The organism is Nocardia sp. NPDC050408, assembly GCF_044458905.1.
In the GTDB taxonomy this organism is placed as follows: domain Bacteria; phylum Actinomycetota; class Actinomycetes; order Mycobacteriales; family Mycobacteriaceae; genus Nocardia.
This window is the reverse complement of the sequence record NZ_JBITIL010000008.1, coordinates 115,344-173,014: the sequence shown is the minus strand read 5'-3', so window position 1 is coordinate 173,014 and position 57,671 is coordinate 115,344. Positions and strand designations below refer to the sequence as shown.

The following is a 57,671-nucleotide window of genomic DNA, read 5'->3' as shown; positions in this document are numbered from 1 at the left end:
TCACATCATGGGTGCCGGCGCCCCGCTGTACGACGAGGCGCTGATCGAGCTGGGCAAGTCTGTGGACGACCACCAGGTCTCGCAGATCACGGCCATCCATCTGGCTGAAACACATGATCAGGCATGGGACGAAGCGCAGGATGGAATTCACTGGTTCGTGAACTTCCATCGCCTACGCCACAAGCATTACAGCTTCGGTTGCACGCCCGAGGGACCGTTGGAGACATGGCCTCCGGCGCAGGAGCTCCGGAACATCAAGGGCCTCGGCTTCATGCCGGGATTCCCGATGTACGTCGGAACGCCCGAGTTCGTACGCGAACAGCTGATAGCCGACCTGGGTGGCCGGAATGGACGGATAACGCAGCTCCTGTTCGACTTCCGCGCCGGTGGAGGTGCGGAGACGCCCGCAGTCCGGCGGTCGATGGAGCTGTTCCGCACGGAAGTCATGCCCTATCTCCCGTTGGATTGATGCGGTGGCCGATCACCGATCGAGCAGGGTGTGAGAGGAGAGCTCGGCACGGTGCTCGCGGTCACGCGACGCGAGTACCGGCCGAGGTCTCATTCCGAGACGGCCACATTCAAGGAAATCACGCTGACGTATGTCATGGAATCCGCTGCAGACGAGTGGGTTCGAGTATTGCAACGTGCAGGAATCTTAACAACTCTCCCTGGAGAACACGGTGTCATCAATTGATCTTGCGACCGCTCAGGCGGGTCGGAGCGCGAGTGCTCTTCGACGCGTCCTGAGACGCGCTCGCGACGGGGTCGCTCTGAACGTCGAGGAAGCATCCATCGCGATGACGGCGCGTGGCGCCGAGCTCGAGGATCTGATGGCCAGCGCGGCCAGGGTCCGCGACGCCGGACTGACGTCGGCGGGCCGGCGGGGCCCGCGCGGGGAGCTCCCGATCGCCTACTCGCGCAAGGTCTTCATCCCGGTGACACATCTGTGCCGTGACACCTGCCATTACTGCACCTTCGTTACGGTCCCCGGCAAGTTGCGTGCCCAGGGTACGGGGATGTTCATGGAGCCCGACGAGATCCTGAGCGTTGCTCGCCGAGGCGCCGAGATGGGTTGCAAAGAGGCACTGTTCACCCTCGGTGACCGACCCGAGGCGCGCTGGGAGGAGGCCGCGCAGTGGCTCGACGAGCGCGGCTATGGTTCGACGCTGGACTACCTGCGCGCAATGGCGATCCGGGTCCTCGAGGAGACGGGACTGCTACCCCATCTGAACCCCGGGGTGATGAGCTGGTCGGAGCTGTCCGCCCTGAAGCCCGTCGCTCCGTCGATGGGAATGATGCTGGAAACGACATCACGGCGGTTGTTCGAGACGAAAGGCCTGGCGCACTACGGTAGCCCCGACAAGGACCCCACCGTTCGATTGCGGACGTTGGACGACGCCGGCCGACTGTCGATACCGTTCACCACCGGTCTGCTGGTGGGTATCGGCGAGAACTTGACCGAGCGCGCAGAAACCATGCATGCGATTCGCTCCTCCCACAAAGAGTTCGGCCACGTGCAGGAAGTCATCGTGCAGAACTTCCGGGCCAAGAGCCACACAGCGATGGCAGGCACGCCGGATACAGGGATCGCCGATTTCCTGGCGACGGTCGCTGTCACCCGGTTGGTCCTCGGCCCGAAGATGCGCGTTCAGGCTCCCCCGAACTTGGTCTCACGCGAGGAATGTCTCGCCCTGATCGGTGCCGGTGTCGACGACTGGGGCGGTGTATCGCCGCTGACACTGGATCACGTCAATCCCGAACGCCCCTGGCCCGCAACGGAAGAACTCGCAGCGGTCACCGCCGAAGCGGGTTACCACCTCGTGCAGCGACTCACCGCTCAGCCACAGTACGTGCAGGCTGGTGCGGCCTGGATCGATCCGCGTGTACAGGGGCACGTCACCGCGCTCGCGGATCCGCAGACGGGTTTCGCGCTGGACGTCCACCCCGTCGGGCGACCGTGGCAGGAACCCGACGAGGCGACCGAGTCGCTGGGGCGCACGGACTTGAACACCGCGATCGACTCCGAGGGTCGGCTGACGGAGACGCGAAGCGACCTCGGTAGCGCGTTCGGTGATTGGGAGTCGATCCGCGCCAAGGTGAACGAGTTGGCCGCGCGAGCCCCGGAACGCATCGACACCGACGTCCTCGCGGCCCTGCGCTCAGCGGAGCGCAACCCCGCCGGCTGCAGCGACGACGAGTACCACGCCCTGGCCACCGCCGACGGTGCGGCCATGGATGCTGTTGCCGCTCTCGCTGATTCGCTGCGACGAGACGCGGTTGGTGACGATGTGACGTTTATCGTCAACCGAAACATCAACTTCACCAACATCTGCTACACCGGCTGCCGTTTCTGCGCCTTCGCCCAGCGCAAGGGCGACGCCGACGCCTTCTCACTGTCCACCGACGATGTCGCCGACCGGGCCTGGGAGGCGCACGTCGCCGGCGCCACCGAGGTGTGCATGCAGGGCGGCATCGACCCCGAACTGCCTGTCACCGGGTACGCCGACCTGGTCCGCGCGGTCAAGGCGCGAGTCCCGTCAATGCATGTGCACGCGTTCTCGCCGATGGAGATCTCCAACGGAGTCACCAAGAGTGGGACATCGGTCCGCGAGTGGCTCACCGACCTGCGCGAGGCCGGTCTGGGCTCGATCCCCGGTACGGCCGCGGAAATCTTGGACGACGAGGTTCGCTGGGTGCTGACGAAGGGCAAGCTGCCCACCTCGGCGTGGATCGACGTTATCACCACCGCGCACGAGGTCGGACTGCGATCGAGTTCGACGATGATGTACGGCCACGTCGACACCCCGCGTCACTGGGTCGGGCACCTCAACGTGCTGCGCGGCATCCAAGACCGCACCGGTGGCTTCACCGAGTTCGTCCCGCTGCCGTTCGTGCATCAGTCCTCACCGCTGTACCTCGCCGGCGGTGCCCGACCGGGCCCGACGCACCGCGACAACCGCGCTGTGCACGCGTTGGCGCGGATCATGTTGCACGGCAGGATCTCCAACATCCAGACCAGCTGGGTGAAGCTCGGTGTCGAGCGCAGCCAGGTGATGCTCGTCGGTGGCGCCAACGACCTCGGCGGCACCCTGATGGAGGAGACCATCTCCCGGATGGCGGGTTCGGAGAACGGTTCCGCGAAGTCCGTCGAGGAACTGGTTGCGATCGCCGAGGGCATAGGACGCCCGGCACGTCAGCGCACCACCACGTACGACCACAACATGACGATGAAGAGGAACCCGTGGCTGAACTGAAGTTGGGATACAAGGCGTCGGCGGAGCAGTTCGCCCCCCGTGAGCTGGTCGAGTTGGCCGTGGAGGCCGAGGCGCACGGTATGGACAGCGCCACGGTCAGCGACCACTTCCAGCCGTGGCGACACGATGGTGGACACGCGCCGTTCTCCCTGGCGTGGATGACCGCGGTCGGGGAGCGCACCGAGCGACTGGTGCTGGGCACCTCGGTGCTGACCCCGACGTTTCGGTACAACCCTGCGGTGATCGCGCAGGCGTTCGCGACTATGGGGTGTCTGTATCCCGACCGGATCTTCCTTGGGGTGGGCACCGGCGAGTCGCTCAACGAGATCGCCACCGGTTACGACGGTGAGTGGCCAGAGTTCAAGGAGCGCTACGCGCGGCTGCGCGAGTCGGTTCGGTTGATGCGCGAGCTGTGGCTGGGTGATCGCGTCGACTTCGACGGCGACTACTACAAGACCAAGGGCGCCTCGATCTACGATGTGCCCGAGGGCGGTATCCCGATCTACATCGCTGCCGGTGGGCCCCAGGTGGCCAAGTACGCCGGACGCGCAGGCGACGGCTTCATCTGTACCTCCGGCAAGGGCGAGGAACTGTACCGAGACAAGCTCATCCCTGCCATGACCGAAGGCGCAGAGTCCGAGGGTAAGGATCCAGAGGATGTCGACCGGATGATCGAGATCAAGATCTCCTACGACACCGATCCCGAGCTCGCGCTGGAGAACACCCGGTTCTGGGCGCCGCTGTCGCTGACCGCGGAACAGAAGACGAACATCCACGATCCGCTGGAGATGGAGAAGGCCGCCGACGAGCTTCCCATCGAGCAGGTGGCGAAACGCTGGATCGTTGCCTCGGATCCCGACGAGGCCGTCGACAAGGTCAAGGACTACGTCGGATGGGGCTTGAACCACCTGGTCTTCCATGCGCCGGGACACGATCAGCGTCGGTTCCTCGAGCTGTTCCAACGTGACCTCGAGCCGCGGCTGCGCAAGCTCGGCTGATGTCATGGCCAACGAGCTGCACAGAACGCCAGATGATCTCGTCGGCAGACCATCAGAGGTGAATGCTGCTCCGGTGTCGCACGAACCGCTCCATCGACGAAACCGTCTCGCCGGGTCCCGCGCGCGCAGTGCGGGGCTCGGTGAGGTCGCCATCGTGATCGCGATGAAGCGGCTGGAGGAGGCGAAGACCCGATTGTCACCCACGTACTCCGCAGCGCACCGGTCGACGCTCGTGATCGGCATGTTGACCGACACCATCGAAGCCGTGTTGGCGGCGCGCGCTGTCGAGAGCGTACTTGTCGTCACCGCCGACGAGACGGCGGCCGGCGCAGCACGCGACGCCGGCGCGCGGATCCTCCGGGACCCGACTCCGCGCGGACATGCCGATCCGCTGAATGCTGCAATTCGCACGGCCGAGAAAGCTGTTCGCGATCGAGCCCCCAACGTCGCTGTGTTGCATGGCGACTTGCCTGCCCTGCGTGGCGGTGAGCTCGAGGATGCGATCGCCGCGGCGAGCGCGTATGGGCGGAGCTTCGTGAGGGATCGCCACGGAACGGGAACCTCGACGTTGTTCGCCTTCGGTACCGAATTGAACCCGGCCTTCGGGCTCGGCTCGCCACTTCGACACATCGCTACGGGAGCAGCCGATCTGGGCGGCGACTGGCCAGGGCTACGCTGTGACGTCGACACCCCGGCAGACCTGCAGCACGCGTTGGGTCTCGGTGTCGGCCGAGCCACACGGCGCGCGGCGCACAGGATCGGTGCCGGTGGTGGATCCGTTGAACACAGCGCACTCTGTGTCGGAGTGCCGATCACCGTCGTCGGGGATTCCCGTTAACGGCGGGCCCGTTGGAGCAGCACGTCGAGGAACAGCACACGGCGCGACATGCCTCCAGGTGGATCCGCGATGTGCGGTTGTGAAGTACCGCGTTCGAACTCGAGAGACTTCGTTCGTTGCGCGAGACGGCCGCAGTCGTTCAATCACTGAGTCGGCTTCGTGGATGCCGATCCTCTTGTGATGTCGAAACGGAGTCTCGGACCGGCGATTCCGCGGTTCGACTCTATTCGAATCGTCAACCAGTCCCGCAAATTGGAATGGGGTCCATCATCTCTTCACACAGCACCAACAGCTCGGACACGGGTCAACCGAAGATCGAGAGAGCGGGGGAACTCAGTTCTGGTGCAATCAGCTCTGGGCACCTGGTCTTCTTCGTCATCTCCGCCGCGGCCCCACTCACGACAATTGTCGGTTTCATGGCGCTGGCCTTCATTCTCGGAGGTGTGACAACCCCCATTGGGTACCTCATGGCGGGGCTCGCCTACGGACTGTTCGCGGTGGGTTTCACGGCGATGAGTAGGTACGTTCGCAGCGCTGGGGCGTTCTACGCGTACATCACGCTGGGATTCGGTCGCCGTGTGGGTGCAGGTTCGGCACTCGTCGGGTACGTCGCGTACGCGTTGGGCGAGGTCGGTTTCTGCGCGGCTGCAGGCGTGTTCGCGTCCTCAGCCGTCAAGAGCATTTTCGGCGTCAGCGTCTCCTGGACGCTCTGTGCGCTCGTCATCGGAGTCATCGTCGGAATGGTGGCCTACTTTCGGGTCACCATCGGCGCGCGGGTCCTCGCCGTCTTTCTGCTCTGCGAATCCGCTATTCTCTGCGTGCTTCTCGGGGCGATCCTGGTCAACGGCACGCCGGAGGGACTGTCCTACGACAGCTTCCGTCCGACCGAGTGGGATCTGTCGTCGTTGTCGTCGTTGTTCGTCATCGCTTTCATCGTCTACGTCGGTTTCGAACAAACTGCGGTTTATTCGGAAGAGGTGCGAGACCCGGCTCGCACCATCCCGCGAGCGACATATCTTTCGGTGGGCATTCTGGCGACTGTGTACACGATTGCGTCGTGGTTGCTGCTGATGGCAGTGGGCCCCAAAGCGCTATCGGCAACACTGGCCACGGGGGACCCGTCGATGCTGGTCTTCAACATCACTGACCGCTATCTCGGCTCGATCACGACCGATGTCATGCAGGTGTTGATCGTGTCGAGCTTTTTCGCAGGAGTACTTGCACTCCACAATGCTGCAGCGCGGTACATGTTCGCGTTGGGTCGAAGCAATCTGCTTCCGAAGAGTTTGGCCCACACCTCGATAAGGAGTGGGAGTCCAGTTGCTGCTGTTGCCGTGCAGACAGTTGTTCTGCTGGCACTGCTGGTCGCATTCGCGATCGCGGGTGCTGATCCTTACCGTCAGATCATTCTGTGGACCAACACGCCGTCGCTGGTCGGGGTGCTTGCGCTGCAGATCTTGACCTCGCTGGCCGTTGTTCGGTTCTTCTCGCGCAGATCTCTGGCAGTCGGACCATGGCGAAGCGTTGTTGCGCCCGGATTGTCCGCGCTCATTCTGGCGGGCGTGCTCTATCTGGTGTGCAGCAAGATGAATTTGCTGACCGAACTGTCGGCTACCGGTAACCTTCTGATCAACATCCCACTTTTCGTTGCGTTTGCGGTCGGATTCGTTCGGGCACACTGGCTGAGCGGAACGGAGCAGGGGGTGCCCGAAGAGTTCGTCAAGGTCGAGTGAAGGGCCAGAATGCGCCAACTGCTTCTGGCGTCGGAGCTGACCCGCGCACCCTGATCGGCGGTTTCTGGTTCGTCACTTTCGAACCACGATCGCAATACACCTCAGGAACCGCTTTTGTGGTGCATAGAATGCTCACCGAACTGGTCGCGCAGCGCCGACGCCGCCTTTAGCGCAGGCGAATCCGACTCCTGGCGTGAGGCGAAGCGGGCGAACAGCGCCGCGGGGATGACGTTCGCGGGCACCGAGTGGCGGATGGCCTCCTCGATGGTCCAGCGGCCCTCACCGGAGGCAGTGGTGTAGTCGGAGATCTCCTCCAGACCCGGATCCTCCTGCAGGTCCCGCACCAGCAGGTCGAGCAGCCAGGACCGGATGGCCGTGCCGTGTGTCCAGGCCTGCTGCCCCTGGTGACGGTTCTCGATCAGATCTTCGGCGGCGAGGAGTTCATATCCCTCGCCATAGGCGTGCATCAGCCCGTACTCGATGCCGTTGTGGACCATCTTCGCCGTAGTGACCCGCACCCACCGGTCCGGCGTGGACGAGCCCGTCGGCGCGGTCGCCGGGCGGGCGCAGCGCGTCGAACACCGGCATCGCGGACCACGGTCGCGGTCCGACGTGAATCGACCAGTGAGCCAATATCCGCCTGAGCGGTTCGCGTGGTGACACTCGACGCTCACGATTGATGAACGCGACTGGGCGCAGGTTTTGTCCGGGCTCAAGCCTTGACATTGTCTGTCAACTGTATACAGTAATCCCATGCCGCTGATCCAAACCGGGCGCAAGACATTGATGGGGTACCTAGTCGAAGGGAATCTGTCTACATGAGCCGTTATGACCTGCAGGGTAGGCGTGATCTCGAAGATCGCCTCCGCAAGACGGTGGACCCCAAGCGGGGCCAGATCCCAATGTTTACGTATTCCGATCCCGGCGTGTACGAGTTGGAGCTCGAGCGCCTGTTCGGCCAGACCTGGCAATTCGTCGGCCATGTCTCCGAGATCCCGAACCCAGGTTCGTTCATCACCCGTGCGATGGCCGAGGAGTCGGTGATCGTGGGCAGAGGTGACGACTCGGTCGTTCGGGTATTCCTGAACTCGTGCCGCCACCGAGGAATGCGGTTGGCATGTGAAGACTTCGGCGAGGTCAATAACTGGCGTTGTCCTTACCACGGCTTCACTTATGGCTCCAAAGGCGACTTCCTGGGGACGTTCATGGGCGCCCCCTTCGAAAAGTCCGCGTATCCGGAGGGCCTGAACCGCGACGCGCTGCACCTGGTCGAGGCTCGCTGCGAGACCTATCAAGGTCTCATCTTCGCGACGTGGGCGAAGGAAGGACCGTCGCTTGATTCCCATCTCGGTAACGTCAAGTGGTATCTCGACCTCTTAGTCGGACGCGCGGAGATGGAAGTGGTCGGTCACCCGGAGCGTTGGGTCGTGCCGACGAACTGGCGGCTCCCGGCCGAAAACTTTGCGTCGGACGCCTACCACACCGCAACGGCGCACTCTTACCTGGCGCGGATGGGCATCGTCAAGGGCGCGGACTTCGGTCGCGACGGCTACCATGTGGACGTCGGCGGAGGTCACGGGCTCGGTGTGGGCGTGCATTTCGACGAACAAAGTTACTTTCCCGCGGAACTCGCCGGGGAGTACGAACAACGTCTGGATCAAGGGCAGCTGGACACCCTTGCCCGCATCAAGAACATGCATGGCAACGTTTTTCCGAACCTGTCTTTTCTGATCCCGAATTTCGTCGAAGTCGACGGGCAGCGGGTCAGCGGTTCGATGCTGCGCATCTGGCAGCCTGCAGGTCCGAACAAGACTCAGGTTTGGTCATGGCATTTCGTCGAGAAGAGCGCCCCTGAGTGGTGGAAGAAGCTTGGCCGGCGGATGTACACGCAAACATTCAGTGCTTCGGGCATGTTCGATCAGGACGACACGGAGAACTGGGAGTTGCAGACCCGCAATTCGGATGCTGCCCTCTACCGGGGTGAGGAGCTCATGCTGCACTACGGGATGGGGCTGGACCTGCCTACGCTGGATGCGACGGAGTTTCCCGGCCCTGGCGACGTGTATGACGGCAAGTTCAGTGAGGCTGCCGGACGTACCTATTACAAGGTGTGGCTAGACCACATTCTGAACGGGAAGCGGTGACGAACGTGTCCGGTATTGATCTCGCGACACGCGTCGACATTCAGGACTTCTACGCGATCGAAGCGGAGCTGTTGGATGAGCGCCGGTGGGAGGAGTGGGTCGATCTCTTCGGGCCGGAGGTCGAGTACACCGCACCGATCCGGGTCACTCGCAAGTCTGGGTCACCAGACATTGTGGAGGAGATCGGACACTTCGATGACACGAAGTCCTCGCTCGTCTTCCGCGCCAAGCGGCTGCGCACCGATGTGGCCTGGGCCGAGGACCCGCCTTCACACACACGGCGCCTGATCACCAATCTCCGCATCAAGCACGGCGAGCGCGAAGGGGAGCTCGCCGCGCGCACCAACTTTCTGCTGTATCGCAGTCGTGGCGACATGGGGGCCTACGACCTCATCGTCGGTGAGCGACAGGACACGCTGCGCCGGACGGAAGAAGGCTGGTTGATCAGCTCTCGTCGCATCATCATCGACCAGTCGTCGATGAGCACCAAGAATCTGGGAGTGTTCCTGTAATGAAGATTGTCGCTGACCGAGGTTTGTGCCAGGGATACGGAAATTGCGTCACCGCTGCTCCGAACTTCTTCGACCTGGACGACGCGGGCATGGTGCTGCTCCTGCGGCCCACGGCCGAAACCGCGGACGAGCAGGCTGCCGTTCGTCAGGCTATACCGGTCTGCCCGATGAGCGCGATCAGCGCCACGGATTAGGAGCGGCTCACGGTCTGGAGGGCAGACGCCCGTCTGCACACCGAAGGTGTCTACAGTCGCCAGGCAGTGTCATGAACCTCGGAAGGACCTCTCATGAGTTTCGCGATCACCTCGATCGGCCTCAGCCACATCGGTGATGCCGCAGGAACGCCGCTAGCGGGCGACGCCCTGGTGTGCGAGAGCGGCGTGATCACCTGGATCGGGCTATCCGACGATGTCGATGCGGACGCTCACGACCTCGTGATCGACGCACATGGGGCGGGCGTCGTGCCAGGGCTCATCGACTCGCACGTGCACACCACCTTCGGTGACTACACGCCTCGACAGAACACGGTCGGCTTCCTCGACAGCTATGTCCACGGTGGTGTGACACGAGCGATCAGCGCGAGCGAGGTGCACGTACCTGGACGACCGAGCGACCCCGAGGGTGTCAAAGCGCTCGCGATTGCCGCACAGCGCGCCTATCAGAATTTCCGGCCGGGCGGGATGACCGTGCACGGCGGCTCTGTGATCTTGGAACCCGGACTGACTTACGAAGACTTCGTCTATCTGCGGGAGCAGGGCGTATGGCTGGCGAAGGGCGGGTTCGGAGCAGTCACGTCGCCGCTGGACTACGTTCCGCTGGTTGCCGACGCCCGACGGGCCGGCATCGTAGTGAACGTTCACACGGGTGGCGGTTCGATCCCGGGCACTCTCGAGCGGATGGACGCCGAGTCCATGCTGCAGATCAATCCCAACGTGTCTTTCCATGCCAATGGCGGGCCGACGGCGATGGTCGCTGGGGATAACGAGCGGTTGGTTCGTGAGAGCGACATGGCGCTGCAGCTCGTCATGGCGGGGAATCTGCGTTCCTCGCTCGAACTGTGCCAGCTCGCGCGCGAGTACTCGCAGGAGCATCGTCTGCTCATCGCGAGTGACACTCCGACGGGGACTGGCGTGGTGCCACTGGCGCTCTGGCATCTCTGCGCGGAACTCGTGTCGCTCGGCGGCCTGCCGGTGCATCAAGCGGTGGCAAGCATGACCGGTCACGTCGCTGACGTCTACGGACTCGATGCCGGCCGCTTGGAAGTCGGCCGACCGGCAGACTTGCTGATCCTCGATGCGCCACTCGGCTCTGCCGGTGACACCTGGGCGGAGGCACTGCAGGTCGGCGACGTGCCTGGGATCTGTGTGGCCGTCACAGACGGCGTTGTGCGCTACACCAAGAGCCGCAACACTCCCGCCGCCCGTCGCAACGTGAGCGTCAAGGGAGCTCTCGCTGCGCCGTCGTCGAGCGGCCATTGAGTTACCCACACGCGAAAGAACAGGATCGATGAACGACTTCGAAGTCCGCGCTTGGTACACACATGTCGAGCAGATCAATTCTGACAGCGGTCCGGCTGTGGCCGAGCCCCTGGTCAAGGCCGCCGTCACCGCAGTCATCAAGAACCCCTACGCGGGCCGGTACAGCGAGGATCTCGGCGATTTGATCGCGCCGAGCGCCGCGTTGGCGATCGAGCTCGTCGCGCGATGCAAGGCAGCGCTCGGGGGAGCCGAGGCCGAAAGTTGCGGTAAGGGTGCCATCGTCGGCATGGACGGCGAGCAGGAGCACGGAGTGGCGTGCTTGACGACCCCGTTCGGCGATGCGATGCGCAACGGAATCGGCGGCAACGGATGGGTTACCTCGGCCACCAAGATGGGCACCGCCGGAACCGCGATCGACATTCCCCTCGCTTACAAGAATGCACTGTTCGTGCGCGAGTTCTATGACGCCATCACAATCTGCGTTCCCACCGGACCGCGTGCCAATGAGATCGCCGTGGTCGCCGCTCTCGCTACGCGCGGCCGTGTCCATCACCGGATCGGTGGGCTCGCGAAGCACGAGGCGATCGGGGATGGCCTGCGATGAGCAAGGGGCTGCTCTTCTCCCAGATGGCTCCGCCGAAGGACTGGGAGGCCGACTTCGAAGACTGGTACGAGACCGAGCACATCCCCGCGCGGATGGAAATCCCTGGTTTCTCCCACGCGCTGCGCTACCACACCGACACGGACCCCTGGCACCTCGCCGCGTACTTCATCGACGACATGGCCGCGCTCGAGACACCGCAGTACAAGGCGCTGAAATCAGACCCGTCTGAACGCACCGCGCGCATGCTCGCCAATGTCACCGGATTCACCCGTTACATCACAGATCAGATCTCCGACACAGCCGACCACGCCCCGTCGGCCCTCACGGGAACCGACCACAGCCTGTTCGTGGTGGCGTTCGGCGTTCCGGAAACGGACCGAGCGGAATTCGAAGGTTGGTACGAGGAGGAGCACGTCCCACTGCTCATGGAGGTGCCTGGCTGGCTACGGGTGCGCCGCTACCTGGTCCGGCCAGGATTCGACGGCCCAGTCTGGTCCCACCTCGCCCTGCACGAGATCGCATCGCCGGAGGTCCTCGACGCGCCGGAACGCGACGCGGCACGGAACACGCCGCGACGAGACGCGCTTGCTTCGCGGCCTTGGTTCACCAGCGGCCGCTGGACCTACCGGCCGATCTCGATCGCCCACTCCACCACGAAAGGAAACTGACTATGGCACTTCCTTACACCCGCGGCGAGGCCAAGGACCGGGCAAGGAACGAATGGGTCGGGGCATGCAACGTGACGCTCCCTTCCTTCAGCGAGGACTTCTCCGGATTGAACGAGGCTGGTATTCGCCACGACATCGCCCGGGCAGCGGAGCTCGGCTTCTGGGGCACCCTGGTCGCGTCTGAAAGTGGCACCACCTTCGAGGAGTACAAGCGGTTCCTCGAGGTAGCCGCCGAGGCGGCGCCGGAGGGCTTCAAGCTGGTTTCGCACCTCAGCTTCGATACCGTCGCCCAATCGGTCGAGGCGGCCAAGTTGTCGCAGGACCTCGGAGTCGAGGCGGGCCTGCTGTCATATCCGCAGAGCTTCCGGCCGAAGAGTGCTGGTGAGATCGTCGAGCACACCCGGTACGTTGCCGAAAGTTCGGACCTCGCGATGATCCTGTTCGCGGCGACGGCGTGGGGCTTCAAGCCGCTCGCCCCGACCGGGTTCCCGTTCGCCGCGCTCGAGCAGATGAGCAAGATCGATACCGCGGTCGCCCTCAAGTACGAGGGCGGAGGCAGCGCACAGTTCTCCGCGCTCACCGAGGTTGCCGACAAGCTGGGTGACGACCTGATCGTCGAGTACCCGCAGGAGCAGCTCATCCCGGCGCAGGCCCGGCTGCTCGGCACGCGATGGTGGGGCACCAGCGCCTACGAGTCGTTCGGTGACAGGGTGCCACGAGTCATCGAGGCTCTCCTGGTTGGTCGGTCGGATGAGGCGTATGAGACCTTCTGGAGCTACAACCCCGCCCGCGAGGCAAAGGGCGCATTCCACGCATCGTTCGCTGGTGCGAATCTCATCCACCGGCAGGGGTGGAAGTACCTGGGCTGGCTCAACGGTTTCAACGGCGGGCAACTGCGTATGCCGACGATGCGCCTCGCCCCGGGACAGATGAAGTCCTTGCGGGCAGGGCTCGAGGCATCCGGATACGATCTGCCCGCCAATGACGACCTTTTCTACACGGGCAGGGTCTGATGACCCTTCACCTCGATAGTGCCGCAATCAAGCAATTGTGCGACGAGGAGATCGCGTTCGCGGCCGCGCAGCTTGCGCTCGAGGGCCAGCGCGAAGGTCGCTTCCAGTTGCCCAAGCGCATCGACGTCAACGTGGCCAGCGGGTTCTTCAGGGCGATGCCCGCCGCGTTGGGTGACTACATGGGTGCCAAGGTGATGACACTCGCCAAGGGCGTCGGCAATCGCTACCTACTGCTCGTGTACCTGCAGGAAACCGGCGAGCTGTTGGCTACGCTCGACGCGTCCGAGATCACGAGACTGCGCACAGCGGCCACGACCGCGCTCGCCGGCAGTCTCATGGGGAGCGGCGGAACGAGCGTGCTCGGCCTGGTCGGTACCGGCTTCGAGGCTGAAGGGCACCTGCGGGCCTTCGCGCGGATATGGCCGCTGGAGAAGGTGCTGGTGTACAGCCGTTCCGAAAAGAGGCGTCGGAAGTTCGCCCATCGGCTGCAACGAGAGCTCGGCATTATGATCGAGCCGGTCGACAGCGTTGCCAAGGTCACAAGCTCGTGCCCGGTCGTTGTTCTATGCACCAAGAATGCAGAGCCTGTCGTCGATGGGACGACGTTCGCTCGTGACGCGGTGGTCCTGTCGATCGGATCAACCCGATCGGACCTGCGCGAACTCGACGACGCCACGTTCGCTCGAGCGAGGGCGGTGGTCGTCGATGACCCGGCGTCGGTACTCGCCGAGTCGGGCGACGTGGCGTCAGCGGTTGCTTCAGGTGCGATCGCACCGGAATCGCTGATCTCGATGGCGGACTGGAATCACGACCGCGCGGCCGGGGCCTCCGCGCGCGACCTTCTGATCTTCAAGTCTGTGGGCACCGCTCTGCAGGACTTGGCCCTCGCGGCGGTGCTCATCCAAGGAGCGGTGGAGCGCGGCATCGGCCGAGAGATCGGCGTCATTACCGAACTGAAGGCAGGAAAGTGAGCATCCGAGAAGACATGACCATTCGGCCAGATGCCGCGGCGGCGGCGGCAGACATCGCAAGCGGTCTGCTCATCGATGGCGAGTGGACGCGCGCCGAGTCCACCTTCGATGTCCTGGACCCCGCGACCGGCACCGTAATCGCCGCGGTTGCGGACGCCGGTGTCGAGCAGGGACTCGCTGCACTCGACTCGATCAGCCGTGCCGCCCCTGCCTGGGCACACACCGCATCTCGCGAACGTGCGGAGATCCTGCGTCGCGCGTTCGACGCTGTCATCAGCCAGCGGGAGGACTTCGCGCGTCTCATCTCCGCGGAGATGGGCAAGCCTTTGTCTGAGTCGCGTGCCGAAGTCGACTACGGCGCGGAGTTCTTGCGGTGGTACTCCGAGGAGGCGGTCCGTCCCGAGGGTGAGTACCGCCGTTCACCCGACGGCGGGTCGCGCCTACTCGTTGCGCGTCGACCGGTCGGACCGTGCCTGCTGATCACACCGTGGAATTTCCCGCTCGCGATGGCGACCAGGAAGATCGGTGCTGCACTCGCTGCCGGGTGCACCGCCATCATCAAGCCGGCTGCGCAAACACCGCTCTCGACCATCAGACTCGCACAGGTGCTGGTCGAGGTCGGGCTTCCGGACGGCGCGCTGAACGTCATCACCACCACGACGGCGGGCAAGGTGTCGACTGCGCTGCTTGCGGATGGTCGCATCCGCAAGATCTCGTTCACGGGGTCGACCGGCGTAGGCCGTGTCCTCATCTCGCAGTGCGGGCAGCACGTCGTGCGGCCGTCGATGGAGCTCGGCGGGAATGCCCCGTTCATCGTGGACGCTGACGCTGATGTCTGGCGCGCGGTCGACGGCGCCATGCTCGCGAAGATGAGGAACATGGGTGAGGCATGCACGGCCGCGAACCGCTTCCTGGTGCATCGCTCGGTGGCGCCGGTGTTCTCTTCGCTGCTTTCTGAGCGGATGGCTGCGCTGAAGGTCGGCCATGGCCTGGATCCCGAGACCCAGGTCGGCCCGGTCATCGACGAGGCGGCTCGCACTGGTCTGGCGGAGCTGATCGAGGATGCCGTCTCGCGGGGCGCCAAGGTGACCACCGGTGGGCGCGCGATCGACGGTCCTGGCACCTTTTTCGAGCCGACCGTCGTCACCGATGTGCCTACCGACTCGCGTATGTTCGGCGAAGAGATCTTCGGACCGATTGCCGGGATCACTGTCTTCGACGACCTGGATGAGGCGGTCCACCTGGCGAATGACACGGAGTACGGCCTTGCTGCCTACCTCTACTCGGGAAACGTGGAACGCGGACTGCGCACAGCCGAGCGACTCGACTTCGGGATGGTCGGACTGAATCGGGCGATCGTCTCGAACGCGGCCGCACCGTTCGGCGGGATCAAGCAGTCCGGGCTCGGACGCGAGGGCGGAAGGGAGGGCATCAATGACTACCTCGATCTCCAGTACGTCGCCATCGACGCCTGAGCTCGTGAAGGCCGCACCCGGCACGGTTGAGCGCATCGTGCTCACCGTCCCTGACCCGCAGGCAACGGCCGAATTCCTATCCAGCGGTCTGGACATGGAGATCGTCGAGAACGACGGTCGCCTTCTCGCCGTGTGCGACGGCGAGTACGGCTCCGGACGGGGTCAGGGCGCGATCGAACTGGTGGCCGGCGACGAGCTGGTCGTTGACAAGCTGATCTTCGCGCTTCCCGCTGACGCTGAGCTCGATCAGTTGCAGCGGATGCTCGGTGGCTCCCGGACCGACACGAGTCTGGAGCTGGTGGAACCTGCCACCCAGGTCACCGTGGTGTTCGAGGTGGGCGCCCAGCTCGCGGTCGCGGTTCCAGACGCTTCTGTACTACGTCCGCGGCGCATGGGGCACGTGAACCTCAAGTCGCCCCAGCCCGCCGAGACAGCCTCGTTCTTCCAAGATGTCATCGGACTGCGTCTTTCGGAGTACATCGGCGACGCGCTGTTCTGGCTGCGCACCGATACTGAGCATCACAACGTCGCGTTGCGACCAGGTGGGCCAAGAGCAGTTCACCACCTCGGGTTCGAGGTCGCTGGCTGGCATGCCTACCAGCCGATCCTGGACCGCTTGGGCACTCGTGGGTACAAGGTCGAGTACGGACCGGGGAGGCACCGCCCGGGGCGGAGTCTTTTCACTTACGTCTGTGACCCCGCATCGGGCCTCCGGGTCGAACTTTTCGCAGATATGGTCCACATCCCGGACGGGTCGACACCGCCAATCGCGTGGGAACCCGGCGACCGGATGACGAAGACTCTCAACACATGGGGACCCTTGCCGCCGGAAAGCTTCTTGGCCTGACTCTGCGATCCCTGTGGCAAAAGGATCAGCCAGAGAAGTATTCTGTTTACATGTTGGGTGAAGTGGACTTGTCGGTCATCGACGTGAAGGCGACTCAGCTGGGTCGTCGAATCACCGCGGACTACATTGCCGATGCGCTGCGCACCGCCATCAACACGGGGCAGATACCCGACGGGGCCGCCCTGAACCAGGTCGAGCTTGCGAGCCGCTTCGGTGTCTCGCGCGTTCCTGTTCGCGAGGCGCTGCGACAACTGCAAGCTGAGGGACTTCTCGAATCTCGCGCTCACCGGCTGGTGCTGGTACGCGGGACCGATCCTGAGCGACTTGTCGAGGTGTTCTCACTGCGGGCCCTCATCGAGGGTTGGCTCGTGGAACAGGCAGTCCCGCGCATCGACGCTGGCACGATCCGGCGTGCCAGGGAGATCAACGAGAAGCTGCGAACCGAGTCTGAGCATCCCGTCTGGCTCGAGCTAAACACCGAGTTCCACCGGCTGCTGTTCGCTCCGTCCGGTGCACAGACAGCGCTCGAGTTGCTCGAACCGCTCAAGCAGCGTTCTGAGCGGTACACACGCTTGTGGTCGCGCGACATCGACATTCATCGTCCCGTGCAGACCTGCTCGGAGCATGACGAGATCTTGCAGCTTATCGAGGCCGGCGACGCCGCCGGCGCTCGGGTCGCGTCCGAGAAGCACGTGCATCACACCTGCGAGGCAGTCCTTGCCGCGGGCAGATTGCAGGCGGATAGAACCTCGTGAACGCCATTTGCGTCATCGGCGCCGCACAGTGAAGTGACAGCCGCGCGAAGACGCTCGGTCGCAGGGAGAAGTACTACTCACCCTTGACTTCAGCTACAACTGTCTACAGTATTACTTCTACACTTTGTCGTCCAAGAAGGGGTGCGTCGTTGGCTGAATCCGATGGTGCCCGGTTCGGCTCCGATGTGATCGTTGACCTGCTCATCGAGGCCGGCGTCGAGCACGTGGCGTTCAATCCAGGCGCGAGCTTTCGAGGCTTACATGATTCGCTGGTACACCGCGAAGGCTCTCCGCAGATCTCGCTGTGCATGCATGAGTCGATCGCGGTGTCGATGGCGCAGGGGTATGCAAAGGCCGCCGGAAAGCCGATGGCAGTTCTACTACACAATGTCGTCGGACTGCAGAACGCCAGCATGTCCATCTACAACGCGTGGTGCGACCGCGTACCGGCGCTATTGATCGGCGGCACCGGGCCCAAATCCAAGCCGCGCAGGCGGCCGTGGATCGACTGGATTCACACCGCGTCGGTACAGGCGAACATCATCAGGGACTTCGTCAAGTGGGACGACGAGCCGCACGACCTCGAGAGCGTGGAGGAGTCTTTCGCGCGGGCTCTTGCCGCCACCCGCAGCGCTCCGTGCGGTCCGGTGTACCTGTGCTACGACGTCGACCTGCAGGAAGACCCGGTCCCGGAAGATTTCGTGCGTGAGGGGATAGGTCAGTACCCGGTGCCGAGTCCGCCGGCTGCATCGGCCGATGACGTTGCATGGATTCTCCAGGCCATCGAGGGTGCGCAACATCCTGTGATCCTTGCCGGTTACGTCGGTGAACAACCAGAGTCCTTCCAAGCGCTCGTCGACCTTGCCGAGGCTTTCGGCGCACCGGTGATCGATACGGGGGTACGACACGCGTTTCCCACGACGCACCCGCTCGCGGCCATGCACGTAGCTGGGTTGCTGGAGTCCGCAGATGTCGTGCTCGCTCTTGACGTCGAGGACCTTCACACCCCATTGCGCCACCGGCTGGTCGACGATCCCACCCTGACCTTGCTCAACGTGTCGCTGTCAGGGTTGAAGCTGCGTGCCTGGGCACACGACTACCAGGCGATGGTTCCCGCCGAACGGCTAGTGACGGCGAGCGCGGATTCCGTGGTGTCGGCGCTACTGAGCAAGCTGCGTGAGCGTCCGTTGCCCGAGGCGAAGGTCGAGGCGCGGCGCACAGCTGTCAGCACTGCGATATCTGCCGCGAGGCTTGCGTGGCGGCGCCAGGCCAGTGCCGCTGAGGCTCGTGGAGTCGTCCCCCTTGAAAGGGTGCTCTATGAGCTTTCAAAGGCCCTCGAGGGAGTGGACTTCGTCCTCGGTGGAGGCACGGGAGCTCGCCTGGAGCACAAATACCTCGCACTGGACCGCCCTCGGCAGTACACCGGATGGGGCGCTGGGGGCGGCCTCGGCTACGGCGTCGGCGGAGCGCTCGGCACTGCACTCGCGCAGCCACCGGGAACCATCACCGTCGACGTCCAGGCCGACGGTGACCTGCTATTCCTGCCGTCTGCACTATGGACCGCTGCGCACAAGTCGCTGCCGGTCCTCTTCGTTGTGAACAACAACCGGCAGTACGGCAACACGGTCGAGCATGCCAGCAGAATCGCTGAGCATCGTGGACACGACGACGGCACGCGTTACGTGGGCGCCGGCCTGGCGGATCCGCCGGTCGATCTGGCCGCGATGGCCAAGTCGTTCGGCGTCTGGGCCTCGGGCCCCATCAGCACCGTCGATGCCCTGACGCAGCAGCTCGCGGCCGCCGTCAAGATCGTTAGTTCGGGCAAGCCGGCCTTGATCGACGTTCTTACCCCCGGATTCTGAGTCCTGAAAGGACAATCATGACTGACGCCAAGGTCGCCGACCCGGTTTCGGCCTACGTCGACTCGCAGAACTTCAGAATGCTCATCGGCGGCGCTTTCGTCGAGGGCGTCGATGGTGGGGTGCGCGAGGTGTTCGATCCTTCCACTGGAAGGGAAATCACCCAGATTCCGCTCGCCGGTCCCCGCGATGTCGAGGCCGCGACCGTCGCAGCCCAGGAAGCGCAGCCTGGCTGGGAGGGCCTTGGCGTCGCTGGACGCGCTGCGTGCTTCGAACGCTTCGCCGAACTCATCAAGGAGAACCGGGACCGGCTCGCGATGCTCGACGCCATCGATTGCGGCAACCCGGTGAAGGCGATGCGCATAGACATCGATCTTTGCGACGCCTACCTGCAGGGCTGGCCGGCGTTCGCGAGGTCCTTGAGCGGTGACGTCATCCCGGCAAGCCCGGGGAACCTGCACTACACGGCGCACCGGCCCTACGGTGTCGTGGGTCGTATCACCGCGTTCAATCACCCGGTCATGTTCGCGATCACCCGCCCGCTGCCGTCTCTGATCACCGGCAACACGCTGGTGATGAAGCCGTCTGACGAGACGTCGTTGTCCACGCTGGCGCTGGCCGAGCTGTTCAACGAGGCATTCCCGCCGGGTGTCGTCAACGTGGTCACCGGTGACGGGGCGACCGGTGACGCCATTGTGACCCATCCGAGCATCAAGCGGCTGGCCTTCACCGGCTCGGTGCCTACCGGTCTGCTGATCCAGCGTCGGGCAGCCGAGTCTGGTTATGTGAAGAGTCTTTCCCTCGAGCTCGGTGGCAAGAACGCCATGGTTGTCTTCCCTGATGTCGACATCGATCTCGCCGTCGAAGGTGCCATTTTCGGAATGAATCTGGACGTGTGCCAGGGACAGTCCTGTGGGTCGAATTCGCGGATCATGGTGCACAGCAAGATTTATGACGAGTTTGTCGGCCGCATGGCGGCCAGGCTCGACGAGTTCCGAGTCGGGGTCGCCTATGAGGAGGGCACCGATGTCGGCCCGGTGGTGAGCAAGGCGCACCTGAAGCGGGTCATGGGTTATATCGAATCGGGCGTCGCCGAGGGGGCCTGCCTGGTTCGTGGCGGATCACGTCCTACCGACCTGCCGGAGCACGGGAACTTCATCGAGCCGGCGCTCTTCGCCGACGTCACGCTCGATATGCGCATTGGTCGTGAGGAGATCTTCGGCCCCGTGATGTCTGTCTTCCGATGGGACGACTACGACACCATGATCGCGGAAGCCAACGGCCTGGACCTCGGCCTGACCGCAAGTGTGTGGACGAACGACCTTGCGATCGCACACAAGACCGCGGACGCGCTCGATGCAGGCTACGTGTGGATCAACGACTCGACCCGGCACTATTTCGGCACGCCGTTCGGCGGGTCGAAGAACAGCGCACTGGGACGCGAGGAGTCGAAGGACGAACTCCTCACCTATCTCGAGCACAAAGTCGTGCACACCCGTCTGGGCGACCCGAAGGTGTCGCTCTCCAGGCTCCTGTCCTGAGCGACGCGAGTGCCATGTACCTCTCACACGCCGAAGGACAAGCCAGATGAGTAACCCGTTCTACTCCTATTCGCCGATCGTCGACCGCCCGATTCGCAGCCTTCCCGCTGGCAAGCGGATTGCGGTGTGGATCGGACTCAACATCGAGCACTACGAGTACGGCAAGCCCGCGCTCAGCGTCGCCCAGTTCACGGCCGACCTCACCCCGGACCCGCTGAACTTCGGATGGCGTGAGTACGGCCCCCGGGTTGGAGTGTGGCGGATGATCGAGATGTTCGACCGCCTCGGCATCCAGCCCACGGCGATCCTCAACAGCGAGGTGATCGAGCAGCACCCGGCCATCGTCGCGGCCGGAGTCGAGCGCGGCTGGGCATGGGTCGGCCATGGGAAGAACAACTCGACGTGGCAGGTCGGGATGGAACGTGAGCAGGAGAAGGCGTACCTGACCGAGGTAGCCGACCGCATCGAGGGCGCTACTGGCAAGCGGCCGAAAGGCTGGCTCGGTCCCTCGATCACGGCGGGACCGGAGACGAACAACCTCCTGGCGGAGGTCGGTTATCAATACTGCCTCGACTGGGGGATCGACGACGAACCGTTCCCCTTCGATGTCGCCGGCGGAACGCTTGTCTCGGTGCCGTACAGCACCGAACTGAACGACATTCCGTTCTACGCCCTGCGGGGCCAGACCGGCCCGGATTTCAAGCAGGCGCTGATCGACCAGTTCGATCAGATGTACGCCGAGGGCGAGACGCGCCCTCGGATCATGGGTTTCGGCCTGCACCCGTTCCTCAGCGGCCAGCCGTTCCGGCTCCGGTATGTCGCGGAAGCGCTCGAACACATGGTCCGGCACGAGGACGTCTGGTTCGCCAACTCTGACGACGTCGCCGAGTGGTATCTCGGTGGTGACCAGTGATCGGGTACCGCAACGTCGTCATCGTGGGGGCTTCGCTCGCCGGTCTCCGTGCCGCTGAAGCCCTGCGCCGGGAAGGATACATCGGTCGGATCACGATGCTGGGCGACGAGCCCGAGGATCCCTACGACCGGCCACCGCTGTCCAAGGAGGTACTGCGCGGGGAGCAGTCGCTCGATGACATCCGGCTGCCGGGTTCGGACGAACTGGACGCGACGTGGAAGCTCGGGTCGCCCGCCGTGGCCCTCGACCCGGACGCGCAGGTCGTGATCAGCGGCGACGGTGAGCGCATCGAGTACGACGGCCTGATCCTGGCCACCGGAAGCAGCGCCCGCACACTGCCGGTGTTCAATGCAACCCGGCCCGACGTCCATACGATTCGCACGATCAACGACGCCCAACGGCTCACGGCAGCTCTGCAGCCCGGGACGCGGCTGTTGATCGTGGGATGTGGCTTCGTCGGCGTCGAGGTCGCATCCTCCGCGACGTCGTTGGGTGCGGAGGTGACGGCCATCAGCATGGACCCGCCGGTGGTGCCAGCGGGTCCTCTCGCCAGCGATAACGCCGCGCGCCTGCTGCGTCAGTCCGGTGTCGAACTGCACCTGGGTCACACCGTCGCCCAAGCCGACCCCACCGGCCCGGGCTACCGCGTCACAACCTCCACCGGTGACGAGCTTGCGACAGACCACGTTGTCGTGGCCGTCGGCTCTGTCCCGAACGTGGGGTGGTTGGCCAGCGCCGGCATTGATGTAAGCAACGGGCTCCAGTGCGACGAAACATTGCACGTCATCGGCTTGGAGAACGTGGTCGCCGCCGGTGACATCGTGTCCTGGCCGAACGCCACCTTCGGCGGTTCACGGATGCGAGTCGAGCATTGGAGCAACGCGGTCGAGCAAGCTGGGGCCGCAGCGAAGACACTGCTGGCCGGGGCCGCGGCTGTACCTTTCGCGTCGATTCCGAGCTTCTGGTCCGATCACTTCGGCATCCGGCTGCAGAGCGTAGGACTGCCGGGGAAAGCGAACCGATTCGAGGTGACCGGCGGCGACGTCCCCAGTGGAGTGTTCTGTGCCGAGGCCTACACCGGCGACGTCCTGGTCGGCGGCGTGAGCTACGGAATGCCTCGACCGCTCCTTTCGATCCGCATGAAGCTCGCCCGCCACGGCGTGGCGCTCGAACCGGTGCAGGACTGACCCGGTGGGTTGGCTGGAGAGCGATGTCGCCATCATCACTGGAGGCGGCTCGGAAATTGGTCGGGGCATCGTGCACCGTTACTCGAGGAACGCTGCCGGGTCGTGGTCGCTGATCTGGACGGGTTACGGCTCGCAAAGAATCAGGACGGAGCTCGGTGAGAGCGTGGAGACTATCTTGCCGACGTTCGTGACTACGCCCAGAACGCCGCTACCGTCCCCGAGGCGATCGACACGTTCGGGAATCTCGACATCTTCGTGGCGAACCCAGATACGGGGGACAGGTTCACCGAACTGGTCGACCTCGCCCCCGAGAACCTCGACGCTGCGTTCACGCAGATCTTCGAGGTCAACGTCAAGAGCATCATCGCTGGCACCAAGGCTGCACTGCCCGAACTGGTCAAGTCCACGGGGTCTTTTGGTTCTCACCCTGTCGAACTCGTTCTACCCGGAAGGGGGAGGCGTTATGTACATCGCCAGCAAGCATGCCGGGCTCGGTGTCATACGGCAGCTCGCTCACGAATTCGCGCCGCACGTGCGCGGGAATGCAGTCGCGCCCGGCGCCCCCCGGACCAACAACACCAGTCCTGCCGTTTTCGCCGCGACCGGGAGCGGTCCACAGCGTCCGAGGCAGGACGTGGCTGGTCGTGTGGCCCCCTTCGAAGCGACCATGCCGCTGGGAACCATGGCAGATCCGGCCGCTGACCATGGTGCCATCTACGTGCTCGTCGCCTCACGCACCCCGGCGCTCGTCATCACGGGCACCGTCATCGAGTCCGACGGAGGTCTCGGAGTCCGAGGTCTGCGGCGGGTGCGCAGCGGTGACGACCTCCCCCGACGAATTGCGAACCGCTGATGCAGCGGACTACCAGCGTGGCAGTCGTTGGTGCCGGCATTGGCGGCCTCGCACTCGCCCACGCGCTTGCGTCACGCGGCTTCTCCGTCCAGGTCTACGAGCAGGCACACCAACTGGCCAGACTCGGCGCCGGAATCCAGCAGAGCCCGAACGCGGTCAAGGTGCTGCGCGAGCTCGGCCTCGAACCGGCACTGCGAGCCAGAGGTTTCCAGCCCAGCTCCTTCATCCACCGCGATGCCCGATCCGGCGAGATCACGAACAACATCCGACTGGGCGCCGGAGCCGAGGCCAAGTACGGGGCCCCGTACCTGCTGCTCCATCGTGGAGACCTGCATCAGGCGCTGCTGGAATCCCTCCCGCGCGGTACGGTCACGCTCGGACGCCGATTGGTCGGTCTCGACGACCGCGGCGACAGGGTTGATCTCACGTTCGAGGGTCGCGCGACCGCTCAGGCCGAGATCGTGGTGGGCGCCGACGGTGTCCACTCCACCGTCAGGCAGGCACTGTTCGGGGACGCGCAACTCCGCTACAGCGGACGAGTCGGCTACCGAGCCACAGTGCCGGCCGAGCGCCTCAATGGCACAACCATCGACGACAACACCAAGTGGTGGGGTCCCGATCGGCACCTCATCGCCTACTACGTCACTCGAACACGCGACGAGCTCTACGTGATGGGCACGATTCCCGAGCCAGACTTCGCCCTCGAGTCGTGGTCGGCAAGTGCGGACGTGCGACAGTTCCGCGCGGCCTTCGAGGCGTTCCACCCGACCGTCCAGACGATGCTCAACGCCGTCGACACGGCGCACAAATGGGCGTTGGCAGATCGCACCCCGATGGCGAGCTGGAGTCGAGGCAACGTTGTGCTCATCGGAGACGCCGTGCACCCGATGATGCCGCACATGGGCCAAGGTGCGGCCATGGCATTGGAAGACGTGGCCATCCTGACCCGATGCCTCGACGAAACCGACGCAGACTGGGTGCAGGCGTTCGACAGGTACAGGGCAGCGCGTCATCGGCGTGCGTCCGAGATGCAGATGATCTCTGCCGGCAACACATTCGCGCGCAGCGACAAGGACACGGTCGACTGGCTCTACGCCTACGACGCGTGGCTCGACCCACTGCCGACGACCAGTCCGAACGGATCGAGCACTTCGTCCGGCGCGGCATGATGCCCGACGCGCCCAGATCGCCGGCGCGGGCATTGGGGCCCAGGCTTGGGCGCATGCTGGCGATGAACGGTTCGGACGGTGTGCGTGAACGAGGGCGCGGCCGAGATTCGCGAGGCCGGTGCCGGCGTATCTGCACCTGACGAGAAAGCCCAGTCCCGCGATCGGAGTGCTTCAGCTAGCCGTGGTCCGGTTCGCCGGCTGCGTCTTTGCGCGACGTCGCTCGAGAGTGCGCCGATCCAGTGGGGTCGCGATCTTGGCTGTTCAAGCCAACCCGCACCGCGCGACTCATGGGAACAATGTCTTCGCTCGCTTGCGGCCGACCTACCGACTGCCAGATCAACGCCTCGTAGTCGGGGCAGTCGTCGAGGCACTCATGGTGGGCGCACTCCAAGGACTGCGACACGAACGCTTCCGCTCGGCGGAGATGCTCGATCCTCTGCTGAAGCTCTTTGACATGCGTGCGAACGGTTTCTCGCCACTGTCCGCCCGGCTGAGACCGGTCGAGGATCTCCCCGATGGCGTCGAGGCTGAAGAGGCCGGAGCGTTGCCAGAACAAGATGATGGCGAGGCGGCGTACTTCGGAAGGTCCGTACCAGCGACGGCCACCATGCTGGCTGGCTGGTGCGATCAGGCCCCGCGACTCGTAGTAGCGCAGGGTCGACGCCCGCACGCCGAACTGCCGCGCTACAGCGTCGATCGGCATGAGCTCCGTCTGTCGGGTTCCGCGGGTCCTACTCGTCTCGGCCACCTTGAGCACCCCTCACATTCTCTCCTCGGAACGCTTGCGTTAAAGCCGGGTTGAACTTACATACTGTATACATCTTCGCCGCCGTGGTCCAGTTCGGTCACCCCGGCTGCGACGGTTCCCGCTAGACCGCGGCCGCCCCGGCAGTTCACCAGATTCCAGAACAACGCTGCGGCAGCCGAGAGACACGACGACCAGAAGGGACCCGATGACCACCACGCCCCAGCGCGTAGGAGCAGCTACGCGCACGATGCTTGCGAACGGGCAAGTACTGGAGGACATCGTCCAGCCGGACGAGGGCCTGATCTCGCGCCGCATCTACTCCGACCCGGAGATCTTCGAGATGGAGAAGGAGCGCCTGTTCGCCAAGGGTTGGTTCTTCGTCGGTCATGACAGCGAGATCCCCGAGCCTGGAGATGTGATCACCCGCATCGTCGGTATGGACCCGGCGCTGTTCGTGCGTGACGACGACGGCGAGATTCGCGTATTCCTGAACTCCTGCCGGCATCGCGGCATGCGCGTGTGCCGAACCGATCGCGAGAACACGTCGTTTCTTCGCTGTTCCTATCACGGCTGGGTGTACAAGAACACTGGCGATCTGGTCTCGGTTCAGGGCGAGAGCTTCTACGGTGAGGACGAACTGCAGAAGGAGAAGTTCGGTCTGATCCCCGTGGCCAAGTTGGGTTCCTACCACGGTCTGGTCTTCGCTACCTGGGATCCTGAGGCGCCCGAATTCGACGAGTTCCTCGGCGATATGAAGTACTACCTCGACATCATCATGAACCGCACCGGCGGCATGAAGGTTGTCGGTACGCCGCAGATATGGGAAGCCGAGACGGGGTGGAAGTTCTCGGCCGACAACTTCACCGACAACTTCCACGTCTACTTCGCTCACCACAGCCTCGTCGAGCTCGGAATGCTGCCCAACGACCCCGATTTCGCCGGCCGTGGCGAGCTGATCGTGGCTGAGGAGGGTCACATTCTCCACATCACCGCGGGAGCACCGACCGACGAGTACCGATACATGGGTCTTCCGCAGCAGCTGAGAGACAAATTCCCCGAGCATCTGGACGCCGAACAGGTCGAGATGGCCAAGGGCCTTGCCTATAGCGCCGGTACGGTCTTCCCGAACTTTCACTGGATGCAGCTCATGAGCAGTGGCACCATCGGTCAGAGCGACGTGCCGTTCCTGAACCTGCGGCTCGAGGTCCCAGTGAGCCCTACTCGCTCTCGGATGTGGTCCTGGTTGCTGATCGATAAGGATGCCGACCCCGAGTACGCGAAGGCCTCCTACGAGACGTACGTGCGCACGTTCGGTCCAGCCGGTATCTACGACCAGGATGACATGGAGAACTGGGAGGACTGCACCCGGATGTCGCTGGGCCCCGCGGCCCGCCAGAACACGATGCACCACCGGATGGGTCTCCATCGCCCCGTCGACAAGACCTGGCCCGGTCCCGGCAGCGCTTACGACGTCGCATACGGCGAGATGACGCAACGTAGTTGGTATTCGGCCTGGCTCAATTTCATGACTCAGGGCTGGGCTGGCCGCAAGACAATGGATGAGGGACAGACTCGATGACCTCCCAAAAATCGCTTGCAAAGTTTAGCGATCTGCCGCCCGTCCTGCCCAATACCGAACTCTACGGCCACGTAGCGGAGTACTACAACGCCGAGGCCGATCTGCTCGATTCCTACGAGTACATGCAGTGGGTCGAGCTCTTCACTGATGACTCCACCTACCGCATGCCCGTGCGCACCACGCAATTCCTCATCGACGGCGAAGGTTTCCAAGACTTCGACTTCATGATCGACGACTGGAAGACGCTCTACACGAGGGCGAAGCGACTCGAGACGGAGTTCGCGTGGGCCGAGACGCCGCCCTCACGGACGCGGCACTTCGTCAGCAATCTGCGCGTCGCCACTGACCCCGAGGCCGACGTCCTCGCCACTCGCGCCAACTTCATGGTCACGCGCACCCGGCAGGACCGCGACTACCAGCTCTTCACCGGCTCTCGCCACGATCGACTGGTCCGCGAAGGTGATTCGTTCAGGATTCGCAATCGTCTCATACTCGCGGACCAGACAGTGATCACCGGCACGAACCTGAGCATCTTCTTCTAGGCAGACGGGATGCAGCAGACAGATAGGTTCGTCTCACTAGTGCCGGTAGGTGATCTCAAGGAGGGTTTCCTCTCCTCGCAGGTGGTCGAAGGGCGTGCGGTGGTCGTCGCCAGAACAGCCGACGGCGTTTACGTATACGACGCCACTTGCCCGCACGCCGACTTCCAGTTCACCGCTGCACGCTTGCGTGGCGGATGCGAGATCGAGTGCCAAATGCACGGTGCGCGCTTCAAAGCTGACGCAACCGGCGAAGTGACCAAGGGCCCCGCCAAGGAACCCTTGTGGGTCCTGGAGTCGCGAGTCGTCGACGGCATGGTGGAAGTACTGCTCGACTGGTGACCGGGTTTGTCCGGTCTCCACATCACGATGCACACAACAACGAAAGGTGCGCAATTATGGGTTGGCTCGAAGGAGAGGTGGCGATCGTCACCGGAGGCGGTTCCGGAATCGGTCGTGCCGTCGTAGACCGCTATGTCGTCGAGGGCGCCAAGGTGGTCGTCTCGGACATCGAAGAGGCGGTGCTCAAGGAGGTCAAAGGCGATCACGGCGACGCCGTTAGCACTATGGTCGCCGACGCCCGCTTGATGGAGGACAACCAGCGGCTCGTGCAGCACGCTGTCGACACATTCGGCAAGTTGGACATCTTTCTGGCCAACGCCGGCATGGGCGACCGGTTCACTGAACTCGTGGACATTCCGGACGACAAGGTCGCCGACGCATACCGCCAGGTATTCGACATCAATGTCATGGCCCCGATCCTCGGGGCGAAGGCGGCGATGAAGGAACTGGTGCGCACCAATGGCACCTTCATGATCACATTGTCGAATTCGTCGTACTACCCCGATGGTGGTGGGGTCATGTACATCTCCAGCAAGCACGCCGCACTGGGCATCATCCGTCAACTCGCCCACGAGTGGGCCCCCGCCGTCCGCGTGAACGCGGTTGCGCCGGGAGGAACGAAGACGAACATTCGTATCCCCGAGGCCTTCGGTCTCGACGAGAACGGCCAGCCGATCCGGGCTCACTCGCACCCCTCCAACGCCGATGCCGAGGTCGAGCGCGTGACGCCGCTGCGCACGCACTCCGACCCGTACGACCACACCGGTGCGTTCGTTCTAGTGGCGGCTCGTGCCGAGAACAAGGCGATGACGGGCACTGTCATCAAGAGCGAAGGCGGGCTCGGAGTTCGAGGCCTGCGGCGTGTCCGTGGCGGCGACGACCTCTACGAGCGTTTCTTCGGGACGAAGGCCTGAGAACGTGAAGGTTCTCCTCACCGGTGACCATGGCATCCTCGGATCGGTGGTGCGTGCCGAACTGGAGTCGGCCGGGCACGATGTGACCGGGTTCGACCTTGCCGATGGCGGCGATGTGATGGACGCGGCAGCGGTGGCCGTATCGGCAGCGGGCCATGACGCCATCGTGCACCTGGCCGGGATTCCTGGCGACCAGGAAGATCGTCCTGACCAGGTGATGGCCGTGAACCTGATCGGAACATGGAACGTCTTGCTCGCCGCGAGGTCTGCTGGGGTGCAACGGGTGGTGTTTTGCTCGTCAGGTAAGGCGCTAGGGATGCTGGAGCGGAACCCTGAGTACCTACCCGTCGATGACGCACACCCTGGCCTACCCTCGCGTCCGTATGCGCTGTCGAAGTGGCTTGCGGAGGAAATGTGCCAAGCGTTCACTGCTGAGACGGGGATCGCCACCATCTGTCTCCGTCCGGTGTTCGTGGCCGATGAGGCGGCATGGAGGGCCTTCGGAGGTCTCGAGGACCTTCCGCCTGCGCGCGGGGCGGCGTGGCACCTAGGCGCCATCGTCGATGTGCGCGACGTGGCTACAGCATTTTCCGATGCGCTTCGTTGCCCCGACCCTGGGCACGTGCGGCTCCTCCTCTGCTCGGACGAGGTCGGATCAGACCACCCGTCGGTCGCCCTGGTCGCCCGTCACCTCGCTGACGTCCAGTGGCGGCAGGGCACGAGGCCGAACGAGGAGTCGCGGAGGGCGCTCATCGACACCGCCGCGGCCAAGGCTGTGCTCGGCTGGTCGCCGAAGCACGGCTGGTCAGACAAGGGCGGATACTCCTGAGACGTCCGGCAGGCCGTCCGAGACGCTACGCGCCTCGCGCTTTCGGTTAGCCGCTGCCGAGTGGAGTCAAGTCTGTATTCAGTCAACAGCCATCGCCCAAAAACTCCCCTGCGGCGTGTGGCGACTTTGCGCCTGCTTGTGCACGTCATCGTCAACATGCGTCACCAACGAGAGGACCTGCACGATGTCCCACGCAACGACCGATGCCCCGTGGTGGGTTGAGTTCTTCGCCGCTCACGACGGCGAGGGCTACAACATGACGCAGTGGGGGGTTCAGAACGAACTCGGATTGCGGCCTGCTGTGCTGGTGATCGACGTCGTTCGCGCCTTCACCGGCGACGAAGGGCAGTCGCTGGAGGAGGCCACCGCTGCCTTTCCGACCGCGTGTGGTCCGAATGCCTGGACGGCGATGCCTCACCTCAAGGCAGTTATCGATCTGGCGACGAACAACGACTGGCCGCTCGTCTACACCACTGCGCTTCCGGGTGGGGCGCCACTTTTCGGCGGGACGGTCAAGGCCGAACTGAGCGGCCTGGGGTCGCCGATGGATCTTGCCGGTGCGCAAGAGGTGCCGAACCAGATCAAGCCTCCGCCTCAAGCCCTGGTGTTCGCGAAGACGAAGGCGAGCGCGTTTTTCGACACTCCCCTGAGGTCGTTCCTGATCCGCAAGCAGATCGACTCGCTGATCGTTACCGGCGCGACGACCTCAGGATGCGTCAGGGCGACGGTGATCGATGCTCATTCCAATGGATACCCGACGTTCGTGGTCGAGGACGCGGTGTTCGATCGGTCGCGTCTCAGTCACGGCGTGAACCTCTTCGAGATGAACGCCAAGTACGCGGACGTGATTACGGCCGACCGTCTCGAGCAGCTCGCGACGAATGTGCCGTGACCCACGGACCCACCTAGGAGCTGTTGGCTCGCGATGCTTGCCGTGACAAGAAGCGGCCGACTCGGACATGCCTGCCCGGGCACGAACCTTGCGCTCCGCTCGGCGCGTCACGGCCGAACCAGGCTCGGGCGCTGACGGCTCACCACCCCAGCCATGAGAAGATGCCTCAGGAGATCGAAGTGACCAGTCCCGTTCCGGAAGAGCGACTTGGGGCAACAACCGAATCGAGTCGCCGGGCGTTCGGTCTAGATGCCGTGGCCGCCTCCGGTATCGCAGTTGCGGCAGGTAACGGGCCACCAGCCCGAGCTGGCGTTCCGGCACGACGCGCAGATCCGTCCGAGCCTGTCCACACGCAGTTCGGCTCAGTGCGGGGTACCACGCTCTCGGGATCGTTGACGCGCTTCCTCGGCATCCCTTACGCCGCGGCCCCGATCGGCGACCTCCGGTTTCGTTCGCCGCGGCCTCACCGCGGATGGCGCGGCGTCCGCGACGCGACGATGCCTGGTCCGTCCTCCATCCAGACGAACGCTGGCGCCTCGGCCTGGATCTACGATTCGGCAACCCTCTTCCCGCTCTCGGAGGACTGCCTCTACCTGAATGTCTGGACGCCAGGCCTGCGTGCGCGACTCCGACCCGTCCTCGTGTTCATCCACGGAGGCAGCGCTCGAACGGGCAGCGGCACGGTGGGGTGTATCGACGGAGAACATCTCGCGCAGTCCGGTGACGTCGTGGTGGTGACGTTGAACTACCGTCTCGGCGCAATGGGGTTGCTCTCCCATCCCACGTGGACCGACCCGGCCACAGGTTTCGCGGGCAACTGGGGCGTCCAGGATCAGCTCGCCGCACTCGGGTGGGTGCGGAAGAACATCGAGAGCTTCGGGGGAGACCCTGACAACGTGACCATCGCGGGGCAGTCGTCGAGTGCCGGCGACGTTCGACACCTCACGTTGCAGCCGGAGAACAGAGGCCTTTACGACAAGGTCATCATCTCGAGCATCAAGCTGAGCAGCGCACAGACCCGAGAGCAAGCCGCCTCCTACACCGAACTGCTTGCCCGGCGCCTGGGGACCTCGGTCGAGGGGCTCCGCTCACTGCCGGCTCAGAGCCTGCACGATGCTGAGGTCGCGCTGTCGGGGGACCGAAAGGCGTTGGCGACGCTGGGGGGAGGACGCCTCGCCGTCATCGTCGACGGGCGCACTGTCCGCGACGTGTCCTACTTCGGCAAGAACTCTCCCGACGTGCCACTACTCATCGGCACGAACCGCAACGAACAGTTCATCCAGTACAACCTGATCGATCCGACTGGGAACCGTGTCTCGGCCTCGCTCCCGCCTGCTACCGAAGACCAGTTGCTTCCGGCGATCAGGGCTGAGCTGTTCCAGAACTACCCCGCCGGAACCATCGACCCGCCGCCGGCCGAGCTCCTCCGTGACACGTTTCGAGCGGCAATGGAAGAGAGCAGGGCGTCGATACTGCCGGCATACGTGCTGATGGAGACCGCAACCGAACTCGTCCGCCGTGGTCCCGCGTCCCACTGGGCCGCGTCGCATACCGCGCAAAATCGCCATGGTGCCTACCTGTACGAACTCAACCAACCGCTGGCACCGCCGGGTGAGGGAACTCCGCACACCGCGGACCTGCCGTTCGAGTTCGGAACATTTCGCGAGCCGTTTCTGGCTGCTCGGGTGGGGTCCAACCGAACGGTGGCCGCAGTGTCGGATGCACTGGCAGAGGCGTGGACGACGTTCGCGCACACGGGATCTCCTGTCACCGGCAACACCTCGTCGTGGCGACCATACGATCGACTCTCACGCACCGTCGCCGACTTCGGTGGCCCTCGAGGAGTCACGGTGACCACTGATCCCCGGGCGCAGGAACGGCTCGCATTCCCTGTTTTCCTGTGAGGTCTACGCGCCCTGTCCTGTCGTTTCCGCTTTGCGGCCCGGGACCGAATCATCGAGCGGAGAGAGCGGCGCTTCGCAGCGGCGGCACGAGAGCGGTTCGTGCGACAGGTGGACGTGACGAGCTGAGGAGCCTTCGATGACTACGCGAACCGATCGGAACCAGAGATTCATGCTCAGGCGAATCAAGGCCGTGCCCGCCGACGCGATGCACATGCGCCTGATGCTCATGCTGACCTTCACGACCGGTATCAACGATGCCGTCGGCTATCTCGGTCTGGACAGGGTCTTTACCGGAAACATGACCGGCAACGTGGTGGTTCTCGGCATGGCACTGGTCGGAAACACGGGGTTACCAGTTCTCGGCCCTGGTCTCGCCCTGGTCGGGTTCATTGTGGGGGCGGCCCTCGGTGGTCGCGTCCTCAGGAGCGACGTGGCCGGCTGGTCTCGACGCACGACGATGCTGTTCGGCCTGGTCGCAGTACTTCAGACCGCACTCTATCTACTGCTGTTGGCTGCCGGGGGCCGCCCGGTACATGGCGTGATAGTGATGACGACAACCGCTGCTGCGTGCGGAATGGGTATCCAAGCCGCCACCGCCCGCAAGCTTGCGGTGAAGGACATCTCGACCGTCGTCGTCACGAGCACCCTGACCAGCCTGGCCGCTGACGGCGTGTTCGGTTCGAATACGGCTTCGTGGCGCGGCGGCGGCACGCTCCGTAGACTCGCGGCGATCGTTGTCATCTCGCTCGGAGCGTTCGCGGGTGCGCTTCTGCTACAGGTTCAACTCGGAGTAGGACTGTTGCTCGCAGGAGTCCTCAATGGAGGGGTCGCGTTCTTCGGCTCCGTCCACGCCCGTCTCGTCCGCCGGTCGGCGAGAGCACAGTTCGTTACCCATACGTAACCAGCACCAGTTCCGTGGAAGTCCTCGTTGGGCAGGGGCGCCGTTCGACCGTTCGCGCGTGTCCATTTTCGTCTCGTGCGGTCCCTGGTGATCGTTCTGGTCGGCCTCTTCGCCGCGTTCGCGATCATCGACGGCCCGACGTTCTACTCCATGGACGATCTGCGGGTCATCCTCACGACGCAGGCCATCAACAAGGTGATCGCTCTCGCAGTCTTCGTAGCACTGATCGCGGCTATGACTCATCAGGTTCGTGCACATCTGCGAAATGGGCGTCCCGTGCGGGCGCATACCCGAAGGTCGCGCGGGCGTTCGGCGTCCCCATTGGGAGTTCTCGCTCTCAGCGGTATTGCCATCTTCGGTGCCATCGCCATGGCGGCAGGGGTGGCCATGGCTCCGATGGCTACCCCTCAGCGCCGACACTAGCTCCCCGGCAGATCGTGTCGGCGACACCAGCGGCGCCGCCCTCTGGGTGCTTCCCGTTCCAGGCTGGCTGCTGACCTCCAGCTCAGGGACGAGCGTTAGCCGCCGGATTCGTTTAGCTGGCCTATCCGAGATGACCGCAGTCGATGAGGTCTTGGATGAGTCGGCTGGCCTGCTCGGTAAGCAGGATCCGTCTTGACCAGTGAATATCTGGTTTTCGACACGAAAATGAGGCGGCGGAATCGGGCCTCGGATCTGAGCCGCGACGCCCGGCTGGGGCGTAGAGTGACGTCATGACGTCATCTAATTTTCCGGTTCGGGGTCTGTCCGAGACCGACCGATACCTGCTACGCCGCGCGGCGCTCGATCGCGGCGTCAGCGCGAACGCGCTGATCGTGGACCTGTTGCGACGCGAACTCGATGTGCTGTTGCCCGGGGCGCGGGAGGCCTACGAGCGGCGCACTGACGTGGCCGAGCAGGCGTTGCGCCGTCAAGGCGTGGATCCGGACTCGGCCGAGTACGCGAAGGTGCGGGCCTGGACGCGGGCGATGCTGGCGCGTGCGGACCAGCTGCGCCGGAACCAGACCGCGTGAGCGCTCCAGTCCTGCTGCTGGATTCCACTGTTCTGGTCGCCTACGAGCGACCCGTCGTGCCCAGGCGATCGTGGCCGAAGCCACGATCGACGGACGCATCCTTGCCACGACAGCGGTGTCACTGGCCACGGCCTGCGCCGAGCTGGGCACGCAGACCCGCGAATTGACCTGGTTGGTCTACGACCGGGGGCCCGTTGTCGGTGCTGCCACTGGCCATGAACGCGATGGAGATCGGGTCGGCGGCCTCGGATGCGAAAACGGTCGGAGATCTCAAGGTGGCCAGCGTGGTCCACGAGGCCACTACCGCCTCGGCGGCGGTACTGACCTAGGACCCGACCCGCTACACCGGTCATGGCATCGACGTTGTCGATATGCGCCCCTAACCTTCCCGCTGCATGTTGAGAGGGACCCCACCAACGCGGGGTGCGAGGTCCAGATCCGCGAAAAGTCACGCTAAGTGGTTTGGCTATCAATCCGAGCCGCGTAGCGGGCGCTACTGTTGGTGCCATCCCATATTTGACGTGCTCGTATGCCCTCGGCGCTGCCGACCTTGCTCATCGGCCAGCCCCGAACGAACCCCGACAGGATCAGCGGCCCGACACGTCGAGCGCGACACCATCACCGGCGCGTTTGAGGGCGCGCCGCATGGAGCCCTCGGTAGGGCTGGTGGGCGCAGTCGCGCTGTCGGAGCCGGCCATGCTGCTCAAAGGATTCCTCTCGGATGGCATCAGTGGGTGGTGTCAGGCGTGCGCAGCCTGTCCGACGAACCACTGAGAGGGCGGTTCGTGAGTTGATGTCCGTTTTCAGGCGAGGTTGGGGGCAGGGGTCTTGCTGCGCGGCAAGCGAATCGGGGGCGCATCGCCCGCAAGGGCGTCGAGTCCAGCGAACGCTGAGGGCGACGCCGCTGGGGCATCGAGCGGGCGATGTGCGCCACGAGGCGCTCTGTTGGCGAGCGCCATGGCCCCTCTTCGGATCTGAACCAGCTGTGCCGCGTCAGTGCTCCTGGGCCGCCGGCTCCAGAACGAAGACCGGGATCTCCCGGTCCGTCTTCTTCTGGTAGTCGGCATAGTCCGGGAACGCCTCGACGGCTCGCGCCCACCAGACGGTCTTCTCGTCCCCGGTCACCTCGCGTGCCACCATGTCCTGGCGCACCGGGCCGTCTTGAAGCTCCACCCGGGGGTCGGCCACCACGTTGTGGTACCAGACCGGGTGCTTGGGGGCTCCTCCCATGGAGGCGACGGCGACGTAGGAGCCGTGGTGCTCCACCCGCATGACCGGGGACTTGCGGATCTTGCCGCTCTTCGCACCCAGGGTGGTCAGGATGACGACAGGCAGGTCCCGCCCCGCATCCGGACCCATCAGCTCGTTCAGCGTCAGTCCTTCCGTACCACCGGAGCTTTCGTACAGCTCCACCTGGTCACGTACCGGTTGCATCGCGCTCGGCTCGTACTCGCCTTTAAGTGGCATGTCGCTTATCTCCATACTGTCGAAGAGTTTTCGTTTGTACTGGTTCCGATGCCGAAACCGGCCGCGAGCTGGGTGTGTCCGCACCGCAGGTGGGCCAGCACCGGCAGAGCCTGCCGGTCCGCCGGGAGCCGACGCCATCGGGTACCGAGCTCACGTCGCCGGGTAGCCAGCAGGCGGGACAGGAACCGAAGGGTCGAGCTGGACAGATCCAGCCCCGCTGGGTGACAGGCACATGAAGCTCCGGGCGGACCGGTTGCTCTTGGTCGACAACCCATCTACCAGGAGCTTCACCTCTTCCCGCACGCGGCCTCCACACCGATTCATGCCACCGTCGGCCGGGTTCGCAAAGGCTCAGTGGTGTGGAGCGATCCCTTATCCGTGTCACTACTGTATCGAATATATCCACAGTTGCAACATTGAAGAATCGATTGATGAGGTACGCGTAGCGTTCACGTATCCTCTACATGGGACCAGGCAGCGAACGACCGGACAGGAGACAGACATGGGCCGAGCACTGCGGGCAGATGCCGAGCGCAGTGTGCGCGCGATTTTGGAGGCGGCCGAGCGGGTCCTCGCCCAGGACGCCGGCGCCTCCATGGAGCAGATCGCCGAGGCGGCGGGACTGACGAGGATCACCGTGCACCGCCGGTTCGCGAACCGGCAGGCGCTGCTGGAGGCGCTCGCCGTCTCCGCGAAGCAGCAGATCATCGACGCGATCGAGGAAGCCCGGCCCAACTCCGCCCCCGCGCTCGTGGCGCTGTACCGGGTGACCGCGAACGTACTGCGGGTCAAGAACACCTGGCGCTACACCCTCAGCCACGCCACGGCCCACACCCCCGCCGCCGCGGTCGCCCTCTGGGCCGAGATCGACGCGCACACCGTGAAACTCCTGACCCGTGTGCAGGGAGAGGGAATACTCGCTCCGGACGCGGACCTGGAGTGGACGCGGCAGGTGTACTACGCCCTCCTCAACGAAGCCCTCAACAGGCCCGGCGCCGATCAGGATCCAGCAGCGCAGGACCCGGACACGCTGGCCGCGCTCGTCATCGACACCCTGCTGCATGGCGCAGGACCGCGAGGCTGAGTCGCGACTGCTCGGCACATGCGTAGTTACCGGAAAAGTTCTGCGTTTTCCGTGATCCAGTCAGGAATGGAGCGGGGGGGCCGCCCAAGCACGGCCTCGACGGTCGAGGTCGTTTCGGTGCTGGCGCCCGACGCAAAGGCCTCGACGTCGATGCCGAGAAGGATTCCGACGATCATGTCGGGCAGTCCGAGTGACAGCAGCAACGCTCGCTGCTCGTCGGGAGTTCGGTGCGTGTACTTCACCGTGCGCCCGATCGCCAGCGAAAGGTGCTCCGCGATGGCATCCATGCTTAGCCCGCCAGGTCCGGTGAGGTGGTAGGGCCTGCGGGCCGAGCCACTCGCTGCGCCGCTCAGGATCAGACGGGTTGCCACATCTGCGACATCGCGCACATCGATGAGGTTCGCGGGCACAGTTCCTGCGGCTCCGCCCCACAAATTGTTCTTGATGAGCTCCGCCTGAGCGCCGATAACTGCACTGAAGGTCATGGGCCGCAGCAGGCTGTAGCCGATGTCGACCTTGCTGAGGTGGTCCTCTATCTGCAGGTGCCAGTCGATTGGGTGCATGCGGGAAGGCCAGGTCCACGAACTCACCTTCACCACATGCTCGACTCCGGCGCGGGCGGCTGCGTCGATGAGCGCTATCTCCTGAAGAGCTTGGTCATCGGAACTACCCAAGCTGATGACCAGGACGCTTGCGCCGTCAACAGCGGACGCTATCGAGCCGGCGTCCGCGTAATCGATTTGGCGACTCGTGGTCCGGGCGCCGGCGGTGTCCGGATCTGACGGTGTCCGGCTGAGTGAACGTACCGCGGCTCCCGCGTCGGAAAGTCCCTCGACGACCCCGCTGCCGACCCGCCCTGTCGCGCCGGCGACGGCAACGAGCCCCTGCCTTGATACTTCATTCATATTGGCATCTTCCTTCTCTTGGTAGTTACGGCTTGGGCTGGGCGCGGAGTGCGCCGACACCGGCAACAACGGCTGACATGGCTACCGCTGCCGCGAGGACGCTGGTGCGTGGGGCAATGTCCCGTCGGATTCCCGAAGCGACCAAGGCGACGGCGTCGACCGTATCCATCACTACGTTCAGCTTCAGGTACGCCTGGGGATTGGTAACCGTGTCGAGCCGCAGCAGTCCCAGACCCAGAGCGGCATTGCGGATCGCGAACATCCGCCCGTACGCGACGGCGGGAGTCCCTCGCATCTCCATCCCGAAGACCTGTGCGACGGCGCCGGGAGTTGCCAGGTGACTGGCGGCGACGACGAACCTGCCGGTGGTCAGCAACTTGAGCCAGACGGACGGCGCTATCGGAGCGGGAGGGGGACTCGCCATGCGAGGACTCGCTTTCGTCGGGTCGATTGGAGGCGCAAGCACCTAAACTATAAGAACACTAGTCACTAGGATTATGCAAGTTACTAGTGGCCTGCTACCTTGGTGCCAGCCAGGTTGTGGAAGGAGTGGCTGTGACTGACGAAGTCGACCCGTACTGTCCGTACTTCAGTGCCGCGATGGACACACTAGGCAAGCGATGGGCCGGGCACGTGCTTCGCGCGCTGGTGCCAGGTCCGATGAGGTTCAACGCGGTGGCGTCGGCCATCCCCTCACTGACCGAGAGCACCCTGTCGCAGCGCTTGAAGGAACTCGAGAGTGCAGGATTGATCGATCGAGCGGTCTATAACGAACATCCCGTGCGCGTCGAGTACGCGCTGACCGACAAGGGCCGCGCGCTAGGCGATGTGCTGCTGCAACTGAACGGCTGGGCGCTGGAATGGATCACCCTGCCCAACGGGACGACGTCGCAGTGACGACTGGGGCGCCATCGCCTTGATGCGATATCGGAGCGGAGGGTGGCGCCTCGCTCCGCGTGGCCCTCCGCCGGATGCTGGAGGTGTGCTCGTCAGTCAGCCTTTCCCAGCCTCAGGTCCGCCCGCTGATCGCGTGCCATATTTGCCTCCCCCCTGCTACGGGGCGATGGTGCCGATGTTTTTGTCCGGGTGTGCCGACAGGAGGTAGCCGGTGGCGGAGAGGTTGGACAGGCCGAAGAGGTCCATCAGCCGGACGGGGTCGGCGCTGTGACGCGCCTCGTCGACGATTCGGTCCACCCACAGGCGGCCGGCCGGCAGGCCGACTCGTTGGAAGCGGCAACTCGCGCAGCGGCGCGGCCGGGGCCGGCGAGCCACATCCTGATTCTTCACCCATCCCGCGTGGCAGCGCACCTTCCCCCTGAGATCCAGGTGATTTGGCGGCGCTCAGCACATTCGGCCGGAATCCGGCGGTAAGGATTTATTGTCGGTGCCATCCCATATCTGACCTGCTCGTATTCCCCCGGCAATCACGGATGTGAGGGTGCTCGGCGGGCTCGGATGGCGGCGTAGTTGGACCAGTCCGTAGCGAGGAGCGAGGCGCGTTCCGCAGCGAATTTCGGGTTGCAGCCGACAAGGTCCGCGAGGACCGGCGCGGGGATCTCCCGCAGCAGTTCGTTTAAGGCCGCGACCCGGCCGGCGCCGGTGACGCCGAGTCGGCGAAGCCGTTCCCGGAGCCTGGCGGTGCTGATCGGGCGGTTCGGTCGCTGCCCGGGTAGTAGCCAGGGTGACGTCGGGTTGGCTGCGGTGCCCATGTTGCGACGTTGGGTGATCAGATCGGTGATGAGACTGTCCAGGGGCTCGGGCATCGGCAGGTCTTCTTCGGCGATCCGCAGGAACACCTGACCGTCTTGGATGGTGACGTCGTCCAGCCTGATTTGAGCGATGCGGGTGGCGGGCATGGCATAGAGCAGGACCAGAAGACCCACGACGCGGTCGATCGGGGGCAAGGTGTCCTCGGTGAACAGTTCGCGGATCAGTGCGATCCGCTCCGGCTGGGGTTGCGCCGCCGGAGCGGCGCCCCTGGGTGGGTTGGGAATTCGCAACTTCGGGCAGAGCCGTCGCCGGATGGCGAAGGTCATGAAGATGCGGGCCAGAAGGCGGGTTGTCGGGCCGTCGGCAAACCAATCGTCGATATCGTGCTGTGTGCATTCGGCCAAGAGGGTTCCACGAGCCCTCAGCCAGTTCAGAAAATCCAACGCGGCCCTTGATTGCTGGCGGGCGGTCGAGAAGGCCGAGGCGCGAAGGGCGCCGTTGTCGAGTTGCTGCAGGATCCGGTGGCGGTGGTGCCACCGAATGTAGGTGGCGAGGGCCTGGCGGTCGTCGGCCGCGGCGATCCCGCTGAGCAGATCGGCCGTCCATTCATCGAACTTCAGCAGTCCTGGATTGCGTTGCGGCAGAAGACCGGTCGACATGAGAAGTTCGCGCAGGTAGCGGACGCTGTGGGAGCGAGGCAGGGCGGAGAAGGCTTCGTGGGTCAGCGGCAGGTCGCCGGTCGCCAGCGCCCGCAGCCGATCACCGACGCCCGGATAGCGAAGCCACTTTTCGACGCTGGCCGGGTTCTTCGACGAGCACAACGCATCGACCAACGGGGTCAGGAATACCGCTGCAGAGCCGGTGCCGTCATCGAGGAGCGTGCTCACTCTGCGGTGTAGCGCGCATCGTTCGCATTCTCGGACTCCCCACAAGATCTGGTCGTCAGCACCGCAAGTGTCACAAGCGAATCCAGTGATGCCGAAGCAGGGTGCGCAGAGCTGGTCTTCGTCGCGCTGGCCGGGAAGGACTCGGCGGTGTCCGCAGTCGGAGCAGACACCGATGCGACGGTAGACGGCCCGGTGGCAACTGGCGCAGATGACACCATCCGGCCAGCGGACCGACCGCGGCCGCATCTGGCCGCAGCGGGCGCAGGAGCTGGGTTTGTTGCTCACTGGGAGTCCGGGGTGATGCGGGCCCGCCGTGGCCTACCGATCCGATTGAGGTCGACGACATCGTCGGACAGGTCAGCGCCGACCGCCTTGCGCGACTTGACGGTTTCGACCTGCGGAGCGATGAGGTCGTTCGGGGTGCAGGACAGAATGTCGCAGAGCGCGACCAGGATCGGCAGGGACAGGCGCTCAGGCTTGCCGGACACCAGCCGGTAGATCTGCACGTTTGACAGATGGATGCCGCGGTCGGCCAGTAGCGGCGCCAGCTCGGTGGTCTTCCACATGCCCTGCTCGGCCATCCGTTCGCGCAGCAGCCAGTTGTAGCCCATCTTCTTGGTGGTCATCTCTGCCCTACCTTCTCGCCGCGGGCCTGCTCGATCACCTTGTCGAGAGCGGCCCGCAGCACGGTCGTCTTGTAGTCGGAGGAGACCGAGGTGTAGACCGACAGCGTGCTGCCGTGCTCGTGCCCGACCTGCTGTTGAACGAAGAGCGGGTCGAAGCCGTCCTCGATCAGATGCGTGATGTAGGAGTGGCGCAGGCAGTGCGGTCCCAGTTCGGCGGGCAGGCCCACTCGCTCACGGAGCTTGACGAACACCGCATTGAACCGGGTCTCACTCATGCGCTCCGACCGCTCCGAAGGCCACAGCGCCGTGCTGTTCTCGCGGCGGCAGTATGGCCAGATATCGCTCACCCACTCGGTGAGCACGTCGACCGACCAAGGCATCACGGTCAACACGCTGCGCCGTTTCGGACCGCTGCCTTGGCTGCCCTTACCGAAACGGACATAGCAGACGCCGAAGTCACCGAACTCCGTAGCCTTCGGATTGCGGCCGAAATCGTGGACCTCCAACCGCACCACCTCCCGGCGGCGAAGCCCGAAAGCGTAGGCGGTCTTCAACATTGCCGCATCACGGAACGCTGCCACTGCGCCTTTGCGGCCGTGCCGGCGGATCTCCTCCACCATCTCGTCGGCCGCATCGAAAAGCAGCTGCAACTCGGGGCGGGACAATGCTCGGCGCTGTGGGCGTCCCTCGACGTCGAGGATGTGCTTGGCGCTGTTCCAGTCGTGGCTGATCTGGATCGGGTGAGTGCCGAATCGTTTCTCGCACTCGACATCCCACCCATAGAGCGGTTCACAGACGTAGCCAAGGAACGAGCGGATCGCCAGCTGGTAGGCCCGCACCGTCGACAGCGCCAGCCCGCGCACGGCACGTAGATCGGTCGACCACTCCTCGAGATGCTGCGGCGTCCACTGCCACGGGAACTCACCGGAGTGGTCCTGAAACCGCCGTAGCAGATCCAATCGGGCATCGACAGTGCCGAAGGCCAGGTTCCGGCTCAGCTGCTGCTGCCGCCACCCTTCCAGCATCGCCTCGAACACCTGGACGTCCGGACGCAGCAACGGCACCCCGGCCGCCACGACCCGATGGGCCGCGCCAGCGACCTCCAACCTTCGCGATCCCGCCACCCAACACCCCAACATCCACCGAATGATTCCTTCATCAGATGATAGATGGGGTGAAGAGCGGCTGATCACAGCCCCGGCTCCGATACCTCTCGCGCTATCGACCCAAGTCGGGGGCCAGCAAATTCCCGCAGCTCAGAGACTAAATCTGTTGACGCAGACAATCTTTCATCAGATGAAATATGGGCCAGAGCGCAGATAAGTGCTCATTGTCTGCGGTAACTCCTTAGCGCGACTTTTCCCGGATTTGGGCAGAGTGCTGTGTCTGTCCATCCGAAACCAACTGCTACACAGTCCATCTCGGGCGGTTCTACACGAGTTGCATCTCTGGTCTTGCAGCAGCAGAAATCAGCGTCGCGAGGTCCGGTGATAAACTGAATACAGTCGGCAATCTGCGGGACTTACTGCTAGTGTCAACTGAATACACATGGGAGGAGGAGGTCGAGCACCGTGACGACCGCTTTCAACTTAGTGCGGGAAGCGCAGCGTTCGACGTGAGTGCACGTCCAGTCCGCACTCACATCTCCGGAAATTGCCCCCTCATAAGCGTCAGGAGTCGCCGTGGAAACATGTGAGGTCGTCGTTGTAGGTAGTGGTCCGACCGGACTGATGCTGGCCGCCGAGCTGAAGCTGGCCGGCATCGATGTCGTGGTCCTCGACCGCAACCCAGGTCGTCACGGCGAGAGCCGCGCGGTGCATATGCAACCGCGAGCTGCCGAGGAGATGCAGCTGCGCGGCCTGTTCGCGGGAATGAACGAGCGCGCCGTGGTCACACTGGACTCCGGGTACATGGCGGGCGTCCCGTATCCACTGAGGTACGAGACGTGGCCGACGCGTATTCCGAACATGGTTCGCATCCCGCAGCCGCGGGTCGAGCAGTTGCTCGAGGAGCACCTCAACGGGCTAGGCATCGAGGTGCGCTACCACAACACGGTCACCGGCCTGACCCAGGACGAGCACGGCGTCACCGTCGAGGTCGCGGGGGTCGACGGTGACCACTACATCCGTGCGTCCTACCTCGTCGGCGCCGACGGCGGTTCCAGCACCGTGCGCAAGCTCGCCGGCATCGCCTTCCCCGGCACCGACGCTACCTCTTGGGGCGTCGTCGGAGATATCACCCTGTCCAAGATCCCCGAGGAACTCGCGTCACTGCACCGCCCGGCGGTCGACATCTACGGCACGCTTAAGCCCAACGCCCGCTTCGTCATGCTCATCCCGCTCGGCGCGAGCGGCCGCTTCCGCTGCGCCTGGATGGACCCCGACCCCGCCGCCAAACCCGAACACTCCCTCGTCCCGGTCACCCGCGAGGAGTACGAAGAGGTTCTGCTCGAACGCTACGACGGCGAAGTCGAGATCGACGAGCTCATCTGGGCGGGCCGCTACACCAATGCCAACCGGCAGGCTGAGAACTACCGCGCAGGACGCGTCCTGCTGGCCGGCGACGCAGCCCACATCCATCTCCCGGCAAGCTCGCAGGGCATGGGTCTCGGCCTGCAGGACGCGATGAACCTGGGCTGGAAGCTCGCCGCACACGTCCGCGGCCACGCGCCCCACACGATCCTCGACAGCTTCCATACCGAACGGCACGCAGCCACCAAACGGGTCCTGGAGAACATCAAGGTCCAGGGCCTGCTGACGTCGCCTGCCACCACGGTCGAGGTCCCTGCCGTGCGCGACCTGCTTGTCTCACTGCTGGAGATCCCGGAGGTCAACCACCAGATCTCGGGTCTCCTCTCCAACCTCGACATCCGTCATCCCGTCATTGGCTACCAACCGGGCGTCTCCCACGGCTTGCTCGGGGCACGCATGCCCGACGTCGAGGTCACCCTCAACCATCCCGACGGGCCCCGCACCAGCTGGCTCAGCGACCTGTTCCACACCGGGCACATGGTCCTGATCACCACACCCGGCAGCACCCATGCCGACACCGCCGCCCCATGGCTCGACCTGATCGACATCGTCGAAGTCGACGCACTCCCACTGCCCGGCGACCCCGCCGACGCACTGCTCGTGCGACCCGATGGCTACATCGCCTGGACCTCGCCCGACGGCGGCGACCTCACGACCGCTCTCGCCACCTGGCTGACCGCCACTGCAGCACCGCAACCTGCCCAGGCATGAACCACACCCGTCACTGCACCCAGACTCTTGAAGGAGAATCGTCGTGAATGCCGAATCCGATCTGCCCGCACTGCTCGCCGAGGCCACCAAGGCTGCTGAGTCGGCCGGCGCCCACTTGAAGCAGCAGTACGCGCAGTTGCCCACCTTCCCGGAGTTCCGCGAATGGGACCAGTTGCGTACCAAGTTCTACGAGCTCGACGCCTTGACGAGCAAGATCGTGATGGAGCCTCTGCAGGCCGTCCATCCCGACGCCCAGTGGCTCGAAGAGGACTGGGAGCACGGAACCGTCATCCCGACCGAGGGTGACGTCTGGGTACTGGACGCAGTGGAGGGCGCAGTCCAGTTCGTCCACCACCTGCCCGGATGGGTGGTCAGCTTGGCGCTGGTCCGCGACGGGGAAACGGTGCTGTCCATTCTTCACAGCCCACTTCTGAATGAGACCTATACCGCGATCCGTGGAGGGGGAGCCTTCCTCAACGGCGAGCCGATCACCCCTTCGCCAAAGACCGCGCTCTCGGCCGCGATGGTAGCGACCGGCGAAGCGCCCTTCATCGGCCGTCAGCCGGAGATCGCCAAGCAGATCGCTCGCGGATACCTGCGTCTGATGCCGGCGGCCATGGCACACCGCAACTTTGGTCCCACCGCTTGGGAGATCGCTGACGTCGCATCAGGACGACTCGACGTCTTCTGGCAGTTCGGCAAGGACCCCGCGAACCTTCTCGCCGGCGCGTTGCTGGTCACCGAGGCCGGCGGCACGGTCACCGACGCCAAGGGCAATCCCTGGCAGGCCGACTCCGAGAGTTTCATCGCAGGCCCGGCTGTTCTTACCGAACAGGTCGTTGCCGCGCTCGCCTGACCCACGCCAGCCGCTGGCCGCGGTGGGTGCCGTCAGCACACACCTACCGCGTGCCACACCGGACCAGACAGAAAAGGCATCACATGACAGCCCACGAGATCGATCCAGCCTGGGTCCAGGGGACGTGGTCGATCGACACTCCGCACAGCCACGCCGGCTTCATCGTCCGGCACTACATGGTGGCCAACGTCCATGGCAGCCTCTCCGGTGTCGCCGGGACGATCGTGACGGGCCCGACCGCGTCCGACTCGAGCGTGACGGCGACGATCGACGCCACGAGCGTCACGACGGGTTTCCAAGCGCGTGACAGCCACATTCGTTCCCCGGAGATCTTCGACGTGGAGCGCCATCCGCAGTGGAGCTTCGTCTCCACCTCGATCCGCCCCGACGGGGAGACCTATCTCCTCGACGGTGCCATCACGATCCGTGGCGTCACCAATCCGATCACCCTGACGATGGACGCGCCGCGCTTCGGTTCTGCAGGACAACCCGGAGCGGCCAAGGCGGGCTTCTCGGCGCGCGGCGTCATCAGCCGCGGTGATTTCGGCATCGACTTCAACCACCCACTGCCCGGTGGAGGAGTGACCGTAAGCGACAAGGTGCGAATCGTTCTCGAGATCGAGGCGAATCTCGTCAGCTAGTGGATTCAGTCAAGGATTGGTGTGTCCCGCGTCAAGCAGTTTGAAGCGCCCCAGGTTCTCTGCTTATGCGGTTTGCTGCTGTCGGTCTGGACCGGCAGCACCCAGCGGCGCACCGACTCCCTCCCGACACCCTCACGCCGGGCCACCGCCTCGACCCATCGAGCCGAGCAGCCAGGCCTCGGTCCCACACACGTCGCCAGGTGCATCCGAAATCAGTCGCCGCATGTGGATGGCTGACAGCCGATCGTAGGAAGCGGACGCGAGCGCGGGAGCATCTGCTTTTACCCTGTTGTTGACCGACACGTCTAATGAATCTCCCTCGGAAGGGTCACATGAGCACCGCAGTTCGCGACTTGATCATCGTCGGTTCCGGACCCGCCGGCTACACCGCCGCCGTCTACGCCGCCCGCGCCGAACTCCAGCCCCTGCTGTTCGAGGGGACCCAGTTCGGTGGCGCACTGATGACCACCACCGAGGTCGAAAACTTCCCCGGCTTCCGCGCGGGCATCATGGGCCCGGATCTGATGGAGGAGATGCGCGAACAGGCCAAGCGGTTCGGTGCCGATATCCGGACCGAGGATGTGGACGCCATTGACCTGAGCGGTCCGATCAAGACGGTCACCGTCGGCGATGAGACCCACCAGGCCTACGCCGTAGTCCTCGCCATGGGCTCGGCCGCGCGCTATCTGAACGTCCCCGGTGAGCAGAAGCTGCTCGGCCGCGGTGTCAGCGCCTGCGCCACCTGTGACGGCTTCTTCTTCAAGGGCCAGGACATCGTGGTGGTCGGCGGCGGCGACTCCGCCATGGAGGAGGCGACCTTCCTCACCAAGTTCGCCAGCAGCGTCACCATCGTGCACCGCCGCGAGGAATTCCGTGCCTCGCGCATCATGCTGGAGCGCGCCAAGGCCAACGAGAAGATCAAGTTCGTACTCAATGCCGAGGTCGCCACGGTCAACGGCGATACCAGCGTGACCAGCCTGACTTTGCGCGATACCCGCACCGGCGAAACCTCCGAGCTGGCCGCGACCGGCCTGTTCGTGGCGATCGGCCACGATCCGCGCAGCGAGCTGGTCAAGGATCAGGTAGAGCTGGACGACGAGGGCTACGTGCAGGTGCTGCACCCCACAACGGCGACCAAGGTGCCCGGTGTCTTCGCCGCGGGCGATCTGGTCGACCACACCTACCGCCAGGCCATTACCGCCGCGGGAACCGGCTGCCGCGCCGCGATCGACGCCGAGCGCTGGCTGGCCGAACAGGGTGACATCACCTCGAACACCCTGGGTCACGCAGGCAACCCAGTTGCCGTGCCCGCCAACTGATCTCATCACTTTTGCACTACAAGGAGATACCCATGTCCGAAAACACGGTCACCGTGACCGACGCGTCCTTCGCCGACGATGTGCTGCTCAGTGAGAAGCCGGTACTCGTCGACTTCTGGGCCGACTGGTGCGGTCCGTGCAAGATGGTCGCCCCGGTGCTGGAGGAGATCGCGGGCACGCACGCGGATAAGCTGACCGTGGCGAAGGTCGATGTGGATGCCAATCCGGGCGTCGCCCGCGATTATCAGATACTCTCGCTGCCGACTATGATGCTGTTCTCCGGTGGCAAGCCGGTCAAGCAGATCGTCGGAGCGAAGGGCAAAGCCGCCCTGCTGCGTGAACTCGACGGCATCATCTGACGTATTCGTCAAACAACGCCGTCAATCGACGACGCGCCGTAGGATGCCTGGACGCCGGGAATTGCTGTAATCCGGTCCGGGTCTGAGACAATCGACCGACCTCCGGTCGTGCGACGGTGCTGGATCCAGCTGACGGTGAAGCAACGCCGTCGGGTCGATCGTTCCGACGGCACTGGTTGGGCGAATCATGGGGTAGGAGAACCCAATACCGGCAAGCCTGCTCTGGGAGACGGATACGCCCCGGCGACCGTGGCGCATTCGGAGACGGTGCTGCGGACTTTCTACGACTTTCACCGCGATGCCGGAAGCGGGCCGATTCTGAATCCGTTCCCGCTGGATCCGTCGCGGCGTTCCCGGCGGGCGCATGCGCATCACAATCCGATGGATGGGTGGGCGCGCGAGCGAGTGGGGCGTTATCGGCGTTACGGCCAGGTGCAGTTCGCGGTCGCGTTCGATAGACCGCGGCATAAGAATGAGAACCTGTCGATGATCTTCTCGAGGTAATCTTCAAACCGCACTGATGTTTCCTTAATCAAGTCACATCATCGCAGCTCGCAGTGCATCTCCGCTTCCGTCTCTGCTGGACGTACGTCAGTGCGGATGCCCCGATTCGAGGGAGTCACCGGCCCCGGGCGTGTTCATCGACCGCTGGTACGCGCCGCCGTACCCGGTGGATCGATGCGCCACCAGCCAGTTCCGCCTCCACCCGGCGGCCGTCGACTGGTCGCGCACCTGTCTCCGGGTAGGCGATCGGCACACCCGGTGGATAGGCGATCAGATAGTCCTGCGGCGTCTGTTCCGCCATGATTCGCCGTGCCCGGGTCTCGTCCTTCCTCGGGGCGGGCGGACGATCTTTCATGGTCGCCAGCAGTCCGGTCGCCAGCGCATCGATGGCGTCGGCACCGATGCCGATGGTGATATTCGCCAGCAGTTCCGAACCGACCGAATGTGGCAGGTACACACCCCATTCGGCAATCAAGCGCCGCCGCACGGCCGCCGCGTTGTCACCCAAGTGGAGGGTGAAGCGGAGTTCGTCCGGCGCGTACCAGGCCGACGCTCGGGGCGGCAGCTCCCGGCCAGATGCCGGAAATCCGCCAGCGATGAGACGGGCGCGCAATTCCCGGTGCAGGGCCAGCGCCCGATCCAGACACTCGCCGCCCTCCTGCTCGGCATGCGCCCTGGCCAGATCCAGTGACGCCATGATCGGCCAGGCGGGTGAGGAGGTGTGGTGGCGATACATGGAGGACTCGGTCGCCGCCACGGCACGCCGGGCCCCGAGGACATGCACGTACGCCGCCTGTCGAGCGGCGCACATTGTCTTGTGCGCTGAATGAGTGACCCAGATCGATCCGGAGAACCGGCCCTGCCCACGTAGACGCGCCGCGACCCAGGTCGGAGACATCGTCGAGGTCTCGTCATGGAAGCCGTGGATCCCGGCCCACGCGTCATCGAAGACGATGTTCGTTGTCGGCGAAATCTCGTTCACCGCAAGCATAATGCGTTCGGCGCGCAACCTGAGTCCACCGTAGGTCGACGATCCCAGTACCAGCGTGTGAAAGGGGACCTCTCGCTGTCGTGCCGCCGCGAGCAGCGCCCGGGCTGCATCCAGATCCGCTACGTCGGGGCGCTCTGGCATCACCGGAATTCGCGTGGTGCTCATTCCTAGCAGGTCACAGGAGAAGTGCAGCGACTGATGAGCCGTCGCGTCCAGCAGCGTCCTGGGGCCGAATTCCGCGGCCGCCGCGATAGCGACGGCGTTCGCGACAGTAGTACCCATCGAGACGAAAAATGTGGCATCGCAGGAGAATGCGGTTGCAGCGCGGGATTGCGCCGCGGCGAGCGGGCCGGTCGGCCAGAACGGGGAGTCCAGCAGGTCACGGCCATAGGACAGGTCGATGCTCGTGTGCTCCGACGCGATCAGCCTGTCGTAGGCCGCACGTAGCTCCGGACTGCGGATCGGCACCTGCCCGCCCCACGGCAGGGCGTGGAAGTTGTACCGCGGCGAGTCGGCGGCGGCGGCGACCGCCGACATCAACGGCAGTGATCCCGGGGCGGTCACGCCGACGCCGGTCTCGTGGTGTGACAGTGCGACACCTCCCGGGGTCCAGGACCCCGATAGAGTGCAATCATTCGAGCGAATCCTTCACAATGGTCGACCCGGATGAAGCAGTCTGTGGGCGGGTGCTACCGGTGGTCGGGCCGTTGGCGCCCGCCGCGGCAACGTCAAATCGTCGCTCCGGTGCCTCCTGTTCTAGTCGGTCGGCCAGCAGTGCCACCGTCGGCGCCTCGAATATCACCCTGATCGGCACCTCGACGCCGAGCACCACTTGAATACGCGATACCAAACGCGCCGCCAGCAGCGAATGCCCACCCGAGGCCAGAAAATCGTCGTGGACCCCTACCCGATCGATGCCCAGCACCTCACCGAACAGGTTCGCCAGCACTATTTCTCGCTCGGTCGAGGGCGCCCGGAATTCCCTTTCGCTTGCCAGGTCCACGGCGGGCAAGGCCCGCCGGTCCACCTTGCCGTTCACAGTCAGCGGCAGTGCATCCAGCACCATTACAACTGCGGGAATCATGAAATCGGGCAACCGATCCGATACGAAACGCCGTACATCGGCGGACATCTCCGCCGCGATGACGCCGAATCCCTTGCAAGCCACCACGTATGCCACCAGTTGCCGACCACCGGCGACATCGCGGACCACGACCACCGCCTGGGTTACGCGTGGATGCGCCATCAGGGCCGCTTCCACCTCACCCGGCTCCACCCGGAAACCCCGGATCTTCATTTGGTCGTCGGCCCGGCCGAGGAAATCCAGGACACCGTCGCGCCGCCACCGTGCCAGATCACCGGTGCGGTACAGCCGCTCTCCGCCCCCGGAGGGGTCGGCGACGAATCGTGCCGAAGTCATTCCCGGCCGATGGTGGTATCCGCGGCACACCTGAGCCCCAGCGATGTACAATTCTCCCACCACCCCCACAGGAACGCGCCGTAAGCGCGAATCCAGAACCCGCACAGCTGTATTCGAAACTGGAATACCGATCGAAGGTTCGGTGCCCGGCATGTTGGCGAGATTCACGTGGACGACGTCGCTGACCTCGGTCGACCCGTAGAAGTTCCAGATATCGGCCGCACCGGTGGCCTCACGCAATGCGGTACGCACTGTCCGAGTTACCGGTTCACCGGACAGAATCCACGTGTCGAGCACCACTGATTCCGGGAATTCCTGTCTCGCAACCTCGGCCGCCAGTGCGGGAATGGTCATGATCTCGGTGACGTGATGCCGATCCAGAGCCGCGACCATGGACCGCGGATCCCGCACCGATTCCGCGTCCAGGACCACCACGCGCCCGCCGCGCGTCAGCAGCGAGAAGATGTGGAAGCTCGAGTCGATGAATCCCGGTGCCGTGTTGGTCATCCCCACCGGTGCGTGGCGCAGCAGCCGAGCGCACCAGGCGAGCCTGTTGGCGAGCAGTCCATGTCGGCCCGCCACGCCCTTCGGTGTCCCGGTGGATGCGGACGTGTAGATCACATAGGCCAGACTCGACATCTGCACGGTCCCAAGCAGTTCCGCGGGGCAGAGATCCGACTCACCGAGTGTGTACCGATCACCCGGATCCAATTCGTCGATGTGGATGCACGACACCGCATCCGGGATTGCCACCGAACGACCGCTCAGTACGACCACTGGTTCGGCGTCGGCGAAGATGTACGCGATGCGATCACGCGGATATGCCGGATCGATAGGCAAATAGGCGCCACCGGATTTGGCCACCGCCAGCAGTGCCACCACCAGTTCGACCGATCTAGGCAATACCAGGGCCACCACCGATTCTGGTCCGACTCCGACGGCGACAAGGCGACGTGCCAGGCGATTCGCCCGCCGGTTCAGCTCTCGATAGCTGATCGTCTCATCGTCGGCGACCACGGCCACCGCGTCCGGCGCAGCGGCGACCCGGGCCTCGAACAGCCCGGCCACCGTGGCACCGGGCACGTCCAGCTCGTCTCCGGTCTCCCAGAAGCGGGTACGAATCCGTTCCTGGGCGCACAGCATCTCGACTTCTCCGACACGCGCGGACGGCTCCGCAGCACACCGCGTCAGCAGCCGGACGAATCGATCGGCGAACGCCTGCACCGTCGACCGGTCGAACAGGTCCGTCGCGTATTCCAGAACTCCCGCGAATCCACCCGCGACCGGGTCGTCGGTGATATCGAAAAGTAAGTCGAGTCGTGGGTAGGTCTCCCGCCCGGGCAGCATGGACACCTCGTCTCCCAGTGGCTCCGACACCCGAGTCTCATTGTTGTGCAACGCCAACGACACCTGGAACAACGGGTGATGGGCTGCTGACCGCGCCGACTTGAACTCCTCCACGAGCCGTTCGAATGGCACACCCGAGTGCGCATACGCCGCCAACGTCCTGTCCCTCACCTGTGCCAGCAACGCCTCGAATGACATCGCCGGATCGACCCGCACCCGCAAAACCCAAGTGTTGCTGAGGAATTCGCCCCGATCGGCCGGCGATTCAGCGAGTCGACCGGCGATCGGCGCCCCGATCGGTATGTCATCACCGGCACCGTGGCGGTGCAGCAGCACCGCAAGCGCACAATGCAAAACCATCGACATCGTGATTCCCCGGGCCAGGGCCACGGTCTCCAACTGTTGCCGCAGTTCTGCCGAAACCTCGAAGACGACTCGATCGCCGCGGTGGCTCGTCACCGACGGTCGCGGCCGATCGAGTGACAAGATCAACTGTTCCGGCATACCGTCCAGTTCCGCGCGCCAGAACCGCAACTGCTCCGCGAGCACGCTGCCGGGATCCGCCGCACTCCCTGGAAACTTATGCCGCAACAACGAATAATCACACGGCATCGAGTCCCCGGGAATGCGATCCGGCAGCTCGACCGGCTGCCCCACAGCGCGGGAGACCACACTCCGGACGCGGTCGAGGAGAACCTGCACCGCGCGTCGATCGAGGCTGTCGAGCCTGTGACTCAGCCGTAGCCGGATCTCCGGGCCATTGTGGTGTGCCTGCACGTGCAGGCCGAATACATCGCTCTGCGGGCCGAACGAATCGGGAATTTCCGTGCGTGCGATCCGGGTGTGCCGGGTGTCTGGGATCGGCGGGTCGGCGAAGTACTGGTAGAAGATCCATGGCCCACGGGCGGGGAACCACAGTTCGCGAGCCAGCCATGGCGTCCGCCTTACCAGTACCTGAAACGGGAGCGCGCCATCTATCGCCCGTAGGACCTGCCGCTGGATGTCGGCGAGCGAGGTCGCGAACTCCCGCGAGCCGGTCGATGCGCGGTCGATAGGCCACAGATCTGAGAAAGGCCCCAGGGTATCAACGAAACGGTACGGATTGCGCACCGTCTTCTCGCACAGCAGCAGTCCGAGTCCGAGATCGCGAGACGCCGACAGCGCGGTACACAGTGCGGTCAGGACGAAGGTGTTCGGCGTGACCCCCTGCCTCCGACAATATTCGGTGAGAACCGCCGTGGTCTGTGGGCTGAAACGCGCCTCGACCTCCCCGCGGGTCCGGTTGGTGGATCCTCCCAGTCTCGAAGCCTCGCAGTGAGCGTGATCCGATGTCCCTAGCGTCTTGACAGCGGCCTCATAGTCGCGCCAACGCGGAACAGCGTCTGGATCGCGCAGATAGCGGGCTACCTGCGCGCGCTGCCATCGGGCGAACTCGCCATACTGGTGCGGGGTCGCCTCCGGATTCGGTGTGTTCTCGGCGTGCTCGTAGTGCTCAGCGAGTTCCGCCGCCAGCATGATCTCCGATTCCCGGTCGGAGATCAGGTGGTTGAGAGTGAGAACGAGCTGGGCGCCACCACCGGGCTGCGGAATCGCGATACTGCGAAACAACGGCCCGTTACCCAGGTCGAAGGGTGTGGCCGATTCTCGACCTGCGATCTCCGCCACGTCACCGTCTGCCGGGCCGGCCAACCGGTGCGGCACAGCGTCGTCGACCGGTGCGACAAGCTGGTGGTGCCTCCCGTGACGTACTGCGACCCGCGTGCGCAGGATCTCATGACGAAGGCACAGGATCCGCAGCGCGTCACGCAGATCTGTGTCGTCGTAATCGACTATATCCATGACGATTTGGTGGTTCCAGAGCGCGGGAGCAAACCCTATCTCGGCCCCGAACGCCAGCATCAGCTCCTGATTGCAGGACAACGGATGAACGTCCACGGTCCCTCCTCCCTCCTCCCTGTCGGGCCGATGCCGCGGCGATCGGTGGCCGGGCCGGGCTTGGGCGGACAGCATGGGGATTTCGATGTTCGGTCGCATACCTACGCCTCACCCCTGGCAACTCCGAGGCTGAAGGACTGCAGGTGGTAGATACAAATGTCGTCGGCCCACAGCCAACCTTCCGCGACCACATACGGGCCCACATCGTCTGCGCCGACTTCGACGATCTCGGCCTCGAGGATGACTTTGCGGGTGAGTGGGGTGACTTGGCCACGGTACTTCCAGGTCACCGGCTGCGACGACACCGTGGGCCGGAAACGGGGCCGATGTAGCCCGTCTGCCAGATCGGTCTGCAGGATATAGAACTGGACGAGTTGACAGAGGCCCTGGACCCCGAAAGAGCCGGGCTGTACTGGGTCCTGGAAGAAGTGCGCTTTGAAGAACCAATCACCGGGGTCGACATCCTTCTCCGCTCGCAGCCGCCCGAGTCCGGCCGCTCCCGCCTCGGGCCAGTATCCGGTGACCCTGTCGATCATGGAAAGCATCGGGCCCGGCAGGCGCGGCTCGGACCCGAACCACCGGGCCGGGCGAGAGATGAGATCGACAGCGAAATCCGATTCTGCGGTACGCCAACGACTCTGCTCCGCCGTGAGTGGTATTCCGACCTGGCCGTCGAACGCATCCTTGGGGAAAAACCCGAAGGTCGTGGTGAGAGTGACCACGGGGGATCCGTCGATCAGGCACTCGGTGGCGAAATCCTCGATGATCGTCCGGTCGTCGCGGACAACGCTGGTCAGCCGGGTCCGCGTGACCACTAGCCGGGCAGCGGGACCGATCTCGCCGGCGATTATCGCTGTGCCACCGAGATTGCGGAAGTACAGATCGGTCTGGCTGTCCAAGGCACTACCCACGTAGGTGGCAAGACAGCCGCTGGGCTGTAGCGCGACCTCCATGACGATCCCCAGGGGCATCACTGGATAGTCGTTCTGCTCGAAGTACCAGACCTCGGCAGGTATGTCGTACTCAGCCACCACCGCGGTACCGGACCGCAACTCCCATGGTGGCCCGTCCAGTTCGGTCACCCGGCTCACGAGGTGCAACGGTGGACCGGGCAACCTGCCCACGTGCCGATGGTTGTCGAAGATCGCATACGGCGGACCGAACGACTCGCTGGGCTTGCCCCAGGCGAAGCCGAGCAGCGCCGGGTAGTCGAAGGCGAAGCCATCCACCTGGGCGACCGGGGTGCGGGCGGTGTGACCGGCCAGGTCGAGATACTGCGGCGCAACCGGTTCCCCGGTCACCTGCACGGTGGGCGAGCCCAGCTCCCGCCAGCGGATCAGCGGCCAGTCGGGCACCAGCCGCAACCCGAGTCGCCGGGCGTGACAGGCCTTGATCCCATCCACCGTGCACAGGACGTCGGCGATCAGCGTCGGCTGCGGCCCAGCGATCAACTCGACCACGAAAACCTCGTAGGTCATACCGGAACTCGTTGGAAGTACCTGGCCGCGGTACTGCATCTTGAAGGGGGTGTCGGTCACCGGCTCGAACCGCCAGCCGTCCCGATCGACGGTGAATCCGGCAGCGGCCAGGTAGAACGCCATCGCCTGGAAACAGCCCTCGGACATCAGGGTGCCGGGCATGCACGGGTCGTCGGGGAAGTGCACCTGGAAGAACCAGTCCTGCGGGTCGACGTACAGTTCGCCACGCAGGTAGCCACGTCCCCAAGGACCGCCCCCGGGATCAAGGACCGGGACCTCGTGCAGAAACCGCCCTCGGCCATCCGCGATCCGCGGAGTGCGGATGTGGCTGCGGGTCAGCTCCCAACCCGCCCCGAAGCAGTCGGCTGGGCGGCCGTCCGCGAACGCCGCCACCTGCTCCGCCGTGAACGCCCCCCGGCGCCAAGGGATCGCGGGCGGATCGACAATCCCGTCCAGGGACGGTACGTCATCCTCCGGTCGCCAGGGCAGACCCCGCCCACCGGCCAGCTCGGCATCGGTGAACAGCCCCGCCTGTCCCTTCGTGATGGTCAGCCGTAGTTCGTCGCCTACGAAGCAATGGCTGTGGAACGACCACAGCGGGACGTCACCGAAGGTCTCCCGGCCATCGATATGGATCTCGTAGCGCAGCTTCTCTCCCGGTTGCGGCAATTGCCCGTGGAAGGCCACCTCGCAGCCGAGCAGTCGGTACACTCGCGTCCCCCGGGCGAGGTGATCGGCACCGAGCCAACTCAGCAGGAGCAAGCTGGCCTGCCCGGCTTCCGCGGTAATTCCCGGAGGCATCCGGCCCGCCGGGTCCAGGTACCAGCCGTCGACCGGAATATCGGTCTCTGTCCAGATCACGCCGCTGTCCAGTATCCCCGGCTCGGCATCCATCCCGATGACCCGGTCCGGCAAAAGGAGGGGCGGACTCGGCATGCGGATCACCCGCGGGTAATCGTCCAGAACCGCGTAGTCATCGCCGAACACCGCCGCGATCGGCCCCGAGGCCAATGCCTCGAGCTGTGCCCGGTCGAAGATGGTCCCGTACGGCTCCCGCAAGCTCGGCCCGGCAGCCGGGTCCTGGGTGACCAACGGCGTAAACATCTCCCGTACAGGGCGCGTGTCGTGCTCCTGAGCATGCGGATCCGATCGGGTGTGGATCGTGATCTCCGCGCCTGCAGTGCGGTGGTCCAGGTCCACCACCGTTGTTGCCTCGGAAGGCAACGCCATGGCCCGGCGCCGTACGTCCAGGAATTCTATATGTGCCCTGGCGAGCCCGGACAGCCACGATCGGTGGGCCTCGCCGGCCAGCCGGAGCTGGCCCACCAACAGCCCAGCGAGCCCGTCTGGCGGAAATTCGTCGTCGTCCGGCCGATCCGCAGGCCCGACCTGAAGGTCCGGCGCGACCGATCCGGCAAATCCGGCGGTCGATGGCGTGGCCGTGCGGTTGTGCCCATATCGGTTCGTGTCCGCAGCCGGCTCGGCTGCCACAGGGGCCCTGGTCGCCCGGACCGGCGCAGGTTCCATCACCTGTACACCTGCACCGACGGCGGCCGCAGATCGGTCGCCGACCGGAACTGAAGTGGCGCGCTCCTCGGGCCAAGCCTCCCCGGGCGCGGCTGCCGGGTTCACGCTCGTCATGGCGGCGACCCGGACTTGGACCTCGGGCGGATGCGCGGGAAATGTCAACCGCCGCCCCGTCTCCGAGCCGCCATCCGGTGTACCTGCCATCAGCCGTGTCGCGAGCGCATCGGTGTCGAGGGGCACACCGGCGGCCATCAGCTCAGCGGCAGCGCGAAGCAGAGCGTCCACCCCTCGCCCATCCGGTGCGTCCAGGGAAACCACCAAGTGCTCCCGGGAACCTAGAGTGCGCCTTATCCACGCCGAGCACAGCCCCCGGGGACCGTGTTCGACGAAGATCCGGACTCCGTCGGCCCACGCCTGCTCGATCGTCGCGGCGAAATCGATCGGCCCCGTTTGCTGCCGGGCTACCGCCGCCGCCACCGCCTCCGTCGACAACTCGACAGGCAGCGCAGTCGAGCAGGTGTAGTGGCGCACCCCGGTGTGCCGGTTGATCGGTAGCCGATAAAGCCGCTCCCACTCCGATGTGGTGCCGGCGAGTTCGGGGACGTGCGCGGGCATGTCGTAGGGAATCGGCAAGTGCGCGACCGGTTCGAGCCGTTGCAGCACCCGCACGCACCCGTTGGCCTCGCCCCCGATAACGCACGAGTCCGGCGCATTGACAACCATGAGGTGGACGGCGGCTTCGCCGGTCAAGGCCGCCCGCACCCGCTCGGCCGACGTGTCGACCAGATGCGTCTGCCACGTGCTGCCTTCGACTCCGACGTTGCGCCAGGCCGCCTGGACGATCTCCCGCTCGTCGGCAACGGCGCGACCGAATGCGTCCGGATCGTTGTTGGTCAAGGT

Annotated in this window: 50 protein-coding genes and 3 pseudogenes (2 of these 53 cut by a window edge); 39 read left to right on the top strand and 14 right to left on the bottom strand. The window is 64.6% G+C overall.

The window, feature by feature from the left end; all coding sequences use genetic code 11:
* The 5 genes from ACIBJI_RS24260 to ACIBJI_RS24240 all read left to right on the top strand — a co-directional run.
* Positions 1–469, top strand: partial view of an LLM class flavin-dependent oxidoreductase gene (locus ACIBJI_RS24260; protein WP_397085955.1) — the 3' end only. 692 nt of this gene lie to the left of the window's left edge; only the last 469 of its 1,161 coding nucleotides appear in the window; the start codon falls outside the window, past its left edge; its stop codon occupies positions 467–469.
* Positions 470–668: 199 nt separating this feature from the next.
* Entirely contained in the window at positions 669–3,254 is a 2,586-nt protein-coding gene (locus ACIBJI_RS24255) for a bifunctional FO biosynthesis protein CofGH (protein ID WP_397086129.1), read from the top strand.
* Positions 3,242–4,252 (top strand): glucose-6-phosphate dehydrogenase (coenzyme-F420), encoded by a 1,011-nt coding sequence (gene fgd / locus ACIBJI_RS24250; RefSeq protein WP_397085953.1) that lies wholly within the window; start codon positions 3,242–3,244, stop codon positions 4,250–4,252. Before ACIBJI_RS24255 ends, fgd begins: the two co-directional genes overlap by 13 nt.
* Positions 4,253–4,325: 73 nt before the next feature.
* Positions 4,326–5,090 carry a 2-phospho-L-lactate guanylyltransferase gene (gene cofC, locus ACIBJI_RS24245; RefSeq protein WP_397085950.1) on the top strand — a complete coding sequence of 255 codons (765 nt, stop codon included), beginning with the start codon at positions 4,326–4,328 and terminating at the stop codon, positions 5,088–5,090.
* Between the two features lie 116 nt (positions 5,091–5,206).
* The gene (locus tag ACIBJI_RS24240) at positions 5,207–6,823 is read left to right on the top strand and encodes an APC family permease (RefSeq protein WP_397085948.1); all 1,617 of its coding nucleotides are present in this window, start codon (positions 5,207–5,209) and stop codon (positions 6,821–6,823) included.
* 101 nt (positions 6,824–6,924) lie between these two features.
* Here ACIBJI_RS24240 and ACIBJI_RS24235 read toward each other — a convergent pair.
* Positions 6,925–7,414 (bottom strand): annotated as a pseudogene (locus ACIBJI_RS24235) (6-phosphogluconate dehydrogenase); the annotation flags it as partial.
* 227 nt (positions 7,415–7,641) lie between these two features.
* Between ACIBJI_RS24235 and ACIBJI_RS24230 the strand changes: the two are divergent.
* The 17 genes and pseudogenes from ACIBJI_RS24230 (at position 7,642) to ACIBJI_RS24150 (ending at position 24,812) form a co-directional block, all read left to right on the top strand.
* Complete coding sequence (locus ACIBJI_RS24230) at positions 7,642–8,967, top strand: aromatic ring-hydroxylating dioxygenase subunit alpha (protein WP_397085945.1); 1,326 nt, start codon at positions 7,642–7,644, stop codon at positions 8,965–8,967.
* A gap of 5 nt (positions 8,968–8,972) precedes the next feature.
* A complete protein-coding gene (locus tag ACIBJI_RS24225; protein ID WP_397085943.1) occupies positions 8,973–9,479 on the top strand; it encodes an aromatic-ring-hydroxylating dioxygenase subunit beta in 507 nt (168 codons plus the stop codon).
* Positions 9,479–9,673 carry a ferredoxin gene (locus tag ACIBJI_RS24220; protein ID WP_397085941.1) on the top strand — a complete coding sequence of 65 codons (195 nt, stop codon included), beginning with the start codon at positions 9,479–9,481 and terminating at the stop codon, positions 9,671–9,673. The genes ACIBJI_RS24225 and ACIBJI_RS24220 overlap by 1 nt, the downstream gene beginning before the upstream one ends.
* A gap of 93 nt (positions 9,674–9,766) precedes the next feature.
* Positions 9,767–10,957, top strand: a complete 1,191-nt coding sequence (locus ACIBJI_RS24215; protein ID WP_397085938.1) for an amidohydrolase family protein — start codon at positions 9,767–9,769, stop codon at positions 10,955–10,957.
* A 28-nt stretch (positions 10,958–10,985) separates the two neighbouring features.
* A complete protein-coding gene (locus ACIBJI_RS24210; protein ID WP_397085936.1) occupies positions 10,986–11,561 on the top strand; it encodes an amino acid synthesis family protein in 576 nt (191 codons plus the stop codon).
* Positions 11,558–12,229: an EthD domain-containing protein gene (locus ACIBJI_RS24205; protein WP_397085934.1), complete on the top strand. Its 672-nt coding sequence runs from the start codon at positions 11,558–11,560 to the stop codon at positions 12,227–12,229. The genes ACIBJI_RS24210 and ACIBJI_RS24205 overlap by 4 nt, the downstream gene beginning before the upstream one ends.
* Positions 12,230–12,231: 2 nt before the next feature.
* Positions 12,232–13,242 carry a dihydrodipicolinate synthase family protein gene (locus tag ACIBJI_RS24200; protein WP_397085932.1) on the top strand — a complete coding sequence of 337 codons (1,011 nt, stop codon included), beginning with the start codon at positions 12,232–12,234 and terminating at the stop codon, positions 13,240–13,242.
* Complete coding sequence (locus tag ACIBJI_RS24195; protein WP_397085930.1) at positions 13,242–14,213, top strand: ornithine cyclodeaminase family protein; 972 nt, start codon at positions 13,242–13,244, stop codon at positions 14,211–14,213. Before ACIBJI_RS24200 ends, ACIBJI_RS24195 begins: the two co-directional genes overlap by 1 nt.
* 14 nt (positions 14,214–14,227) lie before the next feature.
* Positions 14,228–15,688, top strand: coding sequence for an NAD-dependent succinate-semialdehyde dehydrogenase (locus tag ACIBJI_RS24190; RefSeq protein ID WP_397085928.1), 1,461 nt, complete (start codon positions 14,228–14,230; stop codon positions 15,686–15,688).
* Positions 15,648–16,535: a VOC family protein gene (locus ACIBJI_RS24185; RefSeq protein WP_397085926.1), complete on the top strand. Its 888-nt coding sequence runs from the start codon at positions 15,648–15,650 to the stop codon at positions 16,533–16,535. The genes ACIBJI_RS24190 and ACIBJI_RS24185 overlap by 41 nt, the downstream gene beginning before the upstream one ends.
* Positions 16,499–17,290 carry a GntR family transcriptional regulator gene (locus ACIBJI_RS24180; protein WP_397085924.1) on the top strand — a complete coding sequence of 264 codons (792 nt, stop codon included), beginning with the start codon at positions 16,499–16,501 and terminating at the stop codon, positions 17,288–17,290. The genes ACIBJI_RS24185 and ACIBJI_RS24180 overlap by 37 nt, the downstream gene beginning before the upstream one ends.
* Positions 17,291–17,439: 149 nt before the next feature.
* On the top strand, positions 17,440–19,152 hold the full coding sequence (locus tag ACIBJI_RS24175) for a thiamine pyrophosphate-binding protein (RefSeq protein ID WP_397085922.1): 1,713 nt from the start codon (positions 17,440–17,442) through the stop codon (positions 19,150–19,152).
* 77 nt (positions 19,153–19,229) lie between these two features.
* On the top strand, positions 19,230–20,690 hold the full coding sequence (locus ACIBJI_RS24170) for an aldehyde dehydrogenase family protein (RefSeq protein WP_397085920.1): 1,461 nt from the start codon (positions 19,230–19,232) through the stop codon (positions 20,688–20,690).
* A 46-nt stretch (positions 20,691–20,736) separates the two neighbouring features.
* Positions 20,737–21,603 carry a polysaccharide deacetylase family protein gene (locus ACIBJI_RS24165; RefSeq protein ID WP_397085918.1) on the top strand — a complete coding sequence of 289 codons (867 nt, stop codon included), beginning with the start codon at positions 20,737–20,739 and terminating at the stop codon, positions 21,601–21,603.
* Positions 21,604–21,626: 23 nt separating this feature from the next.
* On the top strand, positions 21,627–22,790 hold the full coding sequence (locus tag ACIBJI_RS24160; RefSeq protein WP_397085916.1) for an NAD(P)/FAD-dependent oxidoreductase: 1,164 nt from the start codon (positions 21,627–21,629) through the stop codon (positions 22,788–22,790).
* A 189-nt stretch (positions 22,791–22,979) separates the two neighbouring features.
* Positions 22,980–23,643: pseudogene (locus tag ACIBJI_RS24155) on the top strand (SDR family NAD(P)-dependent oxidoreductase); the annotation flags it as partial.
* A gap of 17 nt (positions 23,644–23,660) precedes the next feature.
* Entirely contained in the window at positions 23,661–24,812 is a 1,152-nt protein-coding gene (locus ACIBJI_RS24150) for an FAD-dependent monooxygenase (protein WP_397085914.1), read from the top strand.
* A gap of 175 nt (positions 24,813–24,987) precedes the next feature.
* Here the strand turns inward: ACIBJI_RS24150 and ACIBJI_RS24145 are convergent, their stop codons facing one another.
* Entirely contained in the window at positions 24,988–25,515 is a 528-nt protein-coding gene (locus tag ACIBJI_RS24145; protein WP_397085912.1) for a MerR family transcriptional regulator, read from the bottom strand.
* 250 nt (positions 25,516–25,765) lie between these two features.
* Here ACIBJI_RS24145 and ACIBJI_RS24140 point away from each other — a divergent pair, with 250 nt between their 5' ends.
* The 10 genes from ACIBJI_RS24140 (at position 25,766) to ACIBJI_RS24095 (ending at position 34,473) form a co-directional block, all read left to right on the top strand.
* Positions 25,766–27,139: an aromatic ring-hydroxylating dioxygenase subunit alpha gene (locus tag ACIBJI_RS24140; protein WP_397085910.1), complete on the top strand. Its 1,374-nt coding sequence runs from the start codon at positions 25,766–25,768 to the stop codon at positions 27,137–27,139.
* A complete protein-coding gene (locus ACIBJI_RS24135) occupies positions 27,136–27,681 on the top strand; it encodes an aromatic-ring-hydroxylating dioxygenase subunit beta (RefSeq protein WP_397085908.1) in 546 nt (181 codons plus the stop codon). The genes ACIBJI_RS24140 and ACIBJI_RS24135 overlap by 4 nt, the downstream gene beginning before the upstream one ends.
* 9 nt (positions 27,682–27,690) lie before the next feature.
* Positions 27,691–28,020 carry a Rieske (2Fe-2S) protein gene (locus ACIBJI_RS24130; protein WP_397085906.1) on the top strand — a complete coding sequence of 110 codons (330 nt, stop codon included), beginning with the start codon at positions 27,691–27,693 and terminating at the stop codon, positions 28,018–28,020.
* Positions 28,021–28,076: 56 nt separating this feature from the next.
* Positions 28,077–28,934 (top strand): SDR family NAD(P)-dependent oxidoreductase, encoded by an 858-nt coding sequence (locus tag ACIBJI_RS24125; protein ID WP_397085904.1) that lies wholly within the window; start codon positions 28,077–28,079, stop codon positions 28,932–28,934.
* Positions 28,888–29,763: an NAD-dependent epimerase/dehydratase family protein gene (locus ACIBJI_RS24120; protein WP_397085902.1), complete on the top strand. Its 876-nt coding sequence runs from the start codon at positions 28,888–28,890 to the stop codon at positions 29,761–29,763. Before ACIBJI_RS24125 ends, ACIBJI_RS24120 begins: the two co-directional genes overlap by 47 nt.
* A gap of 301 nt (positions 29,764–30,064) precedes the next feature.
* Entirely contained in the window at positions 30,065–30,655 is a 591-nt protein-coding gene (locus tag ACIBJI_RS24115) for an isochorismatase family protein (protein ID WP_397085900.1), read from the top strand.
* Positions 30,656–30,816: 161 nt separating this feature from the next.
* On the top strand, positions 30,817–32,559 hold the full coding sequence (locus ACIBJI_RS24110; protein WP_397085898.1) for a carboxylesterase/lipase family protein: 1,743 nt from the start codon (positions 30,817–30,819) through the stop codon (positions 32,557–32,559).
* A 190-nt stretch (positions 32,560–32,749) separates the two neighbouring features.
* Positions 32,750–33,460: a YoaK family protein gene (locus tag ACIBJI_RS24105; RefSeq protein WP_397085896.1), complete on the top strand. Its 711-nt coding sequence runs from the start codon at positions 32,750–32,752 to the stop codon at positions 33,458–33,460.
* Between the two features lie 75 nt (positions 33,461–33,535).
* Entirely contained in the window at positions 33,536–33,883 is a 348-nt protein-coding gene (locus ACIBJI_RS24100) for a hypothetical protein (RefSeq protein WP_397085894.1), read from the top strand.
* A 290-nt stretch (positions 33,884–34,173) separates the two neighbouring features.
* Positions 34,174–34,473, top strand: a complete 300-nt coding sequence (locus ACIBJI_RS24095) for a hypothetical protein (RefSeq protein ID WP_397085892.1) — start codon at positions 34,174–34,176, stop codon at positions 34,471–34,473.
* A 118-nt stretch (positions 34,474–34,591) separates the two neighbouring features.
* Here ACIBJI_RS24095 and ACIBJI_RS24090 read toward each other — a convergent pair whose 3' ends face one another.
* From ACIBJI_RS24090 to ACIBJI_RS24080, 3 genes and pseudogenes are all read right to left on the bottom strand, one after another.
* Entirely contained in the window at positions 34,592–34,747 is a 156-nt protein-coding gene (locus ACIBJI_RS24090; RefSeq protein ID WP_397085890.1) for a hypothetical protein, read from the bottom strand.
* Between the two features lie 719 nt (positions 34,748–35,466).
* Positions 35,467–35,940, bottom strand: a complete 474-nt coding sequence (locus ACIBJI_RS24085) for a nitroreductase family deazaflavin-dependent oxidoreductase (protein WP_397085888.1) — start codon at positions 35,938–35,940, stop codon at positions 35,467–35,469.
* A gap of 35 nt (positions 35,941–35,975) precedes the next feature.
* A pseudogene (locus ACIBJI_RS24080) lies at positions 35,976–36,215 on the bottom strand (hypothetical protein); the annotation flags it as partial.
* A gap of 227 nt (positions 36,216–36,442) precedes the next feature.
* On the opposite strand from ACIBJI_RS24080, the gene ACIBJI_RS24075 reads away from it, so the two are divergent.
* The gene (locus tag ACIBJI_RS24075) at positions 36,443–37,024 is read left to right on the top strand and encodes a TetR/AcrR family transcriptional regulator (protein ID WP_397085886.1); all 582 of its coding nucleotides are present in this window, start codon (positions 36,443–36,445) and stop codon (positions 37,022–37,024) included.
* Positions 37,025–37,050: 26 nt separating this feature from the next.
* Here the strand turns inward: ACIBJI_RS24075 and ACIBJI_RS24070 are convergent, their stop codons facing one another.
* Positions 37,051–37,989, bottom strand: a complete 939-nt coding sequence (locus ACIBJI_RS24070) for an NAD(P)H-binding protein (RefSeq protein WP_397085884.1) — start codon at positions 37,987–37,989, stop codon at positions 37,051–37,053.
* Positions 37,955–38,353 carry a hypothetical protein gene (locus ACIBJI_RS24065; protein WP_397085882.1) on the bottom strand — a complete coding sequence of 133 codons (399 nt, stop codon included), beginning with the start codon at positions 38,351–38,353 and terminating at the stop codon, positions 37,955–37,957. Before ACIBJI_RS24065 ends, ACIBJI_RS24070 begins: the two co-directional genes overlap by 35 nt.
* Before the next feature lie 131 nt (positions 38,354–38,484).
* Between ACIBJI_RS24065 and ACIBJI_RS24060 the strand changes: the two genes are divergently transcribed.
* Positions 38,485–38,826, top strand: a complete 342-nt coding sequence (locus tag ACIBJI_RS24060) for a winged helix-turn-helix transcriptional regulator (protein WP_397085880.1) — start codon at positions 38,485–38,487, stop codon at positions 38,824–38,826.
* Between the two features lie 156 nt (positions 38,827–38,982).
* Here ACIBJI_RS24060 and ACIBJI_RS24055 read toward each other — a convergent pair whose 3' ends face one another.
* The 4 genes from ACIBJI_RS24055 to ACIBJI_RS24040 all read right to left on the bottom strand — a co-directional run bounded on the left by ACIBJI_RS24055 (position 38,983) and on the right by ACIBJI_RS24040 (position 42,276).
* Positions 38,983–39,216: a hypothetical protein gene (locus ACIBJI_RS24055; RefSeq protein WP_397085878.1), complete on the bottom strand. Its 234-nt coding sequence runs from the start codon at positions 39,214–39,216 to the stop codon at positions 38,983–38,985.
* Between the two features lie 137 nt (positions 39,217–39,353).
* Entirely contained in the window at positions 39,354–40,526 is a 1,173-nt protein-coding gene (locus ACIBJI_RS24050) for a hypothetical protein (protein ID WP_397085876.1), read from the bottom strand.
* 281 nt (positions 40,527–40,807) lie between these two features.
* A complete protein-coding gene (locus tag ACIBJI_RS24045) occupies positions 40,808–41,152 on the bottom strand; it encodes a helix-turn-helix transcriptional regulator (protein WP_331761156.1) in 345 nt (114 codons plus the stop codon).
* A complete protein-coding gene (locus tag ACIBJI_RS24040) occupies positions 41,149–42,276 on the bottom strand; it encodes a tyrosine-type recombinase/integrase (protein ID WP_397085873.1) in 1,128 nt (375 codons plus the stop codon). Before ACIBJI_RS24040 ends, ACIBJI_RS24045 begins: the two co-directional genes overlap by 4 nt.
* 558 nt (positions 42,277–42,834) lie before the next feature.
* Between ACIBJI_RS24040 and ACIBJI_RS24035 the strand changes: the two genes are divergently transcribed.
* The 5 genes from ACIBJI_RS24035 to trxA all read left to right on the top strand — a co-directional run bounded on the left by ACIBJI_RS24035 (position 42,835) and on the right by trxA (position 47,569).
* Positions 42,835–44,394, top strand: coding sequence for an FAD-dependent monooxygenase (locus ACIBJI_RS24035; RefSeq protein WP_397085871.1), 1,560 nt, complete (start codon positions 42,835–42,837; stop codon positions 44,392–44,394).
* Between the two features lie 43 nt (positions 44,395–44,437).
* A complete protein-coding gene (locus ACIBJI_RS24030) occupies positions 44,438–45,250 on the top strand; it encodes an inositol monophosphatase family protein (protein WP_397085869.1) in 813 nt (270 codons plus the stop codon).
* Between the two features lie 83 nt (positions 45,251–45,333).
* Positions 45,334–45,891, top strand: a complete 558-nt coding sequence (locus tag ACIBJI_RS24025; protein WP_397085867.1) for a YceI family protein — start codon at positions 45,334–45,336, stop codon at positions 45,889–45,891.
* Positions 45,892–46,223: 332 nt separating this feature from the next.
* The gene (trxB, locus tag ACIBJI_RS24020; RefSeq protein WP_397085865.1) at positions 46,224–47,210 is read left to right on the top strand and encodes a thioredoxin-disulfide reductase; all 987 of its coding nucleotides are present in this window, start codon (positions 46,224–46,226) and stop codon (positions 47,208–47,210) included.
* Positions 47,211–47,242: 32 nt separating this feature from the next.
* Positions 47,243–47,569, top strand: a complete 327-nt coding sequence (gene trxA / locus ACIBJI_RS24015; protein ID WP_062981517.1) for a thioredoxin — start codon at positions 47,243–47,245, stop codon at positions 47,567–47,569.
* Positions 47,570–48,188: 619 nt separating this feature from the next.
* Here trxA and ACIBJI_RS24010 read toward each other — a convergent pair.
* From ACIBJI_RS24010 to ACIBJI_RS24000, 3 genes are all read right to left on the bottom strand, one after another.
* Complete coding sequence (locus ACIBJI_RS24010; protein ID WP_397085863.1) at positions 48,189–49,628, bottom strand: hypothetical protein; 1,440 nt, start codon at positions 49,626–49,628, stop codon at positions 48,189–48,191.
* Positions 49,629–49,695: 67 nt separating this feature from the next.
* Positions 49,696–53,766 carry an amino acid adenylation domain-containing protein gene (locus ACIBJI_RS24005; RefSeq protein WP_397085861.1) on the bottom strand — a complete coding sequence of 1,357 codons (4,071 nt, stop codon included), beginning with the start codon at positions 53,764–53,766 and terminating at the stop codon, positions 49,696–49,698.
* Between the two features lie 101 nt (positions 53,767–53,867).
* Positions 53,868–57,671, bottom strand: the 3' portion of a protein-coding gene (locus tag ACIBJI_RS24000) for a beta-ketoacyl synthase N-terminal-like domain-containing protein (RefSeq protein ID WP_397085859.1). It continues 2,952 nt past the right edge of the window; only the last 3,804 of its 6,756 coding nucleotides appear in the window; the start codon falls outside the window, past its right edge; its stop codon occupies positions 53,868–53,870.

Excerpts from the sequence above, each read along its gene's own strand:
- ACIBJI_RS24170 (WP_397085920.1), top strand. The coding sequence starts at position 19,230 with ATGCTCATCGGCGGCGCTTTCGTCGAGGGCGTCGATGGTGGGGTGCGC.
- ACIBJI_RS24025 (WP_397085867.1), top strand. The coding sequence starts at position 45,334 with ATGACAGCCCACGAGATCGATCCAGCCTGGGTCCAGGGGACGTGGTCG.
- ACIBJI_RS24190 (WP_397085928.1), top strand. The coding sequence starts at position 14,228 with ATGACCATTCGGCCAGATGCCGCGGCGGCGGCGGCAGACATCGCAAGC.
- ACIBJI_RS24045 (WP_331761156.1), bottom strand. The coding sequence starts at position 41,152 with ATGACCACCAAGAAGATGGGCTACAACTGGCTGCTGCGCGAACGGATG.
- ACIBJI_RS24230 (WP_397085945.1), top strand. The coding sequence starts at position 7,642 with ATGAGCCGTTATGACCTGCAGGGTAGGCGTGATCTCGAAGATCGCCTC.
- ACIBJI_RS24220 (WP_397085941.1), top strand. The coding sequence starts at position 9,479 with ATGAAGATTGTCGCTGACCGAGGTTTGTGCCAGGGATACGGAAATTGC.
- ACIBJI_RS24140 (WP_397085910.1), top strand. The coding sequence starts at position 25,766 with ATGACCACCACGCCCCAGCGCGTAGGAGCAGCTACGCGCACGATGCTT.
- ACIBJI_RS24135 (WP_397085908.1), top strand. The coding sequence starts at position 27,136 with ATGACCTCCCAAAAATCGCTTGCAAAGTTTAGCGATCTGCCGCCCGTC.
- ACIBJI_RS24195 (WP_397085930.1), top strand. The coding sequence starts at position 13,242 with ATGACCCTTCACCTCGATAGTGCCGCAATCAAGCAATTGTGCGACGAG.
- ACIBJI_RS24215 (WP_397085938.1), top strand. The coding sequence starts at position 9,767 with ATGAGTTTCGCGATCACCTCGATCGGCCTCAGCCACATCGGTGATGCC.
- trxB (WP_397085865.1), top strand. The coding sequence starts at position 46,224 with ATGAGCACCGCAGTTCGCGACTTGATCATCGTCGGTTCCGGACCCGCC.
- ACIBJI_RS24185 (WP_397085926.1), top strand. The coding sequence starts at position 15,648 with ATGACTACCTCGATCTCCAGTACGTCGCCATCGACGCCTGAGCTCGTG.
- ACIBJI_RS24210 (WP_397085936.1), top strand. The coding sequence starts at position 10,986 with ATGAACGACTTCGAAGTCCGCGCTTGGTACACACATGTCGAGCAGATC.
- ACIBJI_RS24065 (WP_397085882.1), bottom strand. The coding sequence starts at position 38,353 with ATGGCGAGTCCCCCTCCCGCTCCGATAGCGCCGTCCGTCTGGCTCAAG.
- ACIBJI_RS24075 (WP_397085886.1), top strand. The coding sequence starts at position 36,443 with ATGGGCCGAGCACTGCGGGCAGATGCCGAGCGCAGTGTGCGCGCGATT.
- ACIBJI_RS24205 (WP_397085934.1), top strand. The coding sequence starts at position 11,558 with ATGAGCAAGGGGCTGCTCTTCTCCCAGATGGCTCCGCCGAAGGACTGG.
- ACIBJI_RS24200 (WP_397085932.1), top strand. The coding sequence starts at position 12,232 with ATGGCACTTCCTTACACCCGCGGCGAGGCCAAGGACCGGGCAAGGAAC.
- ACIBJI_RS24180 (WP_397085924.1), top strand. The coding sequence starts at position 16,499 with ATGGGGACCCTTGCCGCCGGAAAGCTTCTTGGCCTGACTCTGCGATCC.
- ACIBJI_RS24095 (WP_397085892.1), top strand. The coding sequence starts at position 34,174 with ATGACGTCATCTAATTTTCCGGTTCGGGGTCTGTCCGAGACCGACCGA.
- ACIBJI_RS24165 (WP_397085918.1), top strand. The coding sequence starts at position 20,737 with ATGAGTAACCCGTTCTACTCCTATTCGCCGATCGTCGACCGCCCGATT.
- ACIBJI_RS24130 (WP_397085906.1), top strand. The coding sequence starts at position 27,691 with ATGCAGCAGACAGATAGGTTCGTCTCACTAGTGCCGGTAGGTGATCTC.
- ACIBJI_RS24145 (WP_397085912.1), bottom strand. The coding sequence starts at position 25,515 with ATGCCGATCGACGCTGTAGCGCGGCAGTTCGGCGTGCGGGCGTCGACC.
- ACIBJI_RS24125 (WP_397085904.1), top strand. The coding sequence starts at position 28,077 with ATGGGTTGGCTCGAAGGAGAGGTGGCGATCGTCACCGGAGGCGGTTCC.
- trxA (WP_062981517.1), top strand. The coding sequence starts at position 47,243 with ATGTCCGAAAACACGGTCACCGTGACCGACGCGTCCTTCGCCGACGAT.
- ACIBJI_RS24110 (WP_397085898.1), top strand. The coding sequence starts at position 30,817 with ATGCCTCAGGAGATCGAAGTGACCAGTCCCGTTCCGGAAGAGCGACTT.
- ACIBJI_RS24085 (WP_397085888.1), bottom strand. The coding sequence starts at position 35,940 with ATGCCACTTAAAGGCGAGTACGAGCCGAGCGCGATGCAACCGGTACGT.